Annotated in this window: 49 protein-coding genes, 2 tRNA genes and 2 pseudogenes (1 of these 53 running past the window's edge); 27 read left to right on the top strand and 26 right to left on the bottom strand. The window is 56.6% G+C overall.

Going from position 1 to position 57,671, the window contains the following annotated elements:
* Positions 1-573, bottom strand: the 5' portion of a protein-coding gene (locus tag AC2FIT_RS14940; RefSeq protein ID WP_496830745.1) for a hypothetical protein. It extends 351 nt beyond the left edge of the window; the window shows 573 of its 924 coding nt (coding positions 1-573); the start codon lies at positions 571-573; its stop codon lies off the left edge, out of view.
* A 100-nt stretch (positions 574-673) separates the two neighbouring features.
* A complete protein-coding gene (gene secA / locus AC2FIT_RS14935) occupies positions 674-3,391 on the bottom strand; it encodes a preprotein translocase subunit SecA (RefSeq protein ID WP_496830743.1) in 2,718 nt (905 codons plus the stop codon).
* 176 nt (positions 3,392-3,567) lie between these two features.
* Between secA and AC2FIT_RS14930 the strand changes: the two genes are divergently transcribed.
* The 13 genes from AC2FIT_RS14930 to AC2FIT_RS14870 all read left to right on the top strand — a co-directional run bounded on the left by AC2FIT_RS14930 (position 3,568) and on the right by AC2FIT_RS14870 (position 17,469).
* Positions 3,568-4,416 carry a peptidylprolyl isomerase gene (locus AC2FIT_RS14930; RefSeq protein ID WP_496830741.1) on the top strand — a complete coding sequence of 283 codons (849 nt, stop codon included), beginning with the start codon at positions 3,568-3,570 and terminating at the stop codon, positions 4,414-4,416.
* Between the two features lie 5 nt (positions 4,417-4,421).
* The gene (argJ, locus tag AC2FIT_RS14925) at positions 4,422-5,648 is read left to right on the top strand and encodes a bifunctional glutamate N-acetyltransferase/amino-acid acetyltransferase ArgJ (protein ID WP_496830739.1); all 1,227 of its coding nucleotides are present in this window, start codon (positions 4,422-4,424) and stop codon (positions 5,646-5,648) included.
* Positions 5,645-6,043: an 8-oxo-dGTP diphosphatase MutT gene (gene mutT / locus AC2FIT_RS14920; RefSeq protein ID WP_496830737.1), complete on the top strand. Its 399-nt coding sequence runs from the start codon at positions 5,645-5,647 to the stop codon at positions 6,041-6,043. Before argJ ends, mutT begins: the two co-directional genes overlap by 4 nt.
* 490 nt (positions 6,044-6,533) lie before the next feature.
* Complete coding sequence (locus tag AC2FIT_RS14915) at positions 6,534-8,507, top strand: AMP-binding protein (RefSeq protein WP_496830735.1); 1,974 nt, start codon at positions 6,534-6,536, stop codon at positions 8,505-8,507.
* Positions 8,508-8,585: 78 nt separating this feature from the next.
* A complete protein-coding gene (locus AC2FIT_RS14910) occupies positions 8,586-9,404 on the top strand; it encodes an ABC transporter ATP-binding protein (protein WP_068339720.1) in 819 nt (272 codons plus the stop codon).
* A 29-nt stretch (positions 9,405-9,433) separates the two neighbouring features.
* A complete protein-coding gene (locus tag AC2FIT_RS14905) occupies positions 9,434-10,420 on the top strand; it encodes a branched-chain amino acid ABC transporter permease (RefSeq protein WP_068339716.1) in 987 nt (328 codons plus the stop codon).
* Positions 10,421-10,422: 2 nt separating this feature from the next.
* Positions 10,423-10,680: a hypothetical protein gene (locus AC2FIT_RS14900; RefSeq protein WP_068339714.1), complete on the top strand. Its 258-nt coding sequence runs from the start codon at positions 10,423-10,425 to the stop codon at positions 10,678-10,680.
* Positions 10,681-10,683: 3 nt separating this feature from the next.
* Positions 10,684-11,760 (top strand): branched-chain amino acid ABC transporter permease, encoded by a 1,077-nt coding sequence (locus tag AC2FIT_RS14895; RefSeq protein WP_496830732.1) that lies wholly within the window; start codon positions 10,684-10,686, stop codon positions 11,758-11,760.
* A gap of 72 nt (positions 11,761-11,832) precedes the next feature.
* The gene (locus tag AC2FIT_RS14890; RefSeq protein ID WP_496830730.1) at positions 11,833-13,113 is read left to right on the top strand and encodes an ABC transporter substrate-binding protein; all 1,281 of its coding nucleotides are present in this window, start codon (positions 11,833-11,835) and stop codon (positions 13,111-13,113) included.
* Positions 13,114-13,186: 73 nt separating this feature from the next.
* Positions 13,187-14,020 (top strand): ABC transporter ATP-binding protein, encoded by an 834-nt coding sequence (locus AC2FIT_RS14885; RefSeq protein ID WP_496830728.1) that lies wholly within the window; start codon positions 13,187-13,189, stop codon positions 14,018-14,020.
* A gap of 19 nt (positions 14,021-14,039) precedes the next feature.
* Positions 14,040-15,260: a phenylacetate--CoA ligase family protein gene (locus tag AC2FIT_RS14880; RefSeq protein WP_496830726.1), complete on the top strand. Its 1,221-nt coding sequence runs from the start codon at positions 14,040-14,042 to the stop codon at positions 15,258-15,260.
* 117 nt (positions 15,261-15,377) lie between these two features.
* The gene (locus AC2FIT_RS14875; RefSeq protein ID WP_496830886.1) at positions 15,378-17,042 is read left to right on the top strand and encodes an ABC transporter permease; all 1,665 of its coding nucleotides are present in this window, start codon (positions 15,378-15,380) and stop codon (positions 17,040-17,042) included.
* A gap of 76 nt (positions 17,043-17,118) precedes the next feature.
* Positions 17,119-17,469, top strand: a complete 351-nt coding sequence (locus AC2FIT_RS14870) for a DUF2794 domain-containing protein (RefSeq protein ID WP_068339699.1) — start codon at positions 17,119-17,121, stop codon at positions 17,467-17,469.
* Here AC2FIT_RS14870 and AC2FIT_RS14865 read toward each other — a convergent pair.
* The 3 genes from AC2FIT_RS14865 to AC2FIT_RS14855 all read right to left on the bottom strand — a co-directional run bounded on the left by AC2FIT_RS14865 (position 17,466) and on the right by AC2FIT_RS14855 (position 20,035).
* Positions 17,466-18,203 (bottom strand): C40 family peptidase, encoded by a 738-nt coding sequence (locus AC2FIT_RS14865; protein WP_496830724.1) that lies wholly within the window; start codon positions 18,201-18,203, stop codon positions 17,466-17,468. The genes AC2FIT_RS14870 and AC2FIT_RS14865 overlap by 4 nt on opposite strands.
* Entirely contained in the window at positions 18,200-19,582 is a 1,383-nt protein-coding gene (locus AC2FIT_RS14860; protein ID WP_496830722.1) for a leucyl aminopeptidase family protein, read from the bottom strand. The genes AC2FIT_RS14865 and AC2FIT_RS14860 overlap by 4 nt, the downstream gene beginning before the upstream one ends.
* Positions 19,583-19,645: 63 nt before the next feature.
* Positions 19,646-20,035: a hypothetical protein gene (locus tag AC2FIT_RS14855; RefSeq protein WP_496830720.1), complete on the bottom strand. Its 390-nt coding sequence runs from the start codon at positions 20,033-20,035 to the stop codon at positions 19,646-19,648.
* Between the two features lie 144 nt (positions 20,036-20,179).
* Here AC2FIT_RS14855 and AC2FIT_RS14850 point away from each other — a divergent pair, with 144 nt between their 5' ends.
* Positions 20,180-20,830, top strand: a complete 651-nt coding sequence (locus AC2FIT_RS14850; protein ID WP_496830719.1) for a carbonic anhydrase — start codon at positions 20,180-20,182, stop codon at positions 20,828-20,830.
* Positions 20,831-20,943: 113 nt separating this feature from the next.
* On the opposite strand, the gene AC2FIT_RS14845 is transcribed toward AC2FIT_RS14850, so the two are convergent.
* The 3 genes from AC2FIT_RS14845 to AC2FIT_RS14835 all read right to left on the bottom strand — a co-directional run bounded on the left by AC2FIT_RS14845 (position 20,944) and on the right by AC2FIT_RS14835 (position 24,308).
* A complete protein-coding gene (locus tag AC2FIT_RS14845) occupies positions 20,944-21,966 on the bottom strand; it encodes an aspartate-semialdehyde dehydrogenase (RefSeq protein WP_496830717.1) in 1,023 nt (340 codons plus the stop codon).
* Between the two features lie 111 nt (positions 21,967-22,077).
* Positions 22,078-23,112 carry a glycosyltransferase family 4 protein gene (locus AC2FIT_RS14840; protein WP_496830715.1) on the bottom strand — a complete coding sequence of 345 codons (1,035 nt, stop codon included), beginning with the start codon at positions 23,110-23,112 and terminating at the stop codon, positions 22,078-22,080.
* 23 nt (positions 23,113-23,135) lie between these two features.
* On the bottom strand, positions 23,136-24,308 hold the full coding sequence (locus AC2FIT_RS14835) for an MFS transporter (RefSeq protein ID WP_496830713.1): 1,173 nt from the start codon (positions 24,306-24,308) through the stop codon (positions 23,136-23,138).
* Positions 24,309-24,449: 141 nt separating this feature from the next.
* Between AC2FIT_RS14835 and AC2FIT_RS14830 the strand changes: the two genes are divergently transcribed.
* On the top strand, positions 24,450-25,592 hold the full coding sequence (locus tag AC2FIT_RS14830; protein WP_496830711.1) for a DUF3095 domain-containing protein: 1,143 nt from the start codon (positions 24,450-24,452) through the stop codon (positions 25,590-25,592).
* 4 nt (positions 25,593-25,596) lie between these two features.
* Here AC2FIT_RS14830 and AC2FIT_RS14825 read toward each other — a convergent pair whose 3' ends face one another.
* Positions 25,597-26,367: an aldolase/citrate lyase family protein gene (locus AC2FIT_RS14825; RefSeq protein WP_496830709.1), complete on the bottom strand. Its 771-nt coding sequence runs from the start codon at positions 26,365-26,367 to the stop codon at positions 25,597-25,599.
* Between the two features lie 276 nt (positions 26,368-26,643).
* Here AC2FIT_RS14825 and hpaR point away from each other — a divergent pair, with 276 nt between their 5' ends.
* Both hpaR and AC2FIT_RS14815 read left to right on the top strand, forming a co-directional pair.
* Positions 26,644-27,078 (top strand): homoprotocatechuate degradation operon regulator HpaR, encoded by a 435-nt coding sequence (gene hpaR, locus AC2FIT_RS14820; RefSeq protein WP_496830707.1) that lies wholly within the window; start codon positions 26,644-26,646, stop codon positions 27,076-27,078.
* A 474-nt stretch (positions 27,079-27,552) separates the two neighbouring features.
* Positions 27,553-28,251: a fumarylacetoacetate hydrolase family protein gene (locus tag AC2FIT_RS14815; protein ID WP_496830705.1), complete on the top strand. Its 699-nt coding sequence runs from the start codon at positions 27,553-27,555 to the stop codon at positions 28,249-28,251.
* 3 nt (positions 28,252-28,254) lie between these two features.
* Here AC2FIT_RS14815 and AC2FIT_RS14810 read toward each other — a convergent pair whose 3' ends face one another.
* Complete coding sequence (locus AC2FIT_RS14810; protein WP_496830703.1) at positions 28,255-29,463, bottom strand: winged helix-turn-helix domain-containing protein; 1,209 nt, start codon at positions 29,461-29,463, stop codon at positions 28,255-28,257.
* Positions 29,464-29,467: 4 nt separating this feature from the next.
* Positions 29,468-30,493: a LacI family DNA-binding transcriptional regulator gene (locus AC2FIT_RS14805; RefSeq protein ID WP_224891357.1), complete on the bottom strand. Its 1,026-nt coding sequence runs from the start codon at positions 30,491-30,493 to the stop codon at positions 29,468-29,470.
* 115 nt (positions 30,494-30,608) lie between these two features.
* Here AC2FIT_RS14805 and AC2FIT_RS14800 point away from each other — a divergent pair.
* Positions 30,609-30,685: transfer RNA gene (locus AC2FIT_RS14800), tRNA-Arg, on the top strand.
* Between the two features lie 448 nt (positions 30,686-31,133).
* Here AC2FIT_RS14800 and AC2FIT_RS14795 read toward each other — a convergent pair.
* The gene (locus tag AC2FIT_RS14795) at positions 31,134-31,493 is read right to left on the bottom strand and encodes a hypothetical protein (protein WP_496830701.1); all 360 of its coding nucleotides are present in this window, start codon (positions 31,491-31,493) and stop codon (positions 31,134-31,136) included.
* 391 nt (positions 31,494-31,884) lie between these two features.
* Here AC2FIT_RS14795 and AC2FIT_RS14790 point away from each other — a divergent pair, with 391 nt between their 5' ends.
* Entirely contained in the window at positions 31,885-32,091 is a 207-nt protein-coding gene (locus tag AC2FIT_RS14790) for a hypothetical protein (RefSeq protein WP_496830699.1), read from the top strand.
* Positions 32,092-32,682: 591 nt separating this feature from the next.
* Here the strand turns inward: AC2FIT_RS14790 and AC2FIT_RS14785 are convergent.
* The 6 genes from AC2FIT_RS14785 to AC2FIT_RS14760 form a co-directional block, all read right to left on the bottom strand.
* The gene (locus tag AC2FIT_RS14785) at positions 32,683-35,349 is read right to left on the bottom strand and encodes a methyl-accepting chemotaxis protein (RefSeq protein WP_496830697.1); all 2,667 of its coding nucleotides are present in this window, start codon (positions 35,347-35,349) and stop codon (positions 32,683-32,685) included.
* 103 nt (positions 35,350-35,452) lie between these two features.
* Positions 35,453-36,613, bottom strand: coding sequence for an ABC transporter substrate-binding protein (locus AC2FIT_RS14780; protein ID WP_496830695.1), 1,161 nt, complete (start codon positions 36,611-36,613; stop codon positions 35,453-35,455).
* Positions 36,614-36,766: 153 nt separating this feature from the next.
* Positions 36,767-37,819 (bottom strand): ACR3 family arsenite efflux transporter, encoded by a 1,053-nt coding sequence (gene arsB, locus AC2FIT_RS14775; RefSeq protein WP_496830693.1) that lies wholly within the window; start codon positions 37,817-37,819, stop codon positions 36,767-36,769.
* On the bottom strand, positions 37,816-39,081 hold the full coding sequence (arsJ, locus tag AC2FIT_RS14770; protein ID WP_496830691.1) for an organoarsenical effux MFS transporter ArsJ: 1,266 nt from the start codon (positions 39,079-39,081) through the stop codon (positions 37,816-37,818). Before arsJ ends, arsB begins: the two co-directional genes overlap by 4 nt.
* Entirely contained in the window at positions 39,078-40,076 is a 999-nt protein-coding gene (locus tag AC2FIT_RS14765) for an ArsJ-associated glyceraldehyde-3-phosphate dehydrogenase (RefSeq protein WP_496830689.1), read from the bottom strand. Before AC2FIT_RS14765 ends, arsJ begins: the two co-directional genes overlap by 4 nt.
* Positions 40,073-40,906: an arsenate reductase/protein-tyrosine-phosphatase family protein gene (locus AC2FIT_RS14760; protein WP_496830687.1), complete on the bottom strand. Its 834-nt coding sequence runs from the start codon at positions 40,904-40,906 to the stop codon at positions 40,073-40,075. The genes AC2FIT_RS14765 and AC2FIT_RS14760 overlap by 4 nt, the downstream gene beginning before the upstream one ends.
* A gap of 214 nt (positions 40,907-41,120) precedes the next feature.
* Between AC2FIT_RS14760 and AC2FIT_RS14755 the strand changes: the two genes are divergently transcribed.
* A tRNA-Thr gene (locus tag AC2FIT_RS14755) sits at positions 41,121-41,196 on the top strand.
* Between the two features lie 411 nt (positions 41,197-41,607).
* Here the strand turns inward: AC2FIT_RS14755 and AC2FIT_RS14750 are convergent.
* Positions 41,608-41,814, bottom strand: a pseudogene (locus tag AC2FIT_RS14750) (DUF411 domain-containing protein); the annotation flags it as partial.
* 127 nt (positions 41,815-41,941) lie between these two features.
* Here AC2FIT_RS14750 and AC2FIT_RS14745 point away from each other — a divergent pair.
* Positions 41,942-42,410: pseudogene (locus AC2FIT_RS14745) on the top strand (IS5 family transposase); the annotation flags it as partial.
* 26 nt (positions 42,411-42,436) lie between these two features.
* Here AC2FIT_RS14745 and AC2FIT_RS14740 read toward each other — a convergent pair.
* From AC2FIT_RS14740 to AC2FIT_RS14715, 6 genes are all read right to left on the bottom strand, one after another.
* Positions 42,437-44,167, bottom strand: a complete 1,731-nt coding sequence (locus tag AC2FIT_RS14740; protein ID WP_496830685.1) for a Na/Pi cotransporter family protein — start codon at positions 44,165-44,167, stop codon at positions 42,437-42,439.
* Positions 44,168-44,176: 9 nt separating this feature from the next.
* Complete coding sequence (locus AC2FIT_RS14735; protein ID WP_496830683.1) at positions 44,177-45,853, bottom strand: alkaline phosphatase family protein; 1,677 nt, start codon at positions 45,851-45,853, stop codon at positions 44,177-44,179.
* Between the two features lie 79 nt (positions 45,854-45,932).
* On the bottom strand, positions 45,933-47,513 hold the full coding sequence (locus AC2FIT_RS14730; RefSeq protein WP_496830681.1) for an arylsulfatase: 1,581 nt from the start codon (positions 47,511-47,513) through the stop codon (positions 45,933-45,935).
* 186 nt (positions 47,514-47,699) lie between these two features.
* The gene (locus tag AC2FIT_RS14725) at positions 47,700-48,227 is read right to left on the bottom strand and encodes an HdeD family acid-resistance protein (protein WP_496830679.1); all 528 of its coding nucleotides are present in this window, start codon (positions 48,225-48,227) and stop codon (positions 47,700-47,702) included.
* Positions 48,228-48,404: 177 nt separating this feature from the next.
* Positions 48,405-49,265 (bottom strand): DUF1269 domain-containing protein, encoded by an 861-nt coding sequence (locus AC2FIT_RS14720; RefSeq protein WP_496830677.1) that lies wholly within the window; start codon positions 49,263-49,265, stop codon positions 48,405-48,407.
* A gap of 64 nt (positions 49,266-49,329) precedes the next feature.
* Complete coding sequence (locus AC2FIT_RS14715; protein WP_496830675.1) at positions 49,330-50,142, bottom strand: hypothetical protein; 813 nt, start codon at positions 50,140-50,142, stop codon at positions 49,330-49,332.
* Between the two features lie 314 nt (positions 50,143-50,456).
* Here AC2FIT_RS14715 and AC2FIT_RS14710 point away from each other — a divergent pair, with 314 nt between their 5' ends.
* A complete protein-coding gene (locus AC2FIT_RS14710; protein WP_496830673.1) occupies positions 50,457-51,512 on the top strand; it encodes a helix-turn-helix domain-containing protein in 1,056 nt (351 codons plus the stop codon).
* A gap of 158 nt (positions 51,513-51,670) precedes the next feature.
* Here AC2FIT_RS14710 and AC2FIT_RS14705 read toward each other — a convergent pair whose 3' ends face one another.
* Positions 51,671-52,855 carry an AI-2E family transporter gene (locus tag AC2FIT_RS14705; RefSeq protein ID WP_496830671.1) on the bottom strand — a complete coding sequence of 395 codons (1,185 nt, stop codon included), beginning with the start codon at positions 52,853-52,855 and terminating at the stop codon, positions 51,671-51,673.
* A 274-nt stretch (positions 52,856-53,129) separates the two neighbouring features.
* Between AC2FIT_RS14705 and AC2FIT_RS14700 the strand changes: the two genes are divergently transcribed.
* From AC2FIT_RS14700 to cls, 5 genes are all read left to right on the top strand, one after another.
* Entirely contained in the window at positions 53,130-53,360 is a 231-nt protein-coding gene (locus AC2FIT_RS14700) for a hypothetical protein (protein WP_496830669.1), read from the top strand.
* Positions 53,361-53,532: 172 nt separating this feature from the next.
* A complete protein-coding gene (locus AC2FIT_RS14695; RefSeq protein WP_496830667.1) occupies positions 53,533-53,778 on the top strand; it encodes a hypothetical protein in 246 nt (81 codons plus the stop codon).
* 10 nt (positions 53,779-53,788) lie between these two features.
* Positions 53,789-54,271 carry a phage holin family protein gene (locus AC2FIT_RS14690; RefSeq protein WP_496830665.1) on the top strand — a complete coding sequence of 161 codons (483 nt, stop codon included), beginning with the start codon at positions 53,789-53,791 and terminating at the stop codon, positions 54,269-54,271.
* Between the two features lie 256 nt (positions 54,272-54,527).
* Positions 54,528-55,625, top strand: a complete 1,098-nt coding sequence (locus AC2FIT_RS14685) for a mechanosensitive ion channel family protein (protein WP_496830663.1) — start codon at positions 54,528-54,530, stop codon at positions 55,623-55,625.
* Entirely contained in the window at positions 55,618-57,024 is a 1,407-nt protein-coding gene (gene cls / locus AC2FIT_RS14680) for a cardiolipin synthase (protein ID WP_496830661.1), read from the top strand. Before AC2FIT_RS14685 ends, cls begins: the two co-directional genes overlap by 8 nt.
* The last annotated feature ends 647 nt before the right edge of the window (positions 57,025-57,671 follow it).

Genomic DNA, 57,671 nt, shown 5'->3' with positions numbered 1-57,671 from the left:
TTCCAACGCATGTATTTGTAAGTCGGACTCGCCCTGCCATTGCACGGCAACACGCGAGTACTGACCGATGTCCGGCACATGCGTGGTCGCTACGGTTCCTTTCTGATCCTCAAATGAGATCAGGAAAATCGCGTATTCCGACAAGGCCGGAACCGTCAGGGATAGCGCGCCTTGTTCGTCTGTCAGCTGAGTTACCGTCAAACCGCTATGATGCACTTCGACTCGCTGATTGCCGTGGCAGGGCGCCTTGACGCTCAACTGCGCGGCTGCGCCAGGTACGGCATACGCCCGGGCGCTGACGCTGCAATCGACACGGTCCGAGGGGGTCGACCGATTGGGTTGCAGCGTCCGTGGTAAAGAAGTGGTATGGGTGTGTGTTCCATAAGCGGGGGTTGAGGAGGTCAGCACTATACCCTCCAGCCCGGAAATATCCGCGTTCTGATCGGTGGCAACGAGATCGGAACCCTGCGCGTGATCAGACCACGCAGGAAGTCCATTCTGCATCAGGTAACCGATAGCCAGCGCACAAACGACAGTGCCGCCGGTCGTCACGTAATTCTTTATTACAAACAAAACACCCTCCCCAGTTGAAGGAGCGAGTCGCATGTTGATACCCAATCACGGCCAATATGTGGCCGTGAGGGGGACTCAATGTGTCGCGAATGTTTGAATGTCAGGTCAGTCGCCCGTGGCAATGTTTGAATTTCTTACCCGATCCACAGGGGCATGGATCGTTGCGCGATGGGTTGCCCCAGGTTGAAGGGTCATCTTCGACAAAGCCGGGCCGCGCATCACCCGAGGCCTTGGCCTCAGCCACGGCTTCAGCCTTGTCGGCTGCCTGATCAACAGCTTTCTGGGCCTGCGCCTGTTGTGCCGCCATCTGGGTCAGCATCTCGCGCTGCTCTTCTTCTGTAAGAGGGCGCACGCGAGACAATTGCTGAGTTACAGTTTCCCGCAAGGAATCCAGCATGCTTTCGAAAAGCTGGAAGCTTTCATTCTTGTATTCGTTAAGCGGATCGCGCTGGGCATAGCCGCGGAACCCAACGACCGAACGCAGATGTTCAAGCGTCAGCAGATGTTCGCGCCATTTGCCGTCGATGGTCTGCAGCAAGACCTGCTTTTCGATGTTACGCATGTTCTCGGGACCAAAGGCCACGGCCTTTTGCGCCATCATCTCGTCGGCGGCTTTGACAAGGCGCTCGCGCACCTGTTCGTCATCCACGCCCTCTTCGGCGGCCCAATCCTGAACCGGGGCATCGATGGACAGCTTGTCTTTGATCGCCTCGTGCAGACCGTCAGTGTCCCATTGGTCGGCATAGGATTTCGGAGGCATGTACTCGTCGATCAGATCGTCGATCACTTGTTCACGCATGTCCGAGACGATCTCGGACAGGTCATCCGAAGACATGATCTCGCGCCGCTGGCTGAACACGACCTTTCGCTGGTCGTTCATCACGTCGTCGAATTTCAGAACGTTCTTACGCATGTCGAAGTTACGGCCTTCGACCTTGGATTGCGCGCGTTCCAGCGACTTGTTCACCCAAGGGTGGACGATCGCCTCGCCTTCTTTCATGCCCAGCGTGGTCAGCACCTTATCGAGCCGTTCCGAACCGAAGATACGCATCAGATCGTCTTCGAGGCTGAGGTAGAAGGCTGTCCGACCCGGATCACCCTGGCGACCCGAACGGCCCCGCAACTGATTGTCGATCCTGCGGCTTTCGTGGCGTTCAGAGGCCATCACGTAAAGGCCGCCGGCGGCCAGAACCTTTTCTTTTTCTTCGGCGTGACGGGCCTCTTCCGCGGCGCGCAGTTCAGCCGGATCGGCTTCGGGGTTTTCGGCCAGCGCCTGCAGAACCTTCATTTCGACATTGCCGCCCAACTGAATGTCGGTACCGCGCCCTGCCATGTTGGTGGCAATCGTGACCGCCCCAAGGCGACCCGCATCGGCGACGATTTGCGCCTCTTGCTCATGCTGGCGGGCGTTCAGGACATTGTGTGCGATGCCTTCTTTTTGCAGCATCTGGCTCAGCAACTCGGATTTTTCGATCGAAGTGGTGCCAAGCAGGACAGGCTGGCCATTGGCTTGCGCCTCTTTGGTTTCCGCAATCATCGCGGCGTATTTCTCGGCAGCGGTGCGATAAACCTGATCGTCTTCGTCCGCGCGCGCAATCGGTTTATTGGTCGGCACCTCGACCACGCCCAGACCATAGATTTCCTGAAATTCCTCTGCCTCGGTCAGCGCCGTGCCGGTCATGCCGCCCAGCTTGTCATATAGGCGGAAGTAATTCTGGAACGTCACGCTGGCCAGTGTCACGTTTTCCGGCTGGATCGCCACGCCTTCCTTGGCTTCGATGGCCTGGTGCAGACCTTCGGACAGGCGGCGACCTGGCATCATTCGGCCAGTGAATTCGTCGATCAGAACCACGTTGCCATCGCGAACGATGTAATCCTTGTCACGCGTGAACAGCTTGTGCGCGCGCAGACCCTGGTTGACGTGGTGCACGACCGTCGTGCTTTCGGGATCGTACAGCGAGTGCCCTTCCGGGATCAGTCCGGCGGCAATCAGTTGTTCTTCCAGAAACTCATTACCCTCATCCGTGAAGGTCACGTTGCGGGACTTCTCATCCAGGGTGAAGTGATCATCGCTGAGCGACGGGATCAGGCCATCAATTGCGGTATACAGGTCCGAGCGATCCTGCGACGGACCTGAGATGATCAGCGGCGTCCGCGCCTCATCGATCAGGATCGAATCAACTTCGTCCACGATCGCGAAGTTATGGTATTTCTGGTAAATCTCGGCCAGATCCGCCTTCATGTTGTCGCGCAGGTAGTCAAAACCCAGCTCATTATTCGTGGCATAGGTAATGTCACAGGCGTAGGCGGCCTTTTTCTCGGCATCGGGCTGGCCCGACCAGATCACGCCGGTGGTCATACCGACAGCAGCAAAAACCTTGCCCATCCATTCCGAGTCGCGCTTGGCCAGGTATTCGTTCACCGTGACCACATGCACGCCCTTGCCAGTCAGCGCGTTAAGGTAGGCGGGGAAGGTGGCGACCAGTGTCTTGCCCTCACCCGTTTTCATTTCCGAGATATTACCCTGATGCAGAAACGCACCGCCCATCAGCTGCACGTCAAAAGCCCGCAAACCCAGCGCGCGCTTGGCGCCTTCGCGGACGTTGGCAAAGGCTTCTGGCAGCAGATCATCCAAGCTTTCACCGTCCAGCGCGCGCTGGCGCAGCTCTTCGGTCTTTTCCTTCAGGTCGTCATCTGACAGTTTCTCGAACTCGGGCTCCAGCGCGTTAATCTTTTCGATCAGCGGGCGGGTCGCCTTGATCTTTCGGTCATTCGGTGTTCCGAACACCTTTTTGGCGAGCGTTCCGAGTCCCAGCATGTTCACTCCAGCGGATCAGTTCTTGTCTTGGTTGCGACAGGCTTGCCCACCTTGCGCGCAACCCATAGATACGGGGGGTGAAAGGCGGCCCTGTCCAAGGCTTCAAAGCGATGTAAGCGGCAGGTTCCAGAGTGTCAACGCTGTGCCCTGTCGCGGCCAAGAAATAGGATGATTCCATGCCCAAACGCCTCACTTTTCTGCCCTCGGTGGCGCTTGCTGCCGTGATGGCCCTGCCGCTGGCCGCTGAAACAAAACCTGACGCAAGCACCGTGATCGCGCGTGTAAATGGTGATGAGATCACGTTGGGTCACGTCATCGCGACTGCTGCCGTTCTGCCTGAGCAATATCAGCAGATCGAGGATGACGTGCTGTATGAACTGATCATCGACCAGCTTATTCAGCAGCAATTGCTGGGCCAGCAGCAGGAAAAGTTGACTAGGCTGAACACTTTGGCGCTGGAAAACGAGGCGCGCTCATTACGCGCAGTGCAAACTGTGAATGCGCTTATCGAAGAAAACCTGACCGATGAGGCGATCCAAGAAGCGTATGACGCGAAATACGCGGATTTTGAGGGCGCGGACGAATTCAATGCCAGCCATATCCTTCTCGAAACCGAAGAAAAGGCCAACGAGCTTAAGGAACAACTGGATGGTGGGGCCGATTTCGCTGAATTGGCCAAAGAACATTCCACTGGCCCGTCCGGGCCAAACGGCGGGGAATTGGGCTGGTTTGGACCCGGTCAGATGGTGCCTGAGTTTGAGGCCGCAGTGATTGCGCTGGAAAAAGGTCAGGTGTCTGCGCCTGTGCAAACCCAATTTGGCTGGCACGTGGTCACATTGAACGACAAGCGCAAAACCGAGGCGCCTGAGTTGGATCAGGTGCGCGCAGAACTGGCCCAGACTTTGCAACAGGGCGTGATCCAGGCCCAGATCGACGACCTGACCCAAGCAGCCGAGATCGAGCGCCCCGCGCTTGAGGGGGCCGGCCCCGAGGTGATGCGCCAAATCGAACTGATTCAGGAGTAACCCTCGTGGCGACGATCACTAAGGTTTCCCCGCTGGCACCGGCGGCATTTCCCGATTTGCCCGCGATTGACGGGGTGCGCTTTGCGACTGTTGAAGCGGGCGTGCGCTATCAGGGGCGCACTGACGTTATGCTTGCGGTGTTGGACCCCGGAACCTCGGTGGCCGGGGTATTTACGCGATCCAAGACCCGTGCGGCCCCGGTTCTGGACTGTCAGGCAAAGATTGGTGGAGCCAGTGACGGTCCAGCGGCGATCTTGGTGAATTCGGGCAATGCCAATGCCTTTACCGGGCATCACGGTCAAAGTTCGGTCGCGGATTTGACGCACGCCGTGTCTAAGGCAACCGGCGTCCCGGTCGAGCGAGTCTTTACCTCCTCGACCGGAGTGATCGGTGAACCCTTGCCGCATGAGCGTATTGTGACGCAGCTTGACGCGTTGACAACAGGCCTCAACCGCCACGCGATCGAGGATGCCGCGCGGGCCATCATGACGACGGATACGTTTCCGAAAGGAGCATCGGCGCAGGTCGAGATCGAAGGCAAAACAGTCTCTATTGCCGGGATTGCGAAGGGTTCCGGTATGATTGCGCCGGACATGGCGACCATGTTGGTCTACATCTTCACCGATGCGCAGGTCGACCAATCGGCGTTGCAGGCGATGCTGTCGGCGCAGACTGATCGCACCTTCAACTGTATCACGGTCGACAGTGACACCTCGACTTCGGATACGTTGCTGTTGTGCGCAACCGGCGCATCTGGCGTGGACGCAACCGGGAATTCGGCGTTCGCCGACGCGCTGGAACGCGTGATGCTGGATCTCGCGCAGCAAGTGGTGCGTGACGGTGAGGGGGCCACGAAATTCGTAGAAATTCGCGTAACCGGGGCGGCTTCGGACGCGGATGCAAAGGTACACGGTCTTGCCATTGCAAACTCGCCGCTGGTGAAAACCGCCATCGCTGGCGAAGACCCGAACTGGGGTCGTGTTGTCATGGCCGTCGGTAAATCCGGTGCCGCCGCGGATCGCGACCTGCTGAGCATTCGTTTCGGGGATATACTTGTGGCCGAAAAGGGCTGGGTCAGCCCGGAGTATCGCGAGGAAGACGCCGCTGCTTACATGAAAGGCCAGGATCTGGTGATCTCGGTCGATCTGGGGTTGGGTGATGGCAGTGCCACGGTTTGGACCTGCGATTTGACCCACGGCTACATTGAGATCAACGCGGATTACCGGTCGTGAAAACTGTATTAGTGTCTGCTGTTGCCCTGATCGACATAGAGGGGCGGGTGCTGCTGGCGCAGCGTCCTGAGGGCAAATCCATGGCTGGCCTGTGGGAGTTCCCCGGCGGCAAAATCGAACCCGGCGAAACCCCCGAGGCCGCCCTGATCCGCGAATTGCACGAGGAATTGGGGATCGACACCTGGGCTTCCTGCCTCGCCCCGCTGACGTTTGCGAGCCACAGTTATGATAATTTCCACCTGCTGATGCCGCTGTTTGCCTGCCGCAAATGGGACGGCATCCCGCAGTCGAAAGAGGGTCAGGCTTTGAAATGGGTGCGAGCAAATGACCTGCGCAATTACCCTATGCCCGCGGCGGATGTTCCGCTGATTCCGATTTTACGAGACTGGTTGTGAGGGAAAAGAACTGGATTTTCCGACATGAACTAGGTGTTGGAAGTTCTTCAGAAAGAATCAGTCGAGTTCTGTGCAGGAAAACGGATTAAAAAAAGCGACCCGTGATATGATCGCCGAGAATGAATTCAAAAATTTGGACACTAATATATTAATTTTAAAGGCGAATGAGCACGCAGTAGTAGAAAAATTTAGTCTTCAGCGCCAAAGCTCGTTTGACTGAGGACTTTTCTCGTGTCGTCAACGGTTTCAATTCAAAACGCATCTTCTATCAAATCATGGATGCTTAGAAATCTACGCAAGCTAAACAAGGTTTCTTGTAACAAAAACATGGTGTCCACCCCTGTTACAATTCGTAAGAATTGAGAAAACATCAGGAAATAGTTGACGCTGATCGTGCAGGCGTTCCTTAATCGGGGCGTCGGCGTCCGGGGGCTTCCTCGGGTCCGCCGTTTCTGGCCAGAGGAGAGGCCGGATTGGGAGGAGAGAAAGATTGGCTCAAACGCAGTCGGGCGCTGAAGGGATAGTTTCCCTTCCTGCGCTGCTACACCGCAATGCGACGCAGTTCGGGGATGCCCCGGCCTATCGGGAAAAAGAATTCGGAATCTGGCAGTGCTGGACCTGGGCGGAAACCGCCACCGAGGTGCGCGCCCTGGCGCTGGGCTTGCTGGAGCTTGGCGTTGAAAAAGGTGACCACATCGCCGTGATCGGCCGCAATCGACCCGCGCACTATTGGTCAATGGTGGCCGCACAGATGGTCGGCGCGGTTCCTGTTCCGCTATATCAGGATGCCGTGGCTGAAGAGATGGCCTATGTGATGGAGCATTGCGGCGCAAAATACGTGGTCTGCGGCGATCAGGAGCAGGTCGACAAGGTCATCGAGATCCAGGAGAACCTACATCAGGTCAATCAGATTCTCTATACCGACAAACGCGGAATGCGGAAGTATGACCATTCCCAGATGAACGCGCTGGACGACATCATGGCTGAGGGTCGCGCAGGGCATCAGCGGTTCGATTCGGAACTGGATAAGCGCATTGCCGACATCACCTATGACGACACCTGCGTGATGCTTTATACGTCCGGCACCACGGGTAAACCCAAGGGCGTTGTGCTGTCGAACAGAAACGTTATTGAAAGCGCCAAGAACTCGGCGGAGTTCGACCACCTGACCCGCAATGAGGATATCCTGTCCTACCTACCGATGGCGTGGGTGGGTGATTTCATTTTCTCGATCGGTCAGGCCTATTGGTGCGGCTTCTGTGTGAACTGTCCCGAAAGCGCCGACACGATGATAACCGACCTTCGCGAAATCGGGCCGACCTATTTCTTTGCTCCGCCGCGCGTGTTCGAAACGCAGCTGACCAACGTGATGATCCGGATGGAGGACGCCGGCAAGCTGAAGCAGCGCATGTTCCACTATTTCATGGCCCATGCCAAAAAAGTCGGTGGGTTGCTTCTGGACGGTAAACCTGTGGGTTTTGGCGACCGAATGAAATACGCGCTGGGCAACCTGCTGGTTTACGGCCCGCTCAAAGATACGTTGGGCTATGGTCGTTTCCGGGTTGGCTATACCGCGGGCGAGGCGATCGGACCCGAGATTTTCGATTTCTATCGCTCGCTGGGTATCAACCTGAAGCAGCTTTATGGTCAGACCGAGGCCACCGTATTTATCACCGTGCAGCCAGATGGCGAAGTGCGTGCGGACACGGTTGGTGTTCCTGCACCGGACGTTGAACTGAAGATCGATGAAAACGGCGAAATCTACTACCGCTCGCCCGGAGTGTTCGTCGAGTATTTCAAGAACCCCGACTCGACAGCGTCAACCAAGGATGCCGAAGGCTGGGTGGCCACAGGCGATGCTGGATTTATCGAGGAAGACACAGGGCATCTGCGCATCATCGACCGCGCTAAGGATGTCGGCAAAATGGCTGACGGATCGATGTTCGCGCCGAAATACGTCGAGAACAAGCTCAAGTTTTATCCCGATATTCTTGAAGTCGTCGTATTCGGCAATAACCGGGATTACTGCGTTGCCTTTATCAATATCGACCTGACAGCGGTAGGAAACTGGGCCGAACGGAATAACGTCGCCTATGCCTCCTACCAGGAATTAGCAGGTCATACCCGTGTGTTAGAGACAATTCGCAACCATGTGGAAGAGGTGAACAAGTCAGTCGCTGCAGATGAGATGTTGTCGGGCTGCCAGGTGCATCGCTTCGTGGTGCTGCACAAGGAACTGGATGCGGATGACGGTGAAATGACCCGCACGCGAAAAGTGCGCCGCGGGTTCGTTGAGGCCAAATTCCAGGACATTATCGACGCGCTTTATGATGGGTCCCAGACCATTTCGACAACGACCGAAGTGACCTATGAGGACGGTCGCAAGGGTTCGATCAGCGCGACACTTCAGATCGTCGATGCACCGGTTGTTCCGGTTGGCCAGCACAAGGTGGCGGCGGAATGAGGGCCGGTCGTGCGCCGCTTGACCTGCGGTCATCGCCCCGCCCGCCGTCCCGTTTTTGCGAATACGAAGGAGTGACAGATGCTTGATAATACCGAAGGATATGTCACCGAAGACGGCCGCAAGATCGGCGGCGTGGTGATGGAGATGAAGAACATCACCCTGAGATTTGGCGGTGTGGTGGCGATCAAGGACATCTCGTTCGACATTCGCGAGGGTGAAATTCGCGCGATCATCGGGCCGAACGGCGCGGGCAAATCTTCAATGCTGAACGTGATCTCGGGGTTCTACGTCCCGCAGGAAGGCGAGGTCTGGTTCCATGGATCCAAGCGCCCGCCGATGCGGCCTTATGAGGTTGCGCGCCAGGGGATTGCACGGACGTTTCAGAACATCGCTCTGTTCGAAGGTATGAGCGTGTTGGATAACGTCATGACCGGGCGGTTGAACTACATGAAGACGAACATCCTTCAGCAGGCGGTGTGGAAGGGCAAGGCCGAGGCGGAAGAGGTGGAAAACCGCGAGGCTGTGGAAAAGATCATCGATTTTCTGGAAATCCAGCACATCCGGAAGACGCCGGTGTCGCGCCTGCCTTACGGGTTGAAGAAACGCGTCGAATTGGCCCGTGCCTTGGCGGCAGAACCCAAGCTGCTGCTGCTGGATGAGCCGATGGCCGGCATGAACGTCGAAGAGAAAGAGGATATGAGCCGCTTTATCCTCGACGTGAACGATGAATTTGGCACCACCATCGCATTGATCGAACACGATATGGGCGTGGTCATGGACCTGAGCGATCGCGTCGTGGTGATGGATTACGGCAAGAAGATCGGCGACGGCACCCCGGACGAGGTGCGCAGCAACCAAGACGTCATCGACGCCTATCTCGGGGTCAGCCATGACTGAACATCAGACAGACATGAGGAGAGGCGCAGATGCCTGAACAACTCGTATTCGCGATGGAGGTCATCCTCAACGGCCTGATGGCGGGGGTGCTGTATGCCCTGGTCGCGCTGGGTTTTGTGCTGATCTACAAAGCCTCGGGGATTTTTAACTATGCCCAAGGGGTCATGGCTCTGTTTGCTGCGATGACACTGGTCGGGATCATGAACGGTCAGGTACCTTTTGCGCATCTGATAAACGCGACCTTTGGCACGCATATCCACTATTTTGGCTGGAATGTGCCTGCACTGCTGGCGATTCTGCTTACAATGGCCGTCATGGTGTTTCTGGCTTGGGCTGTTCAGCGCTTTGTCATGCGGCACTTGGTCGGGCAAGAGCCGATCATCCTGTTCATGGCCACCATTGGTCTGGCCTATTTCCTTGAAGGCGTGGCCGACCTCATGTGGGGGTCCGAGATCAAGACACTGGATGTCGGCCTGCCACAAGGCATCAACCTGTCGATTGATGAGGCTACCTTCAACATCTTTGGTTATGGTTTCTTTATCGACAATCTGGACATTGTCGCCACGGTGATCGCCGCCCTTCTGGTGGCGGGCTTGGTGGCGTTCAGCCAGTATACCAAACAGGGCCGGGCTATGCGCGCCGTGGCAGATGACCACCAAGCGGCGCTGTCGGTCGGTATCTCGCTGAACTTCATCTGGATCATGGTTTGGTCGGTGGCCGGGTTCGTGGCGCTTGTCGCCGGGATTATGTGGGGCACCAAGTCGGGCGTGCAGTTTTCGCTGTCGCTGATCGCGCTCAAGGCGCTGCCAGTGCTGATGCTGGGCGGCTTCACCTCAATCCCCGGCGCCATCGTCGGCGGGCTGATCATCGGTGTGGGCGAGAAGCTGTTCGAGTTCGCCGTGGGCCCGCTGGTGGGCGGCGCGACCGAGAACTGGTTTGCCTATGTGCTGGCTCTGATCTTCCTCGTATTCCGGCCGCAGGGTCTGTTTGGCGAGAAGATCATTGAGAGGGTCTAGCCGTGCAGAAATTGATCGCCATCATCAACGTGGTTGCGTGGGCGGGCTTCTGGGCCTTTGGCTACATCGCACTCACCTCGGACGATCTGACCGACAGCCAACTGGTCGTGGCCGCGATTCTCGCCTTTGCGGGACTGGTGACCGGGGTACTGGCCTACATGAAACTGGTGCGCAGCTCCGAGGCGAGCGGATACGCCAAAGGTTCGAACCAACTGGATGCCGAAGCGCGCAACCGGGCGCAGCAAGAGTGGGAGAAGTAAAGTATGTTCTACCGTGAGGCCGGGGATTTCAAAACCTCCTACATTGATGACAACCAGACCTTTCCGATCAAGTTTGACCGGTATCGATATTATGTCGTCCTTGCCGTAGCTTTTGGGATCATCCCCTTTGTGATGAATGACTACCTTGCCAATGCGCTGCTGTTGCCATTCCTGATCTATGCGATTGCTGCAATCGGTCTGAATATCCTTGTGGGGTATTGCGGACAGGTCTCGCTGGGTACTGGTGGTTTCATGGCTGTGGGCGCTTATGCCTGCTACAAGCTGATGACCGCCTTCCCGGATGTAAGCATGTTCATTCATGTGATCCTTGCGGGTGGGATTACCGCAATCGTCGGCGTTCTGTTCGGCCTGCCGAGTTTGCGGATCAAAGGGTTCTATCTGGCGGTGGCCACGCTGGCAGCGCAGTTTTTCCTGGTATGGTTGTTCAATCGGGTTCCGTGGTTTTACAACTATTCGGCCTCGGGCCAGATTAACGCGCCTGAGCGGGACGTTTTCGGCATCATCATCACTGGTCCAAATGCTTCGGCCTGGGCAACCTATCTGTTCTGCCTGATCTTTCTGACCATTTGCGCCATTATCGCGCGTAACCTGACGCGAGGCACAACGGGGCGCACCTGGATGGCGATCCGCGATATGGATATCGCGGCCGAAATCATCGGGGTGAACCCGTTGAAGGCTAAACTCACTGCTTTTGCTGTCAGCTCGTTCTTCGTTGGCATCTCTGGCGCGTTGTTCTTCTCGGTTTACCTTGGGGCCGTCGAGGTCGGAGAGGTGTTTGGCATCCAGAAGTCGTTCCTTGTCCTCTTTATGATCATTATAGGCGGATTAGGCTCTATTTTCGGCTCGTTCGCTGGGGCTGCGTTTCTGGTAACCTTGCCCGTGGTGCTCAAGGTTGTTGGGGCTGATTGGCTGGGATGGCCCACCGACATCGTGGCGCATCTTCAGTTGGTGATCGTGGGTGCGCTGATCATCATGTTCCTAATCCTTGAACCGCATGGTCTGGCGCAACTCTGGCGCCTGGCAAAAGAAAAACTCAGACTCTGGCCGTTCCCGCACTAGGTGCGGCCCAATCAGATAACGGGTGCAAAGCCCGACCATAAACATCGGACCAATCAAGGGAGGATACACCCGATGAAATTGAAACTGGCAACCGTGGCGCTGGGCGCCGCACTGGCGGCAGGCCCGGTCATGGCAGACCTTGTGTTCCCGTCGCTCAGCTATCGCACAGGACCATATGCAGCAAGCGGCATTCCGTTTGCCGATGGTTACGCGGACTACTTCACGCTTTTGAACGAGCGTGACGGTGGTATCGGTGGCGTACCTATTCGGGTCGTGGAATGCGAAACCGGATATAACACCGAAAAAGGTGTGGAATGCTACGAATCCACAAAGGGCGAAGGGGCGCTGCTGTACCAGCCGCTGTCGACTGGTATCACCTATCAGCTGATCCCAAAAACTACCGCTGACGGTATTCCCATGCACACGATGGGTTATGGCCGCACCTCTGCGAAAAACGGAAGTGTGTTCAGCCACACCTTCAACTATCCAGCAAACTACTGGGATGGTGCGTCGGGCGCGATCAACTATTTGCTTGAGGAAAATGGCGGTGACCTGAGCGGTAAGAAAATCGCGTTGATCTATCACAACTCGGCCTACGGCAAAGAACCGATCCGCACGCTCGAGGAACTTTCCAAGAAGCATGGGTTTGAGCTTGTTGCTCTGCCAGTTGACCATCCGGGTCAGGAACAGAAGTCACAGTGGTTGCAAATCCGTCGTGACCGTCCCGACTTTGTCCTGATGTGGGGTTGGGGTGTGATGAACCAGGTTGCGGTGCAGGAAGCCGCAAACATCCGGTACCCGATGGAAAACTTCATCGGAATCTGGTGGTCCGGTTCTGAAAATGACGTGTTGCCAGCGGGAGAGGCGGCAAACGGTTACAAGGCTCTGACTTTCCACAACGTCGGTTCGGACTATCCGCTTTATGACGACCTGCAGAAATACGTGGTCGACTCAGGCAAAGCGGCCGGTGCCGGGGACCAGGTGGGTTCGGTGCTGTACAACCGTGGCATCTATGCTGCGATGTTGGCGGCGGAAGCTGCCAGGAAAGCGCAAGAGATCTCGGGTAACGCAGACATCACCGCCGCCGACATGCGTGACGGAATGGAGGCCTTGGAAATCACCGAAGCACGGATGTCTGAATTGGGGCTGCCAAACTTTGGCCCGGCCTTTTCGGTCAGCTGTGAAAACCATGGCGGGGATGCGCTGGTTGGCGTGACGCAATGGGATGCGGCCAGCAAAACCTGGAGCATGATTTCCGAGTTCAAGCCGACCGACAGCGACGTTATCGGTCCGCTGATTGCCGAAGATTCCGGTAACTACGCATCGGAAAACAACATCGAACCGCGCTGCTGATACGGCGCTTTTGAACACCGGGGCGGCGGACAGCGCCGCCCCGCACCCCACACTCGCTTGAGGATATGCGCAGATGCTGGATGCGGCTCAAACCACCGAAGTTCAGGCGGAAACTCTGCTTGAAGTCAATAATATCGAGGTGATCTACAACCACGTTATCCTTGTGCTCAAAGGGGTCAGCCTGACCGTTCCCAAAGGTGGTATCACTGCGCTGCTGGGTGGCAACGGAGCGGGCAAGACGACGACGCTCAAGGCTGTGTCAAACTTGCTGCAGTCGGAACGCGGCGAAGTGACAAAAGGCTCGATCAAGTATCGCGGGACCAGTGTGCATGAAAGCGACCCCGCTGACCTTGTTGAGAAGGGCGTTATCCAGGTTATGGAAGGCCGCCACTGCTTTGAGCATCTGACGGTTGAAGAAAACCTGTTGACCGGCGCCTATACCCGCAAAGATGGTAAGGCTGCAATCCAGCAGGACCTTGAACTTGTTTATACGTATTTCCCACGCCTGAAGGAGCGTCGCCGGTCACAGGCGGGATATACCTCGGGCGGTGAACAGCAGATGGTTGCAATGGGCCGCGCCTTGATGTCGCGACCCGAGACGATCCTGCTTGACGAGCCCTCGATGGGGCTTGCCCCGCAGCTTGTCGAAGAAATCTTCGGTATCGTTAAGGATTTGAACGAGAAAGAGGGCGTTTCGTTTCTGTTGGCCGAACAGAATACCAACGTCGCCCTCAGGTTCGCGCATTACGGCTATATCCTGGAATCGGGCCGCGTGGTCATGGATGGGCCGGCTGCTGATCTGCGCGAGAATGCGGATGTAAAGGAATTCTATCTGGGCATGTCTGACGAGGGGCGCAAAAGCTTCCGGGATGTGCGTTCGTATCGCCGCCGCAAGAGATGGCTGTAAGCGGATGGAGGATCAAACCATGACCACTTTCTACGATGCGCTCGAGACCCGCTCCGCTGATCAACGGGCGTCAGATCAGGCGAAGGCTCTGAAGGTTCAGCTGCAGCGGGTGCAGTCCGCACCGGGCTTCGAGGCGCATCTTGCCGGGGCGGATATTGGCCAGGTTTCCGAAATTGCAGATCTTGTAAAACTGCCGGTTCTGCGTAAAGCGGATCTGGCACAGGCCCAGGCGACGCGTCCTCCGTTCGGGGGGTTCACGGTCAAGCCAGCGCGGCATTTTCATCATGTGTTCCAATCCCCTGGCCCGATCTATGAGCCGGGCAGCATCGATCCCGACTGGTGGCGTATGGGGCGCTTTTTGCATGCGGCTGGGGTTGGTCCGGGCGATATTGTTCATAACTGTTTCGGTTATCACCTGACGCCGGCAGGCATGATCTTTGAAAGCGGTGCGCGCGCGGTGGGGGCCGCAGTGCTGCCCGCTGGCACGGGCCAGACCGAATTGCAGGTCACGGCCGCGCGCGATGTGGGCTGCACCGCGTATGCTGGCACGCCGGATTACCTGAAGGTCATTCTGGACAAGGCCGATGAGATGGGTGTTTTGCTGAATTTCACTTCGGCGGTTGTCGGTGGTGGGGCGCTATTCCCGTCATTGCGACAGGAGTATGCTGACCGGGGAATCTCATGCCTTCAATGTTACGCAACCGCCGATCTGGGCAATATCGCCTATGAAAGCCCCGCGATGGAAGGGATGATCATCGACGAACACGTTATTGTCGAGATTGTCACCCCCGGAACCGGTACCCCCGTGGCCGAAGGGGAGGTGGGCGAAGTTGTCGTGACCTCGTTGAATCCCGACTATCCACTGATCCGCTTTGCAACCGGCGACTTGTCTGCGATCATGCCGGGTCAATCTCCGTGTGGACGTACGAATATGCGGATCAAGGGATGGATGGGTCGGGCTGACCAGACCACCAAGATCAAGGGCATGTTCGTACGGCCTGAGCAAGTGGCTGCATTGGTCGACAAACACGCAGAGATCGTAAAGGCCCGCGTCATCGCAACGCGGCAGGGTGAAATGGACGCCATGACCGTTCAGATCGAAAGCTCTGGCGGAGATGATGCAGCCTACGTGAAATCCGTGGTTGAGGTTCTGAAGCTGAAAGGCGCGATTGAGGTCGTGGCCCCCGGAACTTTACCCAAAGACGGATTGGTGATCGAGGATCAGCGCGTTTACGAATGAGTCAAGCATAGGCTGCGTCCATTTGTGGCGCAGTTTTCTCGCTCAACCACTGGCTATTCCGAGCGTTTTGGTCGAATAAAGGCAGGCATTCTGCGTTTGCCTGTCACGATCGGAACCATGGCCGACATCGAATCTTTAGAACAAAGACCGCGTCATCGCGGCATTTCAGGCACGCGGTTTCTGGCGGCTGCGGCTTATCTGGTTGCAGCTGCGTGCCTGTTGCCGATGGTGGCGGTCGTTCTGGCCGCAGTTACCGGTGGAACAGACACGATTTCGCACCTGTTCGATACCGTATTGCCCCGCTATGTGATGACGACCTTGATCTTGGTCGTGCTGGTGGCCGTCGGCACCTTGGCTATCGGTGTGGGCGCAGCGTGGCTTGTCACGATGACCCGGTTTCCCGGCGTTCGTTTCTTTGAGATCGCCCTTGTGCTGCCGCTTGCTTTTCCAGCCTATGTGCTGGCCTACGCCTATACGTTTGTGCTGGATCATCCCGGCATCGTTCAGTCCACCCTGCGTGACGTGACCGGTTGGGGGCCAAGGGACTATTGGTTCCCCGAGATCCGCTCGACCGAGGGTGCGGCTTTGATGCTGATCCTGGTCCTTTATCCTTATGTCTATTTGCTGGCCCGCGCAGCCTTTTTGCAGCAAAGCGCCAGCGCATTCCTCGCCGCCCGCGCACTTGGAAAAAACCCGTTGCAGGCATTCTGGACTGTGTCGCTCCCGATGGCGCGCCCGGCAATTGCTGGCGGCGTATTGTTGGCGATCATGGAAACCATCGCGGATTTCGGCACAGTGGCTTATTTCGGCGTACAGACTTTTGCCACCGGTATCTACACCAGTTGGTTTTCGATGGGGGACCGCGCCGCTGCTGCGCAGTTGGCTTTGTGCCTGTTGGGTTTTGCGTTAACTCTGGCCGTGATCGAAAGAACGCAGCGCGGTAGGGCGAAATACTATCAGGCCGGTAAAAGTCACGCCTCGCTGCCGGTTGCGCAATTGACGGGGTGGAAATCAGGTATGGCAATCAGCCTCTGCGCTGTCCCAGTGTTGCTGGGCTTTTTACTGCCGGTTTTCATTCTGGCAGAAATGGGATTGGAGTCAGAGCAGAACCTACTCTCGCGCCGCTATATCGGGTTTATCCAGAACTCGCTGACGCTTGCCGGAACCGCCGCGGTGATCACTGTAAGTGCCGCGATCTGTGTGGGCTTTTTTCAGCGTTTGCGCCCCGGACGGGGATCTGCAACCGCAGGATATCTGGCACGGTTGGGGTATGCGGTGCCAGGCGGCGTGATCGCGGTGGGTCTGTTGGTGCCTTTTGCCAGCCTCGATAACGCCTTGGATTCATGGATGCGGCAAACCTTTGATATCTCGACCGGATTGCTGTTGACGGGTTCAATCTGGTTGCTGATTGCAGCTTACATGGTGCGTTTTATGGCTGCCGCGCTGAGTGCTTATGAAGGCGGGCAGAGCACAGTTCACGCCAACATGGACGCGGCCGCACGATCATTGGGGCAAACGCCGCTGGGTACGCTTCGCCGGGTTCATCTGCCGATACTGACGCCGTCGCTTCTGACTGCGCTGCTAATCGTCTTTGTTGACGTGATGAAGGAACTTCCTGCTACGCTGATTATGCGGCCATTCAACTTTGATACTTTGGCCGTTCAGGCCTATCGGCTTGCCTCGGATGAGCGGTTGGAAGGCGCGGCCGTGCCGTCTCTGGTCATTATGGCGGTGGGGCTTTTACCAGTGATTTTGATCTGTCGACAGGTCGGTCGTCGCTGAGGCGCGATGGACCAAAATATCACATAGCTGTGCGCTCGGGCTTGATTCAAACGCGTTTTCCGGCAAGGCTGGTCGAATGAACATGCAGCCTCCAAGCCGGTTATCTGCAAATTCGGCACAGATGCCTGTCGCGTTTGACCGGCGCGAGATGTCCCATATCCTATCTGTCTATGGTCGGATGGTCGCCGCCGGAGAGTGGCGCGATTATGGTATTTCCAACCTGCGGGACATGGCCGTTTTCTCCATCTTTCGACGCACTGCTGAGCATCCGATTTACCGGGTCGAGAAGCACCCGCGTCTGCGCCAAAAGCAGGGAATGTACTCGGTGGTTGGCATGGATGGCCGAATTCTGAAACGCGGCCACGATTTGCGGACGGTGCTTCGGGTGCTGGAGCGTAAGCTGATCCGGTCCGTTGACCTTGATTAGAGCCGTTTGTGCGCAGTAACTGGTCCGTCGCCCTGTTTCTGAGTTCTGGCTATTGCCTGGTCCATTGGTTCAAACGTGACATCCATGTGATAGGCATTTGCGTGCAACAGCATGTTGTCGCCATAGACCCAGGCAACATGGCCTTTCCAGAACAGCAGGTCACCGCGTTTTGGCTTCGTGCCGGCAGGAAGGACCTTGCCTAACTCTCGCTCTTGATCGCTGCTGTCGCCGGGGCAGGCTAGGCCACAGGCCAGCAGTCCGGCCTGCACCAGACCCGAGCAATCCAACCCAAGCCGGCTGTTGCCGCCCCAAAGGTAAGGTGTACCCAAAAACAGCTCTGCCACGGCCACAGGATCCGAAAACCGCGTTTTACGGCGCTTGGCGTGTACGGAAGGGATGAACCCAAGTTCTGTTTCCAGAAACCTGCCCTGTTCCGACAGAACCTGCACCCTGCTGCCGAAACTCAGCGATATCCGGTCCGGGCTTTTCATATCCGGCTCGGCATAGGCATGTGTTGCAGGCGCGGTGATCCAGTGCGTGTCGGATACGTCTGCACCCAGTTGATCCGAGGCGACCCAACCCGCGTAGCCATCCTTGTCTGCGATGACCCGGCTCCAACCGTTCTGCGTTTCGGCCACATTCACGGCGTCACCAAACAAAAGCTGCCGGTCCCGCGGGCCGTCTGGGCTGCGCAGCAGGTTGACCACGGGGTTTATGATGCGCTGGCGGCTCATAGGCCCAAAACCTCGGGCAAGGCGGTCAGAAGGGCGCGCGGGCCTTGGCCAAGGCCACCTTTACTGCGCCCCGGTACTTTTCTGGGTTGCCATGAATAGATGTCGAAATGCAAATAGCGGCGTTTCCCAACAAACCTGCGCAGGAACAATGCGGCAGTGATCGACCCCGCGAACCCGCCCGATGGTGCATTGTCGAGATCGGCGATGCCGGGTTCTATCATAGCTTCGTAAGGGTCGTGGAAGGGCATCCGCCAAACCGGGTCCGCAGCCTTCAGTCCGGCTTGCATCAGTGCTTGGGCGGCAGTCTCATCGTCGGTGTAAAACGGCGCAAGATCGGCACCGACCGCTACCCGCGCCGCGCCGGTCAGGGTGGCCATCGAGATCACCAAATCCGGCTCGCCCTCATCCGCCAACGTCAGTGCATCTGCCAACACCAGTCGACCTTCGGCATCTGTATTGTTGATCTCGACCGTCAGACCCTTGCGGGATGTCAGGATATCGCCGGGTCGAAACGCATTGCCGGCCACTGAATTCTCAACTGCTGGTATCAGGACCCGCAGCTGAAGCGGTAAGTTCATCGCCATGATCATTTGCGCCAGACCCAGCACGTTGGCTGCCCCGCCCATGTCCTTCTTCATCAGCGCCATGGAGTTTCCGGGTTTCAGATTCAAACCCCCGGTGTCGAAACATACGCCCTTGCCCACCAGCGTAAGTTTGGGACCAGAGCGCCCCCAATTCATCTCAATAAGGCGTGGATCCTGCGCGGCGGCGCGACCAACTGCGTGGATCATTGGCAGATTCTGATCCAGCAGGGCTTGTCCCCGGACCACCTGGCAAGAGGCACCGAAGTCTTGTGCCAATTGCTCAGTAGCGGCCTGAAGCTGATCCGGGCCCATATCCGCCGTAGGTGTGTTGACCAGATCTCGTGTCAGCGCCTCGGACCGGGCTAGTATCTCGATCCGTGGGGCATCAATGCCGTCGGGTGCGACAAGGCGGGCCTTGGCCGGAGACTGCTTGGCATAGGTATCGAAGGCATACCCCGTCAACAACCAGCCCAAACACTCAGTCTCCAGCGCGTTCGCAGGTACACCCGAGGCGATGTGATAATTCCCTTCAGGCAGCGCCTCGGCCGCGGCGGCCAGAGGGAAACGCTTGCGCCTGCGGATTGCGGGCTTGCCATAACCCGCGACGGCAAAACTGGGCGTTCCATCCGGCCCAGGGACCAGCGCAACTTGACCCAGACGACCTGCAAAATCACAAGATTTCAGCCAATTAGCCAACGATTGCGGTTGATTATTCAGCCAATCGTCCAGATCGGGTTGCGCAATCACATATAACGGCAGCGACGGATCAGAAGGCGAAGCGAAGGACAGGGTCATGGAGATCTCAGCTGGTTCAATTTGCGCCCAGCCTAACCACCCACGGCCTGTCCGCAAGCCCTGTTAGATGGAAAGGTCCTGCTGATCCCAGATCACCGTCAGAGATTTTTCCCCGACGCGGATCAACCGCCACAGGGTAGCACCAGTTGCGACCGCATCCCCCGCATCGACGGATTGCGCCACATCGCCTGCAACACGGGCCAACGCGACCATGCCAATTTGTTCGGCGATTGCCACCAATGAGCGCGCGCATTTCCTGAGAGCGGCCCAGTCGCGTTGCCGCCAGAACCTTTCGCAATTTGACAGACGAACGGCTAGCTCTTCGACCGTGCGGCACAGCACGTCCATCGCGTCCTTGTCGCCCATCTGCCGGTACAGCCCATTCAGTCGGTCCGAGTCCAGCCGAACGGATTCCTTGTGTTCAAGCGTGAGTATATTATCCACCACATTCACCCCAATTCTTTATGCCCCCACGGCATAGGGCGACATTGGCGACAAAATCCTTTGCAAAACCTTGCCTTCTGACCGGAAAATTGCTCGAATTTTTGATGAATTCAGGCTAGAGCGACCGGCAAAGACTGATCAAGGGACAACTTTATGGACTATGCCAAACCTCTGCCGTCCTATCTGGTGAAGCGGTATCATGGTTGGAAAGCCACCACTTACACAGAAAATCAGGTCTGGTATCGACGTCTTGCCACCGAGGGGCAGCGCCCGCGTGCGATGGTAATTTCCTGCTGCGACAGCCGCGTCCATGTCACTTCGATCTTTGGCGCAGATCAGGGTGAGTTCTTTATTCATCGAAACATCGCCAACCTTGTTCCACCTTACGAACCCGATGGTGATCACCACGGCACCAGTGCGACGATCGAATATGCTGTCACGGTTTTAAAAGTGGCGCATCTGATCGTACTGGGACATTCGCAATGCGGTGGTGTGCAGGGGTGCATCGATATGTGTGCGGGCCATGCCCCTCAGTTGGAAGCAAAGGAAAGCTTTGTTGGCCGCTGGATGGATATTCTGAAACCGAAATACGCGCTGGTCGCCGACGTCGAAGATCCACATGAACAAGCGCGACAGTTTGAGCGGCACGCCGTTGTGGCTTCGCTTGAAAACTTGATGACCTTCCCGTTTGTGTCTTCGGCAGTGCAAGACGGTTCGCTCAGCCTGCATGGGCTGTGGACCGATATCGGTGAAGGTGGTCTGCAATGCTATGACCCGCACAACAAAAGGTTCGAGGCTGTCTGAATGACAGGTACGTGCCAGATCGTCTCAGTCCAATCGACGCCTAAGAACATGCCTGGTACATAAAAACCCCGCCGAAGATGCGACGGGGTTTAAAAAAATCAATGCGCTGACGCTCAGCCCTTTTTCAGAACCTCACGGCCCAGCAATTCGGCGATCTGTACCGCGTTCAGGGCCGCACCCTTGCGCAGGTTGTCGGAAACGCACCACAGGTTGATGCCGTTTTCAACGGTCGAGTCCTGGCGGATGCGGCTGATAAAAGTTGCGAAATCGCCCGCACATTCAACTGGTGAGACGTAGCCGCCCGCTTCGCGCTTGTCGATCACCATGATGCCCGGTGCTTCGCGCAGGATATCGCGGGCTTCATCTTCGTCCAGGAATTCCTCGAACTCGATATTCACAGCCTCAGAGTGGCCGACGAACACGGGCACGCGGACGCAGGTTGCGGTGACCTTGATCGACGGATCGACGATCTTCTTGGTCTCAACCACCATCTTCCACTCTTCCTTGGTCGAGCCGTCCTCCATGAAGACGTCGATCTGAGGGATGACGTTGAAGGCGATCTGTTTCTGGAATTTCTTTGGCTCAACGTCAGTAGTCGGGTTGTAGATTGCTTTGGTCTGATCCCAAAGCTCATCCATACCTTCCTTACCGGCGCCCGAGACCGACTGATAGGTCGACACAACAACACGCTTGATCTTGGCGCGGTCATGCAGCGGTTTAAGCGCGACAACCATCTGCGCGGTCGAGCAGTTGGGATTGGCGATGATGTTCTTGTTCTTATAGTTGTGGATCGCCTCGGGGTTACATTCCGGCACGATCAGCGGAATATCAGGGTCGTAGCGATAAAGAGATGAGTTGTCGATCACCACGCAGCCCGCTGCCGCCGCCTTGGGGGCGTAGGTCTTGGTCGCGTCCGAGCCGATGGCAAACAGCGCCATATCCCAGCCGCTAAAATCAAAGGTGTCGATGTCCTGGGTCGTCAATGTCTTGTCGCCAAAGCTTACTTCGGTTCCCAGTGAACGACGGCTTGCCAGCACGGCAAGGTCATCAACCGGGAACTGGCGCTCCGCCAGAATATTCAGCATTTCGCGGCCCACGTTACCCGTGGCGCCGGCGACAACGACGCGATAGCCCATTTCATGTCTCCAAAGTTAAGGACGCGCGTTCATAGCCGCCTTGCAGCGAAGAAAAAAGGGTTATCGGGGGATTATTGCCGGTATGACGCCGATTTTCCGCTACAGCGCGTGTCAGGTGTCGTTCAGAAGCTGTTCGTAAAGGGACACAAGGGTCTTAGCCTCACCGTTGATATCGAAATTCCGCTCAACATGGGCGCGGGCGGCGAGTCCGGATTGCGAAAGGGAATCAGGGTTCGATAACATTTCAGCCGCGGCATTGGTCAACGCGGGGATATCACCGGGTGTGACCACGCGACCCAGCGACGGGTTCGTCACGATCTCGGAGAATGCACCGACATCCGTGGCCACAACCGGCACACCGCAGGCCATCGCTTCAAGCGGGGTCAGGCCGAACCCTTCCCACCGTTGCGGGGCGATGAACAGGTCCAGAACCTGATACCACTCGGCGATCTGGTCGACGGTAACCTCGGGCATGAAGAGGATGCGGTCAGAAAGACCCGCCTTGGTGACCTTGTCTTTCAGCTCGGTCAGATAGGCGGTGTGTTTTTCGGTCGCGCGGCCCATGACGATGCCATGAACATCGTCAAAGCGGCCACACAGGTCGATCATCGCGTCAACAAAAGCGTCAGTGCCTTTCTGGTGGCGGATACGGCCATAGCACCCTAGCAGCGCGCCATCAGGCAGGCCCAGACGCGTCCGAACCTCGGCTTTGTCCTTGGGCGGCGTGAAATCCTGCAAATTGATCCCATGCATGACCACTTGCGCGTCACGTTCCAGATACCCGGCGGTTTTGCGCGAGGTGGCAACAACCGCGTCCATCTTGTCGATCAACCATTTCGTATAGCCGGTGTGGGCGCGTTGCGAGGCGCTGGTGAACAGAAGTTTCAAGCGTAGCCGCAGGATATCGCGCAGGATCAAGCCCAGCAGCATCTCGGTATTGCGCCGTGCATGCCAGACGCGCAGGGTCTTGCGCGACAGAAAGGGCAGGCGACCCAAAGGAATATGCGGGATATCCGACGGCAACCCCGGTCCTGTGGCCGCGATATCGATCCATTGCGCCTGCAACGGCACCAGACGGGCAATCGTTGCCGTTACGCCAGATAGTCGGCGTTTGAGATTGGGGGCAATGACGCGCGGGTCAGACATAAATGCTCCTGACGGGTTCAGCGTTAATCAACGCTGTCGCGGCTGAACAGGTAAATCACACAGCCAAGGGCAAGCGTGATTGCGAAAAAGCCGAATATCGCTGTGTAAGGCGCGGTTGGGCTGATGTCCACCGTGGCCGCGTGGATGCGCCCAGTGACGAATTGCGCAAGGCCGACGCCGCCAATACCAAAGAGGTTCAAAAGGGTCATGCCGCGCCCCACCAGATGCGGGGCCACAAAAGCACGGCCATGCGCCATGATGACCGGAAAGCTGGCCCCAAGAAATCCGATCAGCGCCATTAGGACCACTGACAGCCAAACCGCGCTGTCGATCCACAAACACAACAGGGCCAGTGCTGCCGCGCCCAGAGTGTTGCCACCAAAAATCACCCATTTTCGCGTACCAAGCACCCGATCAAGCGGCCCGTAGGCAAAGGTTCCGGCGATCATGGCCGCTCCCATAATTAGGGTCGCTGTTCCGATCTGGGTTGTGCTGAGGCTGAAGATATCGCTCAGGTAAGGCCCAGCCCACAGGCCGCGCGTGGCCGCCGATGGCGCATAGGCCACCAGCATCAATGGCAGGATTGTCCACAAGGCAGGTTCTTTCAGCAGGTCCAGTAGGGACCCTCGTTGCTCGCTCTCGACTTTCTTGGGGTCGTTCACCGTGCTCCAGATTCCCAGCGCAATGGCACCCGAAAACAAGGCCAGAACCCACATCGTTGCCCGCCACCCCATCAACTCGACCGCTAATGCGGTTGGGTACGAGGCCACAAGGTTGCCGACGGACCCGACACCCAGCATGATCGCGGCCAGCGTTGCAAAACGGGCAGGGGGGTATTCGCGCGCAAAGATATAGTAGGACGCCATAAGCACCGGTGAGCACCCAACGCCGATCAGCCCCATCGCAATTGCGATGTGAAAGGGCGTGTTGGCAATGGCAAACAGCGCCGCGCCGCCTGCGCCCCCGACCAGCAAAAGGCTCGCTGCTGTCAGGCGCGGTCCGATCCGGTCCAGCGCCCATCCTACCGGCAGTTGCATTGCCGCAAAGATCAGGAACCATAGCCCCGATGCAAAAGCCAGATCCTCGGGCGTGGCGTTGATATCGCGCCCCAGATCGACGCTGAGCACCGCCAGAAAAGCACGAAAAAACTGGCTGAGTACATAGCCCAGACACAAAACCACCAGACCCGCTTTCATGAAATGCCTTTCTTCTTCACCAGCGCGGGAAGCAGTGGCATGTCGCAATGCATTACACAAGCGCGTGTGTTACACTGTTTGTACCGGACAGTATTCACATTTGGGCTATCGTTAGACTAAGAACATCACCCAGAGGTGCAAATGAAAGACGCCCAGGCCGCTTTTTACGAAAGCCTTCCCCTACAGCGGGATTTTACGAGTTTGGCGCAACCCACGCGGTTTTCGGCCGTGCCCGACGACTGGGCGCTGGGTGTCGCTGATATTGTCGATTCGACCGGTGAGATTGCCAACGGGCGATACAAGACGGTCAACATGGTTGGCGCTGCTGTGATCTCGGCCATGATAAACGCTCTGAAGGGGCAGCAATTTCCCTATGTCTTTGGGGGGGATGGGGCTGCGTTTGCGATCCCTGCAAGTGCTGTCGAGATCGCCCGAACGGTTCTGGCCGAGTTGCGGCGCTGGGCAGAGGAAGAGTTTTCGATCGCGTTGCGCGCGGCCTTGGTGCCAGTGTCAGAGCTTCGTCGGGCGGGGCGTGACCTGCGTGTCGCGCGTTATGCACCCTCGAACGGCGTGGACTATGCCATGTTTTCAGGCGGTGGTCTGGCTTGGGCCGAGGCAATGATGAAAGAGGGGCAGTTCCAGGTTCCGCCCGCAGATTCCGGTGCTCAGCCCGACCTGACGGGACTGTCTTGCCGTTGGTCCAACATCAAGGCGCAGCATGGCAAGGTCGTATCCCTTGTGATTGAGCCAACGACCCAAGCAACCGAGAGCGATTTTGCCGATCTGGCGCAATCAGTCCTGTCAGCAGCTGAAGGGTTGGAACGCGCGGGCCACCCGGTTCCGGAAAACGGCCCGCCCATTAAGTGGCCGCCGCCCAATTTGGCGCTTGACGCGAGTGTATCCAGATCCGGGCGAAACCTGTTTACACAGAAGATTAAGCTGCTGGGCCAGAACCTTTTGATCGCTCTATTGTTCAAGTCTGGCAAAAGCCTGGGCCAGTTCGACCCTGAACACTATAAGAATATGGTCAGCCGGAATGCCGATTTCCGCAAATTTGATGATGGATTGAAAATGACGCTGGATTGCGACTCAGCGACATTCTCGCAGATTGAGATCATGCTGGAACAGGCACGCGCGCAGGGCAAGATCCGGTACGGTGTGCACGCGCAGGATGAGGCGATGATGACATGTTTTGTACCCTCGGCCACACGCGATGATCATGTGCATTTCGTAGATGGTGCCGCGGGCGGATATGCGCAGGCCGCGGCGGCGATGCAGGCATAGACGGCTACTTTGCCTTCCACTCGGCGGCCAGCGCCCGGGCCGCCTGTGTCAGCAACGATACGTCGATCCCCACTGCAAGAAACTGAGCACCCATGTCCATGTAGGCTTGTCTGGCAATGTCATTGGTTGCCAGAATTCCGGGTGCTTTACCTGCAGCCTTTATGCGCGCGATCGCGTCGGAGATGGCGGCTTGAACCTCGGGCACATCGCTTTTGCCCGGAAACCCCATATCCGCAGACAGGTCCGCCGGGCCGATAAAGACACCGTCGACACCTTCGACCAACAGAATTTCATCCAGCGCGGCCATACCGGCGCGGTTTTCGACCTGAACCAGCAGGCAAATCTGGTCGTCCGCAGATTGTATGTAATCCGTGACAGACCCGTAACCGGTCGCCCGCGCCGCGGCAGCACCCACACCGCGCACGCCTTCAGGGGGATATCGACACGCCCGTACCAGTTCGCGGGCTTGGTCGGCGCTGTTCACCATGGGGACCAGGATGGTCTGTGCGCCTATATCCAGCACCATCTTGATCAGGGCCGTATCCCCAACGGGCACCCGCACCACCGGATGCGTCGGGCTTGCCGCAAGCGCCATCAACTGATCACGGATCGAGCGAATATCATTCGGCGCGTGCTCGCCATCTATCACCAGCCAGTCGAACCCTGCTGAGCCCATGATCTCGGCCGTGACGGCCTCACCAAAGCTGCTCCAGCAGCCAATCAGCCGATCGCCCGTTGTTAGAGCCTGTTTAAACAAATTCTTCGCAGCGGGCATACGAGCACCTTTCAGTTATTTAGCGGCGATACCGGTGTTGCCGGCGTCCTGCTTGCTATTTAACCGACCAGTCCAAAAGAAGACTACCAAATTATCAAACTACAGGATTGGGCTGTTCAGCTATTTCACTGTTTTCGGTGCGCGTATCTGTTTCCGGAGACGGGGCAAAAGCGATATGGGCGGACAACAGAAAACCTCGCCTGAAATACCCCTAAAAACGCTGCAAAACCCGGTTTATGCCGTTGCAGTGCTGTTGGAATTCGGCAAGACTTTCGTATGCCTAATGATGCACCATTGACGTCACGCTCATTGCCTATCGCGCTGCTGCGGGCTCGGGAACGGGTCATGGGACCCATTCGAAAGATGTTGGCGGATGCCGGTGTAACCGAACAGCAATGGCGCGTACTGCGTGTCTTGAACGAAGAAGGCCCGCAAGAGCCAACCCACATTGCGGAGCGGGCCTGTCTACTGCTGCCTAGCCTTACACGCATTTTGCAAAAGCTCGAGGCAAAGGACCTGATCGTGCGGCGTATGCATCCATGTGACAGGCGTCGGCAGATTATCGACATCTCTGATAAAGGGAACCAGATCATTAAGGATAATATTCAGGTAACAATCCAATTGGCCGAGGATCTGCGCACCAAAATGGGTCCTGAACGTCACGAGGCCTTGTTGGACCTTTTGAACGAATTGCGGGATTTGGAAACCTAAGGGGTGTCCCTCGAACCCCGCCAGAGACAAGTGGTATCCCTGACGGGGCGGCCAGACGTGTACTGGATTATTTGCCTGGCCCGAGGCCGGTTGCGTCAGATATGCCCAACGGTCCGGCCTGCGTTTCAGAGAACGCGCAGGTTTGAAATAAAACCGACTCTGTGACGCAGAGACTTGTTGGGGGTTATGTCTCAGGTCATGGTTCTCTGAAATTGTGACGTCCCGACCGTTGTGTCGTACCCGAGTTTCAGGGTGCCAAAACACAATAGCCGTACTGGTACATACGTCTTACGACTGATCGGCGACAAGAATGATCGGCCACCAATCTGTTGCCGATTTCTTTTCCTCACTTCTATTTAGGACCCGGTTGCAGATTTCCAAGACAGGGCGACCAGAATGTGATGACCTGTCACAAGGGCGGCTTGCTCCTCCAGATCACCACACTAAGATGCCCGAAAATTAGTGGGGACCCCAATGCCGGATATTTTGTTTTCTCTTTCCGACCCGATAGCGATCCCGGTGCAGGGGCAGGATGCGGTCTATCCGGTAGGTCGGATATTTTGTGTTGGCCGCAACTACGCAGCACATGCCGCCGAGATGGGCCACGAGGTTGATCGCGAGGCACCATTCTACTTCACCAAGTCCGCGCCAAACGCCGTGCTGACCGGGGCAACTGTTCCATATCCTCCCGGAACCAAAAATTTCCACCACGAGATGGAGTTGGCCGTTGCCATCGGAAAACCTGTCTTTCAGGCCACCAGTGCACAAGTTTGGGATGCCGTTTTCGCTTATGGTTGTGCCCTGGACATGACCCGCCGCGACCTGCAGATTCGCGAGCGCAACAAGCAGCGCCCGTGGGATTTGGGCAAAGACCTAGAGGCCGGTGCCGTGTTTGCGCCGCTGACCTTGGCCGCGGACTGGTCGCCGAAAGACGAAACGCGCATTTTTCTGACTGTGAACGGCGAAACGCGTCAGGACGCAACGCTGGGTGAACTGATCTGGAAAATTGACGAGATCATCAGCCATCTGTCCTGTTTCTATCATCTACGACCCGGAGACCTGATCCTAACCGGCACGCCCGCTGGCGTGGGTCCAGTACAGGCCGGGGACCAGATTTACGGTGGTATTGACGGTCTGGACCCGGTTCAACTTACACTGTCTGACACAGAATAGACCCTATTTCGGGTCTTTCAGCCAATCTGTTTCGAACTTCACGTCGTCCAGATCCGCAAAACGCTGAACACGATCCAGCTCTGATTGCAGGCGTTTCGTACGTGCATCCGACCAACGCACGGATCGTTCCGGCCACAGGGCGCTGACCTTGAGCACGCTTTGATCGCGTTGCGCTTTCATGTCGATGCGCCCGATCATGCGATTGCCCTCTAAAAGGGGAAAGACGTAATACCCATAGGACCGCTTTGCGGCAGGAACGAACACTTCAATGCGGTAATGAAATCCGAAAAGCCGCTCGGCCCGCTTGCGGTCACGCAGCATCGGATCAAAAGGGCTTAGGACCCTCATGCGTCCCGGAACCGATGGCACCTCAGCCTCGATCAAGTCTGGTCGGGCAAGCAGTTTGCGTAGCTTGCCATCAGCGCAAGTAACTTCGATTTCCTGCAAGAGATCTTTTGTTAGAGCCTTTTCTGACCATTGCCGAGCTTCAGCTACACTGACAGTATCCCAGAATGCAGCCAGCTCTCCGGGTGTTGCGAAACCCAAACGGTCCAGTGCTGCGTTGCACAGCCAGTCTACCGTTTCCTCGACATCACATCGCAGGTTGCCCGGACACAGGTGCGTTTCGATCACCCGCTCGGTCAGATCATACCGCTTCTGAAAGCCGCTGCGCCCGACAACGGTCAACGCACCAGACCGCCACAGAAACTCAAGTGCTGTTTTGGATGGGTGCCAGTCCCACCATCCGCCGGATCCCTTTTTCTCATCCTTACCCACATCCGAGGACGATACCGGTCCATGATCGCGGATATGCTGCAGAACGGTGTCGAACTGTTTTTCGAACCCGTCCCGCCGCCAGTTTTTCCAGCGGGATTTGAGCAGTGCCGCGTCGCGTTGAAATCGCAAATGCCAATGCGGGTAGAATTCAATCGGAATAACGGCGGCGTCATGTGTCCAGTGCTCGAACAGCGCCCGGTCGCGCTCATACAGGCGCTTGAGGTTTTTCGCGCGGTACGATGGCCTGCGAGAGAACAGGATCATGTCATGCGCGCGGGCGACCGTATTGATGCTGTCCAGCTGTACGAAACCCAACCTGTTGATCAAGTCCAACAAGTCTGCTCCGCTGGCCCCACCCGAAGGTTTCTCGGCCAGCGCATGACGATCCATAAACAGGGCGCGGGCCGCCCTGTTGTCCAGTCGTGGAAACACCATTAATTCAGCGCCGCTTTAGCGTTTCGCCAAAGCTGATCTTCGGGGTCAGGGTTATGCGGGTTTCGATATCGGCATCCGGCTCGGCCAGCTGCGCGGCAATGATCTCAGCCGCCTTTCGCCCGATTTCTAAGCGGCACGCATCCATCGTAGCCAGCTTGCGCGGAAGACCTTGCAACAGTTCGACATTGTTAAACCCCGCCAGCCCGATTTGCCCGGGGACATCAACGCCCTGTTCCAACAGGTACAGCAATCCACCGGCGCCAATCATATCGTTGGAATAATACAGGAAATCCAGCTCGGGTGACCGTTCCAGCATGGCCTGTGTCATCTCGCGCCCCTTGGCCAGAGCCGAGCCGCCGGAATAGAACTCGCGGTCTTCAATCTCGATCCCGTTCTTGCCCAGCACTTCGGTGAAACCTTCGAACCGTTTGCGGGCACGGTGGTCCAGCGGCATTTTAGTTCCCATAAATCCGATATGCTTGTAGCCCGCCTTCAGAATTGCTTCGGCCATTTCGCGCCCGGCGCGGCGGTGCGAGATTCCCACCATGGCATCAACCGGCTTGCCGTCGGTGTCCATGATCTCAACCACCGGTATTCCAGCCGAATCCAGCATGGCGCGCGCCGCCTCGGTATGTTCCAGCCCCGCAATGATGACGCCTGAGGGTCGCCACGAAAGCATCTCGTACAGTACTTTTTCTTCTTTCTCAGGCAGGTAATCCGTGACGCCGACTACGGGCTGCAACTCAGTGTCTTCTAGGACCTGATTGATGCCGGTCAGAACCTCGGGGAAGACCATATTCGACAAAGAGGGGATGATCACCGCGACAAGGTTAACCCGGCTTGAGGCCAGCGCACCTGCAATCTTGTTGGGCACGTATCCCAGCTCTTTCGCGGCAGCCAGAACGCGGGTGCGGGTTGCGTCCGAGACATCGCCCCGGTTCCGCAAAACCCTGCTGACCGTCATTTCGGATACTCCTGACGCTTCCGAGACATCACGAAGGGTAAGCGGGCGTTTTGTTTCTGTGGTCACCGGTGGCACCTGCACTGTTGTTTTGACCGATGGTAGCGTGAACAGGGCGTTATATACAACTGTTGCACATAGGCCATGACAACCCTTAAAAACCAAGGTAGAGAATGCCTTGCACGGCCCCGTGGCTCAACTGGATAGAGCAGCCCCCTCCTAAGGGGCAGGTTGCAGGTTCGAATCCTGCCGGGGTCGCCATATATCTTTCTACACGATTTTTTCTAAATTTTACAGTTTGTTATGCGAGTGTGTGCCGTTCTTGGGTAGGTGGACCCTATTTTAGACATCCCCAACCAGTAGTATCACCATGCACTCTCGATAAGCCGTGGGGGTATATCTCCCGTCTTCTTAAAGACTCATATCCCCCCGCCATCGCGGCGGTTTCGGGCTTGGTCGCACCATTCTCTGCCCAATAAATTCAGAATGCTCTGCGAAGCCTTAGAAGGCGTGCTTCCTTGCCTGCTTCGCGTGCCGGGTTACCAAACTCGTTGCCAAGGCTTTCCGCCGTGAAGGGTTTGCTACGTTTAGTGAGAATTAATTCGGGCGAGATATCTGGGGTGCGCACGATCATGGCGCGCAGTTCCGAAGTCAGAGGTATACGGGGTTCGATCCTACTTATCTGGTACTTGTAAACCAGCAGATCGCCTCAGAAGTTATTTGGGGGCAGCTTGGCTAAGTCAACGCGCGCGGCCCCAGCGTATGAGGCCAGATCAAAAATCAGTCGTTTGCGGGTGCTAACAGGCCAACGCTGTTGGAAGGCTGCATTGTCCTCGGCACCTGCCGCAGGGAAACCTCTGACGTTAGGTTCGTCCAGTTCGATTCCGATCATCGCGTTATTACGGAAGAAGCCAAGACGGCGCAGATGTTCGAAGACAGGCATGAGTGCCTTGTATTCGTTGACCGCACCGTGTCCGCCCTTTGCATAGAGCGCACGCCCTAGTAGGGTTTCGCTGGTGATCGTTTTGACCGGACGTGTGCCCTGGGCTTTGCGGTATCGAGCGAACATCGCTGTCTGCGATTTGCGGGTTACCTCGGCATGACTTGCACAGTCGGCATCGCCAGACGTGTAGCGGCCCAATGCCCAAGAAACGTAGCGGTCTCAGCGGTCTCGGTGTCGGGCGGCATGTGTTGCTAGCGCATGTTCATCGTGCTGTACCACGCCGGAGTGGTTGGACCAGTCGCGCCTGCTTCTGACAGCCAAAACATCGCGCCAGGAAATGGAGCCAATCTGGTTCATTGCGAGGTCGCACCAATCCTGTCAGACAATTGCTCCTCGGTGAATTTTCCAGCTGCGGGCGGCAGGTACGCCGTCAGTTGATGACGGTTGGGATGATCTGTTTCCACCGTCTAATTTCTCCGCGGCTCTGCCCCTCCGAACCGAACTCGAGACTGCTCCAATGCCCCACGTCACCTACCGAACCTGCAATGCCGAAGGCAACGCCAAAGACAGGAAGCGTTTGAATGCAATTTATACGTCGGTCACCGGTCTGGATGCACGGGCTCAAAAATCTCTCGGCCGTAGCACGGTGCTGTGCTTAAAGGGGAAGGCGTGGATGGAGAATTCGGAACGGGATGGCGCGCCAAGGCAACTCGACCCGCGCTGACGGTAGCACCGAACGCAAGGCTTTGATTAACAAATTGCAGCGCCACTCTGCTGGATCGACCCCGCAGATGGCCTTAGGTTCCAGCAAAAGACGCGATGCGGCCCATTGCGCTGCGGATCTCCGTCAGTCTACCTTAATCCGCAGGTGCAAGGAAGGCGCGGCATTCAGTGGTCACCGGGCGCATATTCAGGCGCCATGGCTACGCTGTGACCCAAAAGCACCAAGGAGGCGTTAGGTTTGACAGAGACCTTTTGAGGCATGTCCCTACCTGCCTGTCGCCGCTTTCAGGGAATGCGGTTAGGTTTAGTTCCGACGCTCACTACAGGAAATTCCCTCTGGCCGCTGGTGTTAAAAGGTTGAAAAAAGCGGTCACAGACCTGTTTCTGGTCACCCGATCCGTAGGATTGACGAAAGATCTTATCAACCAAGAAGAACGGCGCCCCTCGCCCGACCAATTCAGCGAACTTCCGGAGGAGCAGGGCGCGTCACTCCCCACATCCTCAGTGAGACTTATCTCACTGAAGACTTGGGGCAAATCCTTTTCTCAGATTGCGCCCTTATGCCTACACAGTACTTGCAACCGCAGAAGGCCTACGCCACGAATTGCTTTGCCTTGTGAAACGGTTCATCCGGTGCAAAACCTCTCTTGTGTTGATCAGTACCCACGTCTTGAACATCAATGGTAAATGCATCGATGAGCCGGGACAGTTTTATCGCGTCTTGGCTGAGCAATTGACCGGCTGCGCTGGTTTCCTCGACCATGGCCGCGTTCTGCTGAGTCACCTGATCCAGTTGAGATACAGCTATATTCGCTTCACTCAGCCCAGTCGCTTGTTCCGATGTCGAGTCTGCAATCGCGGATACCAGGTTCGAGATATGCGACACTCGATCAGAGATACTGCTCAGCGTTGTCCCCGTCCGGCCAACAAGGCTTACTCCGGATTTCACCTGCTGTGTACTCTTGGAAATCAGACCCTTGATTTCCCGCGCAGCGTCGGTGGTGCGTTGCGAAAGACCGCGAACCTCGGAGGCGACAACGGCGAAGCCGCGCCCCGCCTCGCCAGCGCGGGCAGCTTCCACACCTGCGTTCAGTGCAAGCAGATTAGTTTGAAACGCGATATCGTCGATCACGCCAATAATCTGCGAGATTTGGGTGGAGCTGTCCTCGATATCCTTCATAGCAGAGACTGTTTCCTCAACGATCTGACCACTGGCAATCGCCTCGTCGCGCGCTTCGTTCGTGGTGTTTTCCGCATCACGGGAGCCTTCCGCCGCAGAACGAACGCTGGCGGTGAGTTCCTCAATCGCGGCAGCAGTTTCCTCAAGCGTCGCGGCTTGGCTTTCCGTCCGGTGGGAGAGGTCGTTCGAGGCCTGCTGAATCTCGGCGGAACCGCTGCGCAGTGAGTCTGCGACCTGAAAAACCTCTACGACAGTCGCGTTCAGCGTGCTGGCGGTCAAGTTGAAGTCGTCTTTCAGTTTCGCATAGCCATCGGTCAGTTCCCGCGTGATGCGGTAGGTCAGGTCGCCTTTGGCGAAATGCGCGAGACCGGTGCCGATCGCATCAACCGCAGCAGTTTGCTTGGCTTGATTTTCCGCGCGTTCTTCCTCGGCGATACGGGCCATTTCTTCCTTTTCGACCAGGCCGTCGCGGAACACTGTCAAGGCGTTGGCGATGCGGCGAACCTCGTCAGAAGCGCGCTCAAACCCGGTGACTGGGGTCATATCGCCTTGCGACAGGCGCTCAGTTGTTCGGCTGATTGCATTCAGCGGACGAATAATCAGCCAATGATTCATTAGCAAAGCCAGAAAAACGAACCCGAGCGCAAAAGCCCCTAGTCTCTCAAGATTTCCCTGGACCTCGGTGGCATCGGCAGCCATCGACCGTGCGTTCTCGGTGATCGTTTCTTGGCTCGCTACACCCTGCAGCGAAGCCGCGCCGGCTATTTTCAAAACTGCCTTGACGGTTTCCTCTGCGGCGTCGGTCGCAATCCGGTCAGAGTCCAGAGACTTCATGCGCAGGAAAGCCAGCCCTTGATCCGGTGAGGCCATCTCGGACAGGCGCGAAAGCGGACCTGCGAGTGAACCATCGGCAAAATCCGCATATTTGGACAAAGAGCCAGCCGCGGCGGTCAGCGCGTCTCCGGCAATCCTTGCTTGTTCCAGGGTCTGGACACCAGCAATTTTTAGCGCCTCAATCTGATACGCGGACAGCCAAGAGTTAATCTCGAGCAGGGCGTTCATATAAGCGACTTCATTGTCCAAAAGACCCTGGATTGCATCCCGGTTTCCAGAGGCCGCATCCTCTGCCGCAATAGTTAGCTCGAAGACCATATCATCAATCGCGGTGGAGAGCGCAGCATCTGCCTGCTGCCGCCCAGACAGAACCGCCGCCCGGTCGACGGGTCTGCCCAACTGCCCCAAGGCGATGGCTTTGTCGAGGATGCCCACGGCATTCGTGAGGTCCGCTTCGATATCCGCGCCGTAGTCCCGCGAAGCCAATGCCTCCAGGCCTTTGGAAAGATGCTTCTGATAGGAAGACGCCAGGTCCGATAGGATGGACCGCATGGCCTGATCCCGGGTTGTAGACAGAGCCAGCGACACACCGGACATCAGGTTCAGCTGAGCCCGCGTTTCAAGTAACTCCTGCAATGAGGTAAATTTATTGTCAACGAGGTCGACCATCGTTTCCTCAATCGCGGCGATCGTGTCTTCGCCTTGGATTGCGATGTTGAAATAGGCGTCATCGGCCGTTTGCAGCAGGATCGTCTGCAACGCAGTGACTTCTTCCTGCAATTCATGGGTCATCTCTGCCGCGCGATTATTGAAATCAAAGGCACTCTCGCGCGCTTCAACAAGCGTATCGAGGGTCTGCATGACATGCGCCAGATCGGCGCTGAACGCCGCGCGGCTTTCATCGGGTTGGGCTGCAACGGCTTTGGTCAGGGCCTGCGACGCCGTCTCAAGGGTTTCCTCTGCCCGGGTCAGCCCAGCCAAGTCCTGCTGCATGAGGGTGAGAACCATTGCGTCCTTAGTAGCGCTCGCCGCTGAGATCAGCGCAGTGCTTTGACTTAGCCTCGGAAGGTCCCGCGCCGTCATGTTATCTGCGCTGACAGCCACGCGGCTGAAGGATTGGTAGGTCAGGTAGCCCGCCCCGCCTGCAACAGCGGACAGTGCAACAAGGATGAAAGTTATCTTGCCGCGAATGCTGGAAAGTAGGTTGAGACGGCGCAAGAAATTAGACCCTTTGAAGCGAAACATATGCATATCCTTGGTAATTTATCTGGATGGCACTTAGTCCTGTCCGATTGGCGGGCAGGATGTTTGCGGGCAGGCAACGCGCAGAACGCGTTGCAACTGGCCCTTAGGAGCCGCCTCCGGATATGACCGGCTCGAACGTACCGTCGGCTGTGATACGTGTGAGAAAGACCTCATCCATGCCCTGGTTGTCACCCGGACCATAGTGCAGGGCCACACCGCCCAGATCGACCGTGGTTAGCGAGGCAAGTGCCAGCAGGAAGTTTTCGCGGGTCAGATTCTTGCCTGCGTCCTCCAACGCCGCAATCGTGAGGCGACCGACGATATACCCTTCGAGCGAGACAAACCCAGGCTGCGCAGCCGCATCGACGGCTGCCAGCGCGGTTGTGTAGCGGGCAACCAGCGGATTGGAGTCGTCCCACGGGAAGGGCACAACTTGGCTTACGATCACCCCTTCACCCGCATCGCCAAGTTCCTTCGCCAATGCATCCGATCCCACGAAAGAGATATTCACATAGGTGGCGCCGAGTTTCATTTTGCGCGCAAGTTTGATGAATTCGGCAACCGGTTTGTAAGCGCCCACCATGACTACGGCGTCCGGTTTGGCTTTGCGGATCGACAAGAGGGCCTTTTTCACGGCCGTGGTGTTTCTGGTGTAGGTGCCTTCTGCGGCAAGCGTCATGCCGCGTTTTTCTAGTGCGGCGGTGACCCCATTCAGACCAACGCGACCAAACCCGTCATCCTGATATAGAAGCGCAATGGATTTCATGCCCTTTTGGTCGACGAGATACTCAATCCACGCCTCGGTTTCGGCAGAATATGTTGCGCGTACGTTGAAGATATTACCGTGACCTGCCTCGCGCAGAAATCCCGCACCTGTAAACGGCCCGATAAAGGGAAGGCCGGCTTCAGTGGCAATAGGCTGGGTGGCCGAAGAGGTTGGCGTCCCGACGGCACCGATCAGGCCAATGTGTTTGTCGTCTTCGACAACCGTTTTCACCAGCTCGGCAGAGCGGTCTGGCTCGTAGCCGTCATCCATACTGTCCAGTTTGATATTCCGGCCATGCACACCACCGGCGGCGTTCGCCTCTTCAAAGGCGGCGGTCAAGCCAAGCCGCATGCCGGTGCCCAGGGCAGAGGCGGGCCCTTCAAAGGCGGCAACTTGTGCAAATGTAACGCTACTTTGGGTAACGCCCTGTTCAGCCGCAGCGAAAATAGGCAGAGCCGCCATGATGCCCGCGGCAAGCATCGTTTTTTTGAGAAGCATAGGTATTCTCCCGTGGTTTTCGAAATTCCACCGGACACTGCACGATTGGCTCTTAATAAAATCTAAGTGAGCCTTATTTTTCCTCGCTTCCCCTTTTTTTTTGGTTAACATAATGTAAAAATTAGTCATTTCTTATGACGAGAGTTGGCTTTCTTAAGATATCAAGGTCTTGGTGCCCGTCACTCCGGACCTTTCGGGTTCGGGAAACCGCGAGCGGGTACGATTGGCAAAAGCAACAAGCGAAAGCATGACCGGAACCTCGACCAGAACCCCAACGACAGTCGCCAAAGCAGCGCCTGAGTTCAGGCCGAACAGGCTGATGGCGACAGCGACGGCCAGCTCAAAGAAGTTTGACGTACCAATCATGGCGCATGGGGCCGCGATTCGATGAGGGACTTTCAGCGCATAGGCCGCCCCGTAGGCCAGTGCGAAAATCCCGTAGCTCTGGATCAGGATTGGAACCGCGATCAGCACGATCACCAACGGCTTGGCAAGAATAGTCTGACCCTGAAGGCCAAACAGGATGACGACCGTTACGATCAGGCCCATGACCGACCACGGCTTTACGCGGGACGAAAAGGCATCAATGGCGTCTTTTGAACCCAGTTTGCGGCGGGTGATCAGCCCGGCGATCAGCGGCAGCACAACATAAAGCACCGTCGCCAGAACCAGCGTTTGCCATGGCACCTTGATGTCAGTCACGCCTAGCAAGAAAGCCACGATAGGGGCAAAAGCCACGACCATAATCAGATCGTTCACCGAGACCTGCACCAGCGTGTAAGTCGCATCCCCTTTGGTGAGTTGAGACCAGACAAACACCATCGCGGTACAGGGGGCCGCGCCCAGCAGTATCAGGCCAGCTGTGTATTGTGCGGCGTCTTCGGGCTGAATCCAGGGCGCAAAGACATAGTTGAAAAACACAACCGCCAGAAAGGCCATGGTGAAGGGTTTGATCAGCCAGTTGACCACCAGCGTCACGATCAAACCTTTTGGTTGGCGCGCGACCCCCGCTACTGCGCCAAAGTCGACACCGACCATCATCGGGTAGACCATCGCCCAGATCAGGACGGCCACCACCAGATTGACGCTGGCCACCTCAGCCGAGGCAACTAGTTGCACAAGGCCCGGTGCGGTCAGGCCGATCAGCACACCGCCAATCATAGCCAATGCGATCCAGATGGTCAGGTAGCGTTCGAAGATGCTCATGCATAAGCCTCATTTGTTTGATCTGTCAGCTTACCGGATGTCAGCGCCGCCAATGCTATCATTACAGCAGACGTGCCCAGAACCAGTGGAAGCCCGCCAATCTGGTAGGTCAGGCCAGACAGAACAGTGCCCACAAGGCGGCCTGTCGCGTTGGCCATGTAGTAGAACCCTACATCCATCGTTACACGCTCAGACTTGCTGAACGCTAGGATCAGATAGGAATGCAACGATGAGCTCACAGCGAAAATTGCCCCGAACACCAGCAAACCTATGACAAGCGTTTTGGTCAGCCACGCCTCGGGCCCAGATGAGGCAAGCACGGCAACCATCAAAGCGGCTGGAACGCAAAACAGCATTGCGGCCCATTTTCGCGCGGCGCGGATCAGGTCGCCTTCGCTGCGCCGGGATGCGCGCAGGATACCTGGTGCGATGGCCTGAACGACGCCGTAAAGGATGACCCAGACGGCCATGAAGGTGCCGATCATGAAGAACGCCGCGCGGTTTCCATCTTCGGTGCCGTCTGACAACACAGCATAAAAGTAAATCGGTATACCGACGACGAACCACACATCCCGTGCGCCAAATAGAAAAATCCGCGCCGCCGACAGCCAATTCACGTTGGCGGATTTCGAAAAGACCTCAGAGAATTTGGCGCTTTTGCGCCCTTTTGGCAGGCCCGGTGGCATGTACAGAATGACCGCCGCAAGGATGACGGCCAGCACAATCGCCATGACCAGCACAGCCCAGACAAAACCCAATGTGGCCAACAGCGCAGCCCCCAGTAAAAAGCCCAGCCCTTTGACCGCGTTCTTTGAGCCGGTCAGCATCGCGACCCAACGGAACAGTCCGCCGCCCTCGGGCGGGGCCAAGAGTTTGACGGCAGATTTTGAGGACATTTTGGCCAGATCCTTGGCCACTCCGCTGGCGCCCTGCACAAGCATGACAAAGGTAACAGAAGCGCCGATCGCCCAGTTAGGGTCTAATTGCGCCAGCGCCAAAAGCGCCACGACCTGAAGCCCCAGACCGGCATACAGGGTCGAGGTCAAACCGAACCGAGCCGCGATCCATCCGGCGGCAAGATTTGTGACCATACCAGCGACCTCATACAGCACAAACAGGTAGGCCAGTTGCACTGGCGAGAAGCCCAAGGTGTGAAAATGCAGCAGCACCAACATGCGCAGGGCCCCGTCGGTTAGCATAAAAGCCCAGTACGCCGCAGTAACGGCGATGTAGGCCGACAGACCTTCGGGCTTTTGTGTCACAGCGTGTTCCCAACCATGAACGCAACGTCGACAAGGCGGTGGGCATAGCCCGTTTCGTTGTCATACCATGCATAAACCTTCACCTGCGTCCCGTTCACCACCATGGTTGAGGGCGCGTCGATGATCGAAGACCGTTCGTCATTGGTGTAGTCAGTTGAGACCAGCGGGCGGGTCTCATAGCCCAGAATGCCCTTGAGTTCACCTTCGGCTGCGGCTTTGAAGAATGTGTTGACCTCGTCAACAGTGGTTTCCCGTTCGACTTCGAAAACGCAATCCGTCAGCGAAGCGTTCAGCAGCGGCACGCGCACTGCATGACCGTTCAACCGCCCTGTGAGTTCGGGGTAAATCAATGTGATCGCTGTAGCTGACCCCGTGGTGGTTGGGATCAGAGAATTCAGTGCTGATCGCGCGCGCCGCAGGTCTTTTGCAGGACGGTCTACGATGGTCTGGGTGTTGGTCACATCGTGTATCGTCGTCATCGACCCGTGACAGATGCCCAGGTTTTCGTGGATCACTTTCACCACCGGCGCTAGGCAATTGGTGGTGCAGGACGCTGCCGTGACGATGTGATGAACAGCAGGATCATAAATGCTGTCATTGACGCCCATGACAATATTTGCGGCCGGGCCGTCCTTTACCGGGGCTGACACCACAACCTTTTTCACCCCGGCTTTGAAATAGGGGGTCAGCTTGGCTTCGGTCTTGAATACACCGGTGCAATCGATCACCACGTCGACGCCGCTCAGCGGTAACTGGCCGATGTGTTTCGTGCCAATGAAAGGCAGCCGGGTTCCGTTGAGTGTCACGCTATCGGTGTCGTGTTCGAAACGCGCATCCCAGCGGCCATGAACTGTGTCGAACTCAAGCAGATGCGCATGCATCGCCGGATCGCCAATACAATCATTGATCCATGCGATCTTGGCACCCTTTTCAAGCAACGGTTTCAACGCCAGCTTTCCGATCCGGCCCAGACCGTTTACCGCAAACGTCGTCATTTGATGTCCTCAAGGGGTGTTCTGCCGATGTCATCGACTGCGGATTGCAGTGCAATCCGGTCAAGGCTTTCGACGGGTAGCGCGGTGAAGGCCTGTATCCGGCGCTTGAGTGCGCCATAGGCTCTTTGGAACGCGAGGCTTTTTTCAGCATCAGTGCCTTCAGCTTTCACCGGATCTTCCATGCCCCAATGGCCGCTGATCGGCTGCCCTTGCCACGCTGGGCATTCCTCATTTGCGGCCTTGTTGCAGACGGTGAACACAAAATCCATTTCTGGTGCGTCAGGGCCGGAAAACTCTGACACTGTCTTGGACCGGAGCAAGGACGTATCATGCCCCTTGTCCGCCAGAACCTGCACCGCAAACGGGTTCACTTCGGAAAAAGGCCTTGTCCCGGCCGAAAAGACGTTGAACCGGTCACCGCCGAAATCCCGCAGAAGCGATTCAGCAAAGATGGAGCGTGCAGAGTTACCGACGCAAATGAACAATACGTTGAATTTCCGATCTGTCATTGTGCCTTTTCCTTGCTGTAAGGGCATACAGATATCCGGGCGACCCCGGCAGCAATCGTTCAGCAGAAAGCCAAGCATGTGCTGCACGTTCTTCATATCAACCGAATAAAGCAGAGAAGTTCCCGACCGTTCCTGCGTTACCAGGCCCGAGCGTTGAAGCGCGTTCAGATAATTCGACAACGTACTGGGTTTGATGCCCAGTTCGTTTGACAGTTCGCCCGCGGGCACAGTGTCAGGAAAGCGTCGCATTAACATGCGAAACACTGAAATACGTTGCGGGTGGCCGAGAATGGCCAGTTGGTCTGCAATTTTTTCTAGCATATTTCATGAAATATAGAAATAAGGTCCATGCCGCAATCCTTAATCGGCGCTGTTACAGAAAATTCACAATCGAAAAACAGGGACAGACAGATCAATAGCCTTTCGAACTTGCTGCGTCGCATTCGGTGGCATCCATGGTTTTGAAAAGCAACTTATGCAATCCGCAGAAGGAGGCTTGCGCGTTTCAGCCTGACCGTTTACAGAACAGTCGCCTGCCTCAATAGCTCAGCTGGTAGAGCAGGTCCTTCGTAAGGACAAGGTCGGGGGTTCGAGTCCCTCTTGAGGCACCAAGTATATTCTCAATATACTGATAATGCTTGTCGTTTTCGAACAATCGTATTTTGTCCCTTGATATATCCCCTGTATTTTCGTCCATGCCTGCGAAGTCCGAGAAGACGGAGATTCCATGTTTTGACTTAGTTTGCTTTGCTAGGCCTGTGAATACCGCTATTGCCGTGCATCCGTCAGCCATTCCAACCTTAAACCGAAGGATTCTTGAAACGAAAATCTGTGCGCTTTGATTTAGCGGTGCATCGAGGGGCTGAAGCGACACCGCAAAGCAGACGTTGAGCAGATTTCACTGAATGACTGCACTGAGCCCACTGCCGACAAGGTTTCCGAAGAAGGAAAGACAGCTTTGCCTACCAGACCGGAATAAAATTGGGCTCGAGAACCGCGTGTGCCACCAAGCCAATCGGAGGCTAGGTGTGGCTGTTGAACACCTCAGCCGAGCCGTCGCACAGAACGAGCAGTGTGTCATAAGCGTCGCGCTGGTCATCCATTTCCATTCCGGGCGAGCTGATCGGCATGCCCGGCACCGTCAGGCCAAGCGCGTCGGGGCGCTCGGCTAGCAACCGCAGCACATCGCCAGCCGGCACGTGACCTTCGACAAAGTAGTCGTCGATGATCCGCGCGGTGTCGCCAAGCGCCGCTTCCAGCAGTGGCGTCTCACCCATGTCCGCGACGCCGTTGAAGGCCCAGACCTTGCTCTCCGCCGCCATGTGACGCATGAGGGATGACCCGGACTTCGAGTAAGCGCTCATCGACGGCACTATCGTTTCGGTCCACCAGAAGGCGACGGGCGCAAAAGGGGGACTCAAGCTCATTCCATCGGGCGTTCGCGCGGCGAGCTGACGACGAAGATCGTGGCGCTCGTGGATGCGCTCGGCAACCTCGTACGGTTCCTGCCGCTGCCAGGTCAGGCGCATGACATGAAGGGGGGCGCGCCGCTGATCCGGAGCATTTCCTTCGGCGCGTTGCTGGCCGACAAGACGTTCGACCCAAACTGGCTTCTGGAGGAGCTGGACGCGCGTGGGGGGACTGCAGTGATCCCGCCGAAGTCGAACCGAAAGAACCATCGAGACCATGATGTCGACGCCTATAAATGGCGGTATCTGATAGAAAACTACTTCGCAAAAAGAAGGAATTTAGAGGCATAGCCACGCGCTACGACAAAACCGATTGCAGCTACGCGGCCAACTGGAACTTCATCGCCTCAAGGTGATTGTCCACAGGCCCTAGTTTTGTCACTTATTCTTGATCGTCGCCACTACGAAGAACCGTTCGGGCGGCTCGACGAGTTATCATCATGAGCACGCGCAGCGTTTGGGCAAGCTCGATCCGCAGGCGTAAATCTTCGGCCCTTCCCTTGTCATCGGTCGTCAAAACCTGTGCCGCAGCAAGCGATGCGAAGGCCCGTTCTCCGGCATCCTTGTATCCGAGCACGCGCATAGCTGCGTCTTTGTCTCTGTCGCGAACGGCGCTGACGGCGTCCCGAACCGACATTTCCATCAACTTATACATATCGGACAGTCCTAGTTCTTCGTCATTGGAACGTATTGTACGGAGAACGGGCAGGATCCGAACTTTGAGGATCTCCGAAATCATGTTGAGTTCGGTGGCTGCAATGGCGAGATTGACCCGTTCGTCTGCATCCGCTTCACGCAGTTCGCTTTCACCAACGCGCGCCACAAAACGCGTAATCTGCGGCAGCAGTGCCGTACCCCTTTTTGCCTGGCTTTCAGCTTCGTCGAGTCTGGCGTTGTCCCCCGATTGTATAGCTGCCCAAATCTCGTTGAGCATGTTTTGGGCAAGACCTCCTAGCCGTGCCGTTTCTTCACGCGCGGCCTGCAGCGCCATGACTGGCGTGCTCAGGAGCGCGTCGTCAAGAAACTCCGGAACGACAGAATCTGTTGCCTCTGCAGACTTCGACTCTGGGACCAGGCGGATGGCAAGAGCGGCGATCTGCTGAGTGAAGAACAGGAAGATCACCGTGTTGATAACGTTGAAAAGCGTGTTCGCATTCGCAATCTGCCGCGGCGCTTCAACGGCCAAGCGCTCCGCACCGACAAGATCCGGGTAGCTAGGCGAAACAGAGACCGTCAGCGATGCGAGTAACGAAATCAGGGGCAACCAAAGCAAAACACCCGCGACGTTGAAAATGACGTGTACTGTCGCTGCACGACGCGCATCCAGCGGTTTGCCGAGCGAGGACAGACCGGCTGTCACGCATGTCCCGATATTGGCGCCGAGCGCCATGGCGATTCCGGCCTCCAGAGAAACCAACCCCTCGCTCGCCATGATTACGATAATGCTCGTCGTGGCCGAGGAGGATTGCACAAGTGCGGTGAAGAGCGCCGCGATCGCAATGGCAAGAACCGGGCTTTCAGCCATTGATTGCATCAGACTGATAAATGGTTCGTAGCCACGCAGCGGTACCATTGCGAAGCTCATCATGCCCATCCCGAAAAAGACTAGTCCAAGACCCATCAAGATAGACCCAAGATGTCGGGTTTGGTCTTTTTTGGCGATGAAGTTGGTAAAAAAACCCAGCGCGATCATCGCCGGAGCGTATTCTTCAACGCTAAAAGCCACAATTTGAGCGGTCATGGTTGACCCCACATTGGCGCCCATGATCACACCAACAGACTGCTGCAGTGACATGACGCCGGCGGACACGAACCCTACCACAAGTACTGTGGTGACGGACGAAGACTGGACCACGGCTGTCACGCCGGCACCGGTGATGGCGGCCATCACCCTGTTCTTGGTGAACTTCTGGAGCACAACACGCATCTGATCGCCGGCAGCGTTCTTGAGACCATCTGACAGGAAGTTCATTCCAAGAAGAAAGAGCGCCAATCCACCGAAAAGTCCCATCGACATCCCACCGAAATCGAGCGAAAGGACGGCGACGGTTGCATCAACCGTTGTCGCGGCAAGCAATACTGAAGTGAAGGCGACAGCGGCAATCAAGCTCATTTTCCCAGATTACCTCAGTGCTTCGACAAGCGGCTGGCCCAGCGCGCCTGAGGGCGGCTTTGTGCCCAAATAGGCTGCTATCGTAGGGGCAACGTCAACCGTTTCAACCCTTCGAGCGACCCGGGCAGGGTCGATACCAGGGCCAGCAACAATTATTGGCACGTGCGTGTCGTAAGTCCAGGGCGAGCCGTGGGCGGAAGCCACATGCAGCCCGTCGAAGTCGGCGATGAACCAGTGCGGCTCGAAGACGATGTAAATGTCGCCCGAGCGGTCGGGGTGGAAGTTGGCCAGAACCGCGTCCTGAATCTTGCCGCGCGGCACTGCGCCCGCGCGAAGGTCTGAGCTGGCAATGGCATGGGCGATGCCTGGCAGCCGCTCCAGTTCCGCGGCCACTGCGCGCTCCACCAAAACGCGGTCGAAGCCGCGGGTCGCGATTTCAGCCGTATCTAGATAAAGGTAAGGGTTGGAAAAATTAAGGATCAGGTCGCGACTCTCGCCGAATTCGGCGGCCAAGCGCACGAAACCCGGCTCGGTGTCTACGCGCTCGAAGTCAAAGGTTCCGGCTTCGATGCCGAGTGTGGCGAGGTAGTCGGGATGCTCTGGCGCGCCGTGGTCGGCAGACAGGACCACGAGCGTCCGGTCCAGCCCGACACGTTCGTCGATATGTGCCAGCAAGTCGGCCAACGTCCGGTCGAGCCGCAGGATGTTATCCTCCGACTCCAGGCTGGAGGGGCCGAAGACGTGGCCGACATAGTCGGTGGAAGACAGGCTAACGGCGAGGTAGTCGGGCACATCATCCTGCCCGAGCCCCTCGGCGTCAATCAGCGCCTTGGCGAAGTCGGCAGTGATCTCATCGCCGGCGGGGCTCAGCGTCAGGCGCGTGGTGAAATACTTATCGTCTGCCGTGCCGAACGCGTGCGGGAAGGTGCGCCCGAAGCCAGGGAAATCGGTCTCCCATGGCTGATCGTCGCGTGTGCCGAACATGTAGACGTCGGGCATGGCGGACAGCTCCCACGCGGTGTTGGCGTAGCGCGCCACGACGGCCTTCGCCTCCCACTCGGTGATCCATTCCGGGTAGGCATTGCGGTAGAAGGTGCTGGTGACGAACCGCCCCTCCGACTTTGAGAACCAGTAAGCGGTGCCCGCGTGCCCGGCCATCGAGATGGAGCCGCGATCCTTGATAGAGACGCCAAAGATTTTCGTCTCGGGGCCGAACTGCAGCGCAATCTCGTCCGAGATCGTGGAGGTCAGGATGTTGCGGGGCGAGCGGCCATCCGTCGTCGCGGCCCTCTGGGTGGGGTCGATCTCGGCGTTGGTATCGACGCCCTCGGCGCCTACGAGCGGAAAGTCGGGATCCTGCACGTTGTAGAACTGCTTGCCCCCGATCCGGTCGAACCACAGGTTCGCGACCATGCCGTGGATCGCCGGATCCGTACCGGTGGCGAGCGTCGTATGCCCGACGATTGTCTCGGTGTTCGCATGTCGGTGATGGGCATCGACGAAATGCACGCCGCTGTCAATCAGGCGGCGGAACCCACCATCTCCCAGATGCCGACCGTAGCGATCGATCAGGTCGCCACGCAGTTGATCGACGGTGATCTGCAAGACCAAGCGCGGCTTCTCTTGGGCGGTCGATGTACTTGAGAGAAGCGTCAAGATACCCGCAACCAAATACAGCGTCTTCATTTACCTCTCCTTCTGTTCGATGATCTCTTGGTCACGGCATCCCAATGAGGGACGCCGTAAACAGTCTTTTTTCGGTTGATCACTGATAGGCTGGAGAGATGATTCCCTTTTCAGTGATCTCCTTGAGGACCTGAATAGCTCGCAGCGACTGGTAATTGATGCCGCTGGCATTCAGAACCTGACCCTCTCGGAAAGGGTAACCGTCCATAGACGCAATGAAATCGCGGATTTCTTCTTGGATCGGCACGAAGAGCCACATCTGATCCGCCATCCATCGCAGGTACATATCCGACTCTAGCCACATTTCTTCGAGTGGGTCGGATCGCAAGTGAACGATCTTGGGCCAGTTCGAAGCAAAGCGCACGGCGTCAGTGATATTCCCCTCCAGCGTTGCGAAATGCACCTTCCAGTCATTCCACCTCACTGCATTCAATTCACCGTTGGCCGAGAAGTAAAAAATCTGATCGCGCGGGCTCTCTTCCACCTCGCCCGATAGATACGGCATCATATTGTAGCCGTCGAGATGAACGCGGAAATCCTTGCCGTTCGCAGTGTGGCCTTCTAGCAGCTTCTCCTTAATGTCCGGTTCGCCGGCAGCCGCCAAGAGTGTCGGCATCCAGTCTTCATGGCTGATGATGTCATTGAACTTCGTGCCCGGGTTCACTGTGCCCGGCCAACGGATTAGCTGCGGAACGCGGAAACCACCTTCAAATGTTGTGCCTTTTTCTCCGTGGAACGGCGTTATGCCGCCATCCGGCCACGAAACCTTTTCTGCGCCGTTATCAGTAGAGTAGATAACGATTGTGTTATCCGCGATTCCCAGTTCGTCAAGCTGGTTGAGCAACTGCCCGACATGCCCGTCATGCTCGGCCATACCATCCGGGTAAAGACCCATGCCAGTCAGGCCGACGCTTTCCGACTTCAGCCGGGTCCACACATGCATTCGCGTTGTGTTCATCCAAACGAAAAAGGGTTTTTCTTGTTTCACAGACCGATCAATAAAGTCCATTGCACTCGCGAGAAATTCTTCATCGGCAGTTTCCATACGCTTCCGAGTCATTGGACCCGTGTCTTCAATCTGGCCATCCGCCGATGCCTTGATTACGCCGCGCGGACCATAGCGTTCCCGAAATGCTGGATCTTTTGGATAGAAATAGCCCTCAGGTTCCTCTTCAGCATTGAGGTGATACAGGTTACCGAAGAATTCGTCGAACCCATGGTTCGTCGGCAGGTGCTCATCTTGGTCGCCCAAGTGGTTCTTTCCAAACTGCGCGGTAGCGTAACCGTGGTTCTTGAGCAGTGACGCGATCGTAGGCGACCATTCGGGCATTCCATGCTTGGACCCGGGCATGCCGATTGTTAGAAGACCAGTCCGGAAAGGATGCTGGCCTAGGATGAATGAAGCTCGTCCTGCGGTGCAAGACTGTTGAGCATAGGCGTCAGTAAACATCGCGCCCTCGGCTGCCAGGCGGTCGATGTTTGGCGTCTGGTAACCCATCATCCCGTGGTTATAGGCGCTGATGTTGAACATGCCGACATCGTCGCCCCAGATCACGAGAATATTGGGTTTTTCCGAGTTTTGCGCCGTGGCGGCCCCGGACATTAGTCCCAGCGCTGTCACCGTTATAGCGCATAGTCTGGTTATCTTGTTGAATAACATGATCTTCCTCCTTTTTTTCGAGCGGCGCCCGACACTGCTTTCCGCCAGTTGCGCCTAGTTGCTTTCCTGTTGCGCGATCTCGCCAGAAACGACAGTCACGGCGGAGTTCATGATCTCTCCGGCGGATTTATCCATGGACTGCCCGATGATGACGGAATGACAGTCGTCCGATATGAAGCGGTCCCCTTAAGTTGCCGCTGCTTTCGTCTTGTCCTTACTAAACGCCAGTGCGAATGAAGACACACCGTCGGCGATAAGCTCTACCCCGAGGAGTATGCCGAGAGTCGAGACAGCGGAAACTGGCCAATCCATGAAGATGATGACGCCGAGCGCAAGCGAGGCGATACCGGAGATCAAGACCATCCAGAAAGCTCTTCGATCCTCCAGCGCAAATGCATACGCGATCTTGGCCGCGCCGCCAAACAGGAACGCAATGGCTATCAAAGTGGTTAGAACCACCATGCCCATCAAAGGCCGACCCAAGATCATCAAGCCGATGAGAACCCACATGATCCCAAGAAGGATAGTCCAGAACTTTACGGTGTTTGTTTCATCACGAAAGGCGGCGATCACCTGAGCGACGCCGAAGGCAATAAAGACAAAAGCTATGACTACGGTCGCGAAACCACTGGCCAATACCGGATTTGCAAGGGCAAATAACCCACCCAGCAGAGATACAATCCCCATCAGAACCCAAAGAAACCTGTTTTGCATGTCGTTACCTCTTGAGTTGGTTCGGCGGGCTTTTCGGCTGATCTTACAGGATCGACCGAAAAGCCCGGTGTGTCTTGGTTCTTGTGTGTCTCCCGATTTTCCGCTCCCGGCAGATACTTTACCCAATGGGATAGAAAGGATTTGCGGGTTTGGACCTGCCCGGGAGCCGCCGTGAAATCAGGGCTTCAACGCCTCGCGCGCCAATTCGGCAGAGTTTTTCAGCTTTTCCTTGCGGACCTTGTACTCTTCCTTGATCTCGGCCTTGCGCTTTTCAAATTTTTCCTTTCGTTCAGCAGAGGCTTTGGCGATCTGCTCGTCAAGAGCATCCAGACGCGCGTCCATTTCTGCATCCATGGCGTCAAGGCGCTCATTGATCTTCTTGTTATTTTCCGCGATCCGCGACTTCACGGTATCAACTTTTGCCTTGATTGCGGCCTTATTTTCTTCATGCGCAGCCCGCATTTCCTCGTCAAGTTCAGCGAGCTCGCGGTCCATGGCACGCATTTCCGCTTCCCATTGCTCATCGACGGCATCAACGCGGGGCTTGCGGAATATGGTCCCGCCATGTTCAGCCATCTTGGTATCGAGGGGTGCCGTCCATATCTCGTCAACAGATGCTACGATGCAGGATTTGCCCGGAAGCAGTTCCATAGAAACCTGATCGAGCATCGTCATATCTACACCGGAAACCCAAAGATCGCGATAAACGCCAAAAAGACCACCTGTCATGCCGCCGACGGCCATCCCGCCAAGCGCGGCTTGGCCTGCAGCAGCAGTGCCAGCTACCACCGCGCCAGACGCGATCGCTGCTGGCCCCGCTAGAACACCAACCATTGCGCCGAGCATCATGCCAAAGGCCGTGCCGATTGGACCTTCATCCTGGGCTTTCTTGATCGCTACCTGACCGTCTGCGTCTTTACCGATGACAGCAGCCGCGTATACCGCCAGTTCACCGTTCCGATGCAAATCCCGTAGCGCCTCTGCCCCTTTGAAAGCAGCTTCCTCTGTGTCGAACACGACTGCTACAAACTTTTCCATGGTATTGTTCCTCTTTCAGGATTTTGGTTAGGGATAGTATTTGGATGGAGGCCGGAGCTCCCGGCTATTTCAGAAACTGCATGTTCAAAGCCAGGTAGATCTGCCATTCCGGCACGCCGGCCCCGCGCTTGGCAACGGAGTACTGGGGTTCGACAAAAACGTTGAAGACAGTCTTGTCTCGCCGGGTCACTTTACCCAGTCTCAGCCCCAGCGGGACTCCGTAGTTGTCGTTCTCGAAGTTGTAGCTCCAAATCGGGGCGCCTCCCGTATACCAACCTTTGCCCAGCTGATAAAAAACAAAGGGTTGGAACGCGGCCACGCTGGCACGGGGTTTGCCATTCGTATCACCCACACCTCCGCGGTAGGTCAGCAGGTAACCGTACTGAACCAATGGCGAGGTCGCGTTGAAGTAAACGTTGGCGAGACCCAATTGCCACTGGTCCGCCCCAAGGCCATTTTTCCCTGAAGGCGCCACGATCTGAGGCCCGATTGCAAAACTGGTTGCAGGGTTTCCGGTGTCGAACTGATAGGCAGCAAAGATATCCAGATCGCCGATGCCGGAGACTGTTGAGAAACCCGGACCGACAGGTAAAGAGTTCAACGGAAGCGAGGCTCGTATCAGCCAGTTCGAAGCCCCGATCTGCAAAGGTTGCGCATAACGCAGAACGAATTGGTTTCCTGAGCCGTTCGGCACGCCATTGAACGCGCCAACATAGTAGTTTTGGAGGTTAAACGCACGGATGTCCGCCAGGGGATTGTTGGCCTGGGCAGCGGCCTGATTTTCGCTGTCCGGCGAAGCCAGGGCGTCACCCGCAGTCAAGGACAAACAGATCGAAGCGACCAAGGTGAACGCTCTAATCGGAACGTTTGCAGACACCGCTCTGGTTATGCCTGCAGTCTGCGCTGGCGACACTGCGCAGGCCCTATGAAAAATCCGTCGAAGCATCTTTTGGGAAGCGTTCCCAATGGTCATCTGGCCAATCCTTCCCGGATTACTTGTAAGCGCCCACGCAGAGCCCGATCGAGCCTCCGCACTCCAACCCGCAACAAGCAGCTTTCTTCAGACCGGTGACACGAAGAGGGCCAAGCGCCTTGATAACGCTTTGCCGCACTCTAAAATCGAATTCACACGACCTGCTTTTCTGCCCGCAGTGATTCTGCAGAAAAGAATAGATCACAAGGGCTTGGGAAATGTCGGCAAACGCGCAAAAATCGAATGCTGAGATCCTGGAGGTGGAGAAACCTTCTATGGTCAGGTTGGCGCTAATTCGTGCGCCCCTTGATCTTCTGTCGCAAACGCACCCCTCCAGGGCGGCGCGGATCAGGCGGGACCTGAGAGACAATGTGGATCAGTGGTTTGCCGAAGCACAGCTTTCCTATATCGACTATCTGCAAGCCTTGGCGCGTATCGGTTCCGAAGACGAGGACAGAAATCTGTTCTTACGGGCCGGAATGGCGCCAAATTTGGGAACGCTGGGTTTATTCGGAAAGGCCTGCATCCACTCCGACACCTTATGGACAGCTTTGAAAACAGCACAGCGACTAATGGGCGGCCTTGTCTACAATGGGCAAATGAACATTCGTTTGCAACGAAACCGGTGCCGAGTATCGGTGTCTACCGCGCCGCTTGTTCATGATAGCTTTGATGCTAACTCCAAGTATCTGATTGCATTAACTTGCTATCTGGTTTGCCTTTCGGACAGAGTCGAGAATGCTGATCTCAAAATGTTTTTCCCGGGTGCTTCGTACAAGCATCAAGGCATTTTACCAAAAGTACAGCAGTTCGTCCCTGCTTCGGAATATGCTTTGGAGTTCAATGAACATTTGCTGAAAAGCCCCCTGAAACTCTCGAACCCGGAACTATCCGCTTTCTTGCCCTCGATCGTTGAAGAATTGAATGAACCTGCGAACGCCGCGGATTTAGCGGTGATAATTACAAAGATGAACGCCGCTGCTTTGAAGGGGCTTTATCGTCCGCTCGGATTGTCCGAGGCAGCTTACCTGCTCGACACCAACGCGCGCACCCTTCAGTTGCGCCTGAAAAATCAGGGGACGAGTTTCAGCGTTCTGCGAAACAGGGCCGTGCACCAAAAAGCGCGGTCAGAACTTGCGTCCGGACGATCGGTCAACGAGACGAGCGAACTCTTGGGTTTTGAACATCGGCAGAGTTTTTCTGAGGCTTTCCATCGCTGGGAAGGAACGTCCCCATCCGCTTTCGTATCTCTTGCGAGGGGTGAAAGACAGTAAGCGCGAAAGGACCGCGGGGAAAGATGTGATGGCGGGTTGCAGAGCACCTGGCGCTGCTAAGCATCATGCGGTTTTACTGTCTTTGGTTCGAACGGCAGGCTGGGATTGGACGCAAGCAGATCTTAGAGATCTGATATGGCTGAGTGGTGTCCCCAGGCTCACCTGGAACGATTCTTTTCATATTCTTCCCGAAGCCGATTGGCCTCGAGCTCCAGATCTGTCTGCCCGGTATTCTCAGCATCGTCGATTATGGGCTTAACGGACGCTGTCTCTTGATCGGGTTTCGAAAGCCTTCCGTCGCCGGACATCAAGACAGCCGCCCATCTCAGGCCGGGAACGTGAGCAAAAATTATCAGTATGCAAACCGTAATGGGAACGCTGAGAAAAGCGCCAGGCAACCCCCAGATCGTCGTCCATGTCGTCAGGGCGATAATCACCATCATCGGGGACAAGTTGAGAGATTTCCCAGTAAACGCAGGCTCGACAATGTTGCCTATGACGAATTGGACTGCCCCGCAGCCCAGAGCGATGATCAGGAAGGCGGAATAGCCATCGAACTGGACCAGCGCCACAATCGCAGGGAAAATCACGGCCAGCGCCGAACCAATGGACGGAATGAAGTTCAGGGCAAACGTCAGGACGCCCCACGTTTCCGCAAAGTCCAGGCCGACGTACTTCATGATCGCGTAGCACAATAAGCCGGTCAAGGCGCTCACAAATGTCTTGATGCCCACATACCGTTGCAGTGAATCCGAGATGATAATGACGGTCTTGCGTATTTCCGCACCTAGCTCTGGATCATTGGCAGATATCACCAGCTTTTCCCGCATTGGGCGGCGTTCAATCAACATGAACGGCAAGTACAAGAAAACCAAGAATACGCCGGACAAAAATGTCTTGGCCGAACTGACGGTTTCCACTGCGAACCCCTTGGCATCGAGGTCCTGTATGACGTTAGAAACCGCGGCTGCATTATCGTCTCCGATGATCTCGACGATATGCGCAAGTATGCCAGCGAATCGGTCTTGATATCGTGGGACCGCGGCAGCCACCTCCTGTGCCTGAGCCGACAGCACACTCAAGATAGCGAGCATACCGGCCACGATAAGCAAGAAGCCCAAAACATATGACAGCCAGATAGGAACCGCACGGCCACCGATCCGAACGGCCGAGATGCGATCAATGACAGAAGCAACGAGCACGAATAGAAGGCCAGAAATGGCCAGTGGTATCAGTAGCTCCTTGAGAACGAAAAGCCCTGTGACGGTAGTGCCAACGATGATCGAGGAATAAGCCCAGAACGCCAAGGTCGTAGCGGGCCGGGGAGACGTGTTTTGGTCCATATTGCGTGGTCCCATCCTTGGATCGCGAGAGCGGGTCGACCTCGACGTCATTCGTCAGCGAGAGTCTAGCCTTTTTCATTTTGAAGCAAACGGCTTTTAAGCAAACCACCTTAGCCGCATTCGGCTGAGTGCTCTAGACGCAAAAAATCTGCCGCTCGTTTGTGACACGGCGACGCTCGCGCAGCGACGTCCGCAGATCGCCAAAAGTAAAGGTTTGATGTATTGTTAAGACGGCACTACGGTCTCAGCATGTGAAAACTCAGGAGGTGTGGGAATGGACATCACGGATGTATTGGCAGACCTGCAGCAGCGTCGCGACGAGTTGCGGCTGCAAATGCACTTGGCGACGAAGGAAGCCGAGGACGAATGGCAAGAGTTGACCGCTCAGTGGGACAAGTTCCTGACACGCGCCGAGTTCGAAAAAAGCGCCGAGGAAGTTGGCGAGGCGGCGCGGGTGCTTGGTCTGCAGATGAAGGCGGCCTACGACAAGTTCAAGAAGTCTTAGATCCGGGCTGACCCGGCCGCGCGCAGCGAAAAGGGGCCTTGGGCATGGATTCCGGCAAGACTGGCGATGGGAAACGTCCCGAGCTGAATGATCAGAAATGTCTCTGCCTGCCGAAGGGTCCGGTTTCACCTGCCTCGATCTCGGACAACGCAATCAAATGGGAGATTGCCGCATGGCTACAAAAGCTGAGCTCGAAGCGGAACTGGCGGTTCTTCGCGAGAAGCTCAAGGAACATGGCGGTTCATCAGCGCAAACGCCGGAATTGCCCGACAACATCGATGAAGAGGGAGAGCCGGGGGGGTGGGACAACGAGCTATCCGAGCTTTTGGCACAAATCGAAGAACTGCCGAGCAAACACCCCCTGCTTCTTGCATTGGGAATATTCGCCCTAGGATATATGATCGGTCGTTCAAAGTAGGGAGCTGGCAATGAACCGCATCTCCAAAAACGTATCTATCGTCCTCCGTTCCGAGCGACTGATCGCTCAGCGGCACTTAGCCGTATTGAGGCGACAAACCGGTCTGATGGCGGCGGCGGGTATCGCTGCGGCAGTCGGTTTGATCATGTTGAACGCGTCGGCATACTTGGCCCTTTCACAAAGTGTTTCGGCGCCAATTGCGGCTTTGGTTGTGTCGCTGGCGAATTTGATCGTCGCCGCGATCTTGGTTTCGATGGCAGGCAAATCCAGCGCGGAACAGGAAACAGCACCGGTCGCAGAGGTGCGCGACATGGCCCTTGAAGACATCGAGGCCGAGATCCGAGCCTTTTCCGAAGAAGCCAAGGCCACGGCGGAAGCCGTCAAGAAAATGGCGAATGACCCGTTGGGTTCCATCGCCCCCAAAGTTGCAAGCAGCGTGGTCAGCGCCGTGATCAGGAACGCCAAGGAGAGCTCTAACAAGGACAAAAGCTAGCGCAGCGGCTGCCTCCAAACCAACCGGCGCCTCTGTGTTTTTTTGCGCCGATTATCGATGCCGCGGGCGCGACACCTGGCCTAAAGAGGCGGTTTCTAACAGCAGGCTGAGAGCGGGTAGATCTTCGGAAAGTCATCAGCCAAGGATCATGAAATCAAGCTGCTTGGCGAATGTAATCTATGGGAAGCCTTTTGCTTTGACTGCTCACCTGGACAACACCCTTGGGAAATCAAGCATAGAGAAAGCTGCTGAAAGCTTGTCGAACTGGGTTGAGAGTATCGACCCTGTGCTGGCGGTCGGCTTGCTGGCTGTCATCCTGTTTGTCTACTTTCTTCGAAAACCACTAACCGAATTGATCTTGCAGTTCCTGAGTTTCCTCATGCACCGCTTGGAGAGTGCAATATCAGAGGAGATCCGCGATAAGCTGCGCGAAGCCATCCAAGTGCTTCTTGTCACCTTTTCCCTTTTCCTTGCTGTCGAGTTGTTTCACCCGCCTGAACTGCTGGGTGGATTTTTGCGTCGAATATTAACATCCGTCAGCATCATTGCTGTGTTTACTGCGTGGTACCGCTTGGCCGCAGTTTTCGTTTCAATGCTAGGGAATGAAGACCATGCGAAATCTATTCGTCTCGAACAGGACTGGACTGTTAGAGTAACGCAGTTCGCAGTTGTTCTATTCGGTTTAACTGCGTTGCTCGAGGTCTGGCAGATTGATATTTCCGGCGCGCTGACGGGCGTTGGCGTGCTTGGCGCGGGGCTGGCTATCGCCTCGCAGGACCTTGTCAGGAACTTGCTGGCCGGCATGACCAACAGCAGCGAAGAGCGCTTCGTTTCCGGAGATGCGATCGATGTCGAGGGTCTGGTCACCGGTGTTGTCGAGCGGGTGGACCTGCGCTCGACTCTGGTCGTCGGCTTTGACCAGATCCCGCGCTTTGTTCCGAACGCGGAACTGGCCAACAGCGTGGTGCTGAATTATTCCCGGATGAAGCATCGTCGGATCATGATGACCTTCGGCCTGGTACTCTCTGCCAGCGAAAGCCAAGTGATCGCCGTTCGTGACGGGCTACGGCGCTACATGGAGGAAAGCGACGATTTCGACACCTCGGATGCCGCCCCCTGCTACGTACGGGTTAAGGGGCTAAGCGACCATTCCATAGACATCCTCTTCTATGGGCGCACTCGGTTACCCACCTACTCGGATTTTCTGCGCGTCAGCGAAAACCTCAGCCTGAAAATCCTGTCTCTGGTCGCTGAGGTGGGAACCCAACTGGCTTATCCGACCCAAACGATCAAAACGGTTTCCCCGGAACCTCATCAGACGCCCGGCCCGGATAAGGAGGTCCTCAATGACTGAGTTCATCCTGGTCTTTCTGGTTGTCCTCGAAGGGGTCGCCATTTTCTTCGCATGGCGCGCCGTACAAACCGCACGCACGCCGCAGGGGGCGGTGGGCTGGGCCATCCTGCTGATCGTCGCGCCTTACCTGGGCGTGCCACTCTACCTATTCTTGGGCCATCACAAGTACCGGGGGTTCGTCCTTTCCCGCAAAGGTAGCGAACGCGTGATGGAAGGCCTGCGCATCCATGCCGAAACGCATAGGCCGGCGGTGTCGCTGCCGGTGTCGCCCCGGCCGCTGGAGGCGATTTCCGGGTTTCCGGCAGTGCGCGGCAATTCCATGCGGCTGCTTGTCGATGGCGAAGAAACATTCGCAGACATTTTCAATGCCATCGATGAGGCCGAGAATTACGTGCTGGCGCAATCCTACATCGTCAAGGACGATGGCGTCGGGCGCGCACTGGCCGAGCGGATGATCGCGGCGGCAGGCCGGGGCGTCAGCGTGCGGTTCCTCGTCGATGCGGTCGGCTCGATTGCGCTGCCCGCAACCTACTTCGACCGGTTACGTGCGGGCGGCGTAGAATTCGTCGACCCCAAAAAGATGCCCGGGCCCCGAACGCGCTTTCACCTCAACTTCCGCAACCATCGCAAAACCATCATCGTGGATGGTAAGACAGGCTTTACCGGCGGGCTGAATTTCGGCGACGAGTATAAGGGGCTGGACCCGAAATTTGGCGACTGGCGCGACACCCATGCCCGGCTGCAGGGGCCGATCGTGTCACAGCTGCAGCTGATCTTTGCCGAGGACTGGCACTGGGCCACCGAAGAGGTGCTGCTTGACGACCTGCTCTGGGATGCACCCCTGGCCGGGGATGACATGGCCGCGATGCTGATGGCGACCGGCCCGGCGGACGAGATGGAAACCGGGGCGTTGTTCTTCTTTGCCTGCATTTCCATGGCCAAGGACCGCATCTGGATCGCCTCGCCCTATTTCGTTCCGGACACGGACGTGATTGCGGCCTTGAAATTCGCCGCGCTGCGCGGCGTTGATGTTCGGATACTTGTTCCCGAAGTCGTCGACCACAAAGTGCCTTGGCTTGCAGCCTTTGCCTATTTCGACGAAATCCGCGACGCGGGGGTCAAGGTCTTTCGATACGATGCAGGCTTCATGCATCAGAAGGTCGTCCTGGTCGATCATACCGTGGCGGCAGTGGGCACAACAAACATGGACAACAGGTCATTCCGTCTGAACTTCGAGGCCATGGCAATGTACTTTGACACTCGCGCGGCTTCCCAGTTGCACGCGATGCTCGAAGCAGACTTTGTGCGGTCGTTTGAACTCACAAAGACACTGACGGAGCAACCTTGGAGAGTTCGCGTTGGCGCTCCAATTTCGCGGCTGTTTTCCCCATTACTTTGACTGCTTTGCTGGGGCGATCTTTGAAGTGTCATTCCTTCTTCAAAGTTCTTCGTAGATTGTATGATTTTAACTTGGCGTTAAGCATCTGGCGTATCAATCGCGCCGGGTTTGCCGGAGGGCCTGCCGGTGTAACCGCCGAGATGGCTGATCGGCTGAAGGCGCCGGAGCGGCATGCCATTTCAGAGATGCCGAGACGGCATTCGAGAAGACCTGAGCTGTGGTGAAGTATGCGAAGATTTGCGCACCAATCACACAGGAGCCGACACCGGCACTAGAGAGGGTTCGCTCCCGGTCCCATCCCCTCAGTCAAATGGCCGCTATCCGGTGAAGTGTCGCCAATCAACCAGCTTTGTTTTATGACCTATAGGTCCGCAACTCAGACCTTGAACCTTTTTCAAGGAAGGCCTTCCTACACCGCTAAGCCGACCTTCGCACACAAAGGCGCGGAACAGCGACAATCAACGACCGCTTTCGTCAACAGCTGCCATTCGCAAAAACCTGGTGAAGTTCTGAGTTGCGGACGAAGCGGACGTCTACACAAAGGATTGTTTATCTTTCTGACGCTGGCTCTACGCTCAGGACTCATAACCAGTAGATGACGAGAGCCGCGAGGGCGATTGCGGACAGAAAGACTTTCGGGCATCGGT

The organism is Ruegeria sp. YTSA135, from assembly GCF_059610165.1.
Note: the sequence above shows the minus strand (reverse complement) of the source record. Positions and strands in the feature narration are given on the sequence as shown.

Coding starts and splice junctions, on each gene's coding strand:
- secA (WP_496830743.1), bottom strand. CDS start 3,391: ATGCTGGGACTCGGAACGCTCGCCAAAAAGGTGTTCGGAACACCGAAT.
- AC2FIT_RS14930 (WP_496830741.1), top strand. CDS start 3,568: ATGCCCAAACGCCTCACTTTTCTGCCCTCGGTGGCGCTTGCTGCCGTG.
- AC2FIT_RS14910 (WP_068339720.1), top strand. CDS start 8,586: ATGCTTGATAATACCGAAGGATATGTCACCGAAGACGGCCGCAAGATC.
- AC2FIT_RS14905 (WP_068339716.1), top strand. CDS start 9,434: ATGCCTGAACAACTCGTATTCGCGATGGAGGTCATCCTCAACGGCCTG.
- AC2FIT_RS14895 (WP_496830732.1), top strand. CDS start 10,684: ATGTTCTACCGTGAGGCCGGGGATTTCAAAACCTCCTACATTGATGAC.
- AC2FIT_RS14890 (WP_496830730.1), top strand. CDS start 11,833: ATGAAATTGAAACTGGCAACCGTGGCGCTGGGCGCCGCACTGGCGGCA.
- AC2FIT_RS14885 (WP_496830728.1), top strand. CDS start 13,187: ATGCTGGATGCGGCTCAAACCACCGAAGTTCAGGCGGAAACTCTGCTT.
- AC2FIT_RS14880 (WP_496830726.1), top strand. CDS start 14,040: ATGACCACTTTCTACGATGCGCTCGAGACCCGCTCCGCTGATCAACGG.
- AC2FIT_RS14875 (WP_496830886.1), top strand. CDS start 15,378: ATGGCCGACATCGAATCTTTAGAACAAAGACCGCGTCATCGCGGCATT.
- AC2FIT_RS14870 (WP_068339699.1), top strand. CDS start 17,119: ATGAACATGCAGCCTCCAAGCCGGTTATCTGCAAATTCGGCACAGATG.
- AC2FIT_RS14865 (WP_496830724.1), bottom strand. CDS start 18,203: ATGAGCCGCCAGCGCATCATAAACCCCGTGGTCAACCTGCTGCGCAGC.
- AC2FIT_RS14860 (WP_496830722.1), bottom strand. CDS start 19,582: ATGACCCTGTCCTTCGCTTCGCCTTCTGATCCGTCGCTGCCGTTATAT.
- AC2FIT_RS14850 (WP_496830719.1), top strand. CDS start 20,180: ATGGACTATGCCAAACCTCTGCCGTCCTATCTGGTGAAGCGGTATCAT.
- AC2FIT_RS14845 (WP_496830717.1), bottom strand. CDS start 21,966: ATGGGCTATCGCGTCGTTGTCGCCGGCGCCACGGGTAACGTGGGCCGC.
- AC2FIT_RS14840 (WP_496830715.1), bottom strand. CDS start 23,112: ATGTCTGACCCGCGCGTCATTGCCCCCAATCTCAAACGCCGACTATCT.
- AC2FIT_RS14835 (WP_496830713.1), bottom strand. CDS start 24,308: ATGAAAGCGGGTCTGGTGGTTTTGTGTCTGGGCTATGTACTCAGCCAG.
- AC2FIT_RS14830 (WP_496830711.1), top strand. CDS start 24,450: ATGAAAGACGCCCAGGCCGCTTTTTACGAAAGCCTTCCCCTACAGCGG.
- AC2FIT_RS14825 (WP_496830709.1), bottom strand. CDS start 26,367: ATGCCCGCTGCGAAGAATTTGTTTAAACAGGCTCTAACAACGGGCGAT.
- hpaR (WP_496830707.1), top strand. CDS start 26,644: ATGCCTAATGATGCACCATTGACGTCACGCTCATTGCCTATCGCGCTG.
- AC2FIT_RS14815 (WP_496830705.1), top strand. CDS start 27,553: ATGCCGGATATTTTGTTTTCTCTTTCCGACCCGATAGCGATCCCGGTG.
- AC2FIT_RS14810 (WP_496830703.1), bottom strand. CDS start 29,463: ATGGTGTTTCCACGACTGGACAACAGGGCGGCCCGCGCCCTGTTTATG.
- AC2FIT_RS14795 (WP_496830701.1), bottom strand. CDS start 31,493: ATGTTCGCTCGATACCGCAAAGCCCAGGGCACACGTCCGGTCAAAACG.
- AC2FIT_RS14790 (WP_496830699.1), top strand. CDS start 31,885: ATGCCCCACGTCACCTACCGAACCTGCAATGCCGAAGGCAACGCCAAA.
- AC2FIT_RS14785 (WP_496830697.1), bottom strand. CDS start 35,349: ATGTTTCGCTTCAAAGGGTCTAATTTCTTGCGCCGTCTCAACCTACTT.
- AC2FIT_RS14780 (WP_496830695.1), bottom strand. CDS start 36,613: ATGCTTCTCAAAAAAACGATGCTTGCCGCGGGCATCATGGCGGCTCTG.
- arsB (WP_496830693.1), bottom strand. CDS start 37,819: ATGAGCATCTTCGAACGCTACCTGACCATCTGGATCGCATTGGCTATG.
- AC2FIT_RS14765 (WP_496830689.1), bottom strand. CDS start 40,076: ATGACGACGTTTGCGGTAAACGGTCTGGGCCGGATCGGAAAGCTGGCG.
- AC2FIT_RS14760 (WP_496830687.1), bottom strand. CDS start 40,906: ATGCTAGAAAAAATTGCAGACCAACTGGCCATTCTCGGCCACCCGCAA.
- AC2FIT_RS14740 (WP_496830685.1), bottom strand. CDS start 44,167: ATGAGCTTGATTGCCGCTGTCGCCTTCACTTCAGTATTGCTTGCCGCG.
- AC2FIT_RS14735 (WP_496830683.1), bottom strand. CDS start 45,853: ATGAAGACGCTGTATTTGGTTGCGGGTATCTTGACGCTTCTCTCAAGT.
- AC2FIT_RS14730 (WP_496830681.1), bottom strand. CDS start 47,513: ATGTTATTCAACAAGATAACCAGACTATGCGCTATAACGGTGACAGCG.
- AC2FIT_RS14725 (WP_496830679.1), bottom strand. CDS start 48,227: ATGCAAAACAGGTTTCTTTGGGTTCTGATGGGGATTGTATCTCTGCTG.
- AC2FIT_RS14720 (WP_496830677.1), bottom strand. CDS start 49,265: ATGGAAAAGTTTGTAGCAGTCGTGTTCGACACAGAGGAAGCTGCTTTC.
- AC2FIT_RS14710 (WP_496830673.1), top strand. CDS start 50,457: ATGTCGGCAAACGCGCAAAAATCGAATGCTGAGATCCTGGAGGTGGAG.
- AC2FIT_RS14705 (WP_496830671.1), bottom strand. CDS start 52,855: ATGGACCAAAACACGTCTCCCCGGCCCGCTACGACCTTGGCGTTCTGG.
- AC2FIT_RS14700 (WP_496830669.1), top strand. CDS start 53,130: ATGGACATCACGGATGTATTGGCAGACCTGCAGCAGCGTCGCGACGAG.
- AC2FIT_RS14695 (WP_496830667.1), top strand. CDS start 53,533: ATGGCTACAAAAGCTGAGCTCGAAGCGGAACTGGCGGTTCTTCGCGAG.
- AC2FIT_RS14690 (WP_496830665.1), top strand. CDS start 53,789: ATGAACCGCATCTCCAAAAACGTATCTATCGTCCTCCGTTCCGAGCGA.
- cls (WP_496830661.1), top strand. CDS start 55,618: ATGACTGAGTTCATCCTGGTCTTTCTGGTTGTCCTCGAAGGGGTCGCC.